Origin of the sequence: Mesorhizobium sp. WSM2561 (assembly GCF_000513915.1) — a bacterium.
In the GTDB taxonomy this organism is placed as follows: domain Bacteria; phylum Pseudomonadota; class Alphaproteobacteria; order Rhizobiales; family Rhizobiaceae; genus Mesorhizobium; species Mesorhizobium muleiense.
Genome location: NZ_AZUX01000020.1, coordinates 55398 through 113068, shown reverse-complemented (window position 1 = coordinate 113068; position 57671 = coordinate 55398). Strand labels below are relative to the sequence as shown.

Genomic DNA, 57671 nt, shown 5'->3' with positions numbered 1-57671 from the left:
CTCGTTCGCACGCTCAAGGGAGCGCTCGGCCCGATTAAGCCGCTGTCGGGCTCGCGCCAGTTCCATATCTAAAAGTTCCATTATTCCGAATCCATTGCGGTCCCTTTGATTGGTAAACCGCTTGTGGTCGCCGTTGGTTCCGGCTGTTCGCGAGCGTGCAGCCCAGACGTAGATGTGGTTGGCAAAGTTCTGGAGCGAGAGTGGTGGCGCCGGTGGCCTGAAGGGCGCGACGAATGAAACGCCGGCCCAGTTCAACCCGCGCGACGTCCTTCAAAGCTGGGGGGATCGATCTTCACCAAGCGGTCTGCGGCCTCGACCGCAGTTCGTATCCTGTCGCGCAGCGCGAGGTTCTCGGCCAGCATTTCTTCAGTACGTTGAAGCGCGAGCTCGGTCCGGTGGATGCGCTGCCTGGCATTGGCAACTTCCGATGTCAAAATGTCGGCCACCGTCCCGTGGCCCTGGGGTTCCAAAGTGTCCATGGATTTCTAACACATGGGGGCCGATATCGTTCCCTGGTCAGTGACAAGTGCACTTCGGCCTGCTTCGCCGGCCGCTGCCGATTGCGGTGCGATCGGCAACGACGTCCTGCAGAAGAGCCGGACATTTCACATCCCCCTAATGATGAAGGACAGCGCCCCTTCGCAACCGGCGAGCAGCATCGCGACTAGTTCCCAGTTAATCCGGCAGATCATCGATCGTCTGCCGACATATCCGCGCCATTGCCTGGACAACCGCCAAGGCTGCCATTGTGCGTTTGGTCCTGCCTCCGTTGCGATAGTTGCCGTTCCGCTTGCCTTCAGGTGCGCCACCGCCCGCACCGTGCATGCGACAGACTGCGCTGCCCCTCACCGCTGGCGATCGACACTGGCATCCCGTCCGCTTCGACCGAGCATGACACCGAGGCGCTAGGTTCATGAGGTTGACGTTATTTTTTTCCGTCACCCTGCCCCCCCATGCGAGACGTTGCCGACAATAGCTTGGCCGCCTTCGTTCACCGTGACGTGCTTCACCGTGACGGGCTGCTGGCCGCCCGTGCGGTATTTCTTTAGGGCTTCCACCTGGGCCGCGAACGTCCTGGTGAGCTTGTTGAAAGCACGTTCGGCGCTGTCTTGCTGCGGGATAGTTTCGCAGTGAGCAAGGCGGCGGGCGAACGTCATTGTCGCCATGTGCACCGCAGCCATCTGGGATGCCAGCATAGCTTCGATCTGATCCTGCGGTTCAATGCCTTTCACGATCGAGGCGACAAAGGCCGTGCCCTTATCGTCTGGCGTTTTGCCGTGGCTGCCGACATTCACCAGCTGGCGCAGGAGGCCATTGATGAAATCTTCGTCCGATGATCCGAAGGCTTTCTGGGCTGCCGTATGGTCGATAGTGACGGTGCTTCCGTCGTCTTTAAGAGGCGCGACGGGTTCGATTGGTGCGCGTGATCGGGCGCGGCGAGGACTTTTGTTTTTGCCGTCATGGATTAGGCCGCCAATATTTCACGAATGCAATTCGCGGCATCGGAAGGCCAATCGATTTCATGCTCCACCATTGGTTTCGGGTTGACGGTAATTCCGGATTCGGCCGAAAACCTCGTCGGCAAACGCCCGAAGTTCCTGGTCAATGACCTCGTCGGCCAGGCCAGCGGACACCATTTGCGTCCGCATGCCCGCGATGACTTGTTTCCAATATTGGTTTCCGCCCTTTCCGGTTCGATCAGACAACACTTCGACGGCCCGACGGATCTTCCCGACGCGTCGAACGGTCGGAAAAGGCAGAACGGTGCACACACACCGCATCGTCGATAGCATGAGGGCTCAGCCCGCGCATCGGTATCCCCTCCAAGATATGTATAGGACTTCGGACTTTTCTGCTTCGTCGGCCATGCGGACCTTGAGGATGTGTGAAGCTTGACCGTAGCTGCAAAAAGTTAAACTTCAACTGGGCGCTGCATTCAAAACCCTCGTCCGTCCCTTCTCGGTATGATCAGGCTGCGTCGATAGCCGGCGCCGGGCCGATGCCGAGATAGGGGTCGCCGATCAGCTTGTCCGGGGCCAGGTCTCATCGGGTGCATAGGCCCCCAGAACTTCGCTGCCGTGATCGGCCAATCTCCAAATCCTAAGACTCAAGCGAAGCGCTACTCTGTGGCGTGAGGCTTATGCGCTTATGCGCTTATACTCTACCCAACCGGAGCGGTTCATCCAAAACCCGTTCCGTGCGCAGACGCCGAGATCGAACGAAGGCCTTTAGTCCGTCGGCATCCAACGCATGCCCGAAGGCATAACCCTGCAGTATGTCGCAGCCCAAGCTCTTGAGTGTCTGTGCGTGCTCCATCGTCTCGACACCCTCGGCTACGACCTCGATACCCAGGGATTTGCCGATTTCAATGATCGATGAGACGACCTGCCTTCGTTGCGGCGATTTGACAATAGGAATGACCAATTGGCGATCTATCTTCAACCGGCGAGGCTGCAGCTTGAGCAAGCTGACTATAGAGGCGTAGCCAGTGCCAAAATCGTCTATTTCTATGTCAATGCCGAGCTCTTTTATCTGCTCAAGATTCCAGGTAACAAAATCATCATTTTCGTCAAGGAAAATTGACTCAACGAGCTCGAAGGCAACTGTTCCCTTCTTGATATTTAGTTCCCTAAGACTCTTTATGAGTTCCTCATCCTGAAGGCGGCGTGCCGAAACATTGACTGACACCCGCGGAATATGGAGATTCGCAGCAGACCACCCTTCGAGATCCAAAAGCGATTGCTCTAATATGTTTCGATCGATGATCGAGACGACATTCAATTCTTCCGCAATCCTTAGGAAGACGTCGGGCGCCAAAATGCCCTTCTCCGGATGCCGCCATCGCGCCAGCGCCTCAACCCCAACAATTTCAAGCGTTTTTGCGTCAAATTGCGGCTGGTAGTAGGGAATGAACTCGTTGCGCTCAAGGCCGCCGAGAATTTCGTCGGCAATCCGTTTTGTCTCGACGATCTCGCTTTGCATCGCCTCGGTGAAGAATTCGTATCGATTGCGCCCACGACTCTTTGCTCGGTAAAGCGCGATGTCAGCGTTGACCAGCAGGTGTTTGGCTTCGACATCTTTTCCGTTATCGACTGCAATTCCCACGCTCACGCCAAAACGGCATCGATGGCCCTGATAGTAGACCGGTTCCCGCATCTGGCAGATGACGCGGTCAGCGAGCAGCGCCAGTTGCTCGATATCGTCATGCACCACGCACAGGACGATGAATTCGTCTCCTCCGATCCGAGCGACGAATCCCTCACCATCCACCTTGGATCGGAGGACCGTCGAGGCGTGAACAAGCATTGCGTCGCCTGCGGCGTGGCCAAGCGTATCGTTGATGTGCTTGAACCGATCGAGATCAATGTGAAGCAGTGCCGCATACCCGCCGGTCCGCCTGGCGTTTGCGGCGTAATCTTCCAGCACCTGGTCGAGGTAACGCCGGTTGGGCAAACCGGTCAGCGAATCGTGGAGCGCAATGTGCTCTATGCGCGCCTTGGCCGATTCGAGTTCTGCATTTTTCGACTCGGAAAGCTGCTTTGCGCGAACCAGGTCCTTGTTCAGCAGGACGTCGGCTGTCACATCCCATTCGGCGCCGATCATTTTTGGGGTGTCGTTTGCGTGCCGGTAAATTATCGCCTTGGATCGGACATGGCGAATCTCGCCATCCGGCCGAATAATCCGGTATTCCGACAAATATGGCCCGCCGCCGGCCGTCGCGCGGTCGAAATCGGCGTTGGCGCCAGCCAAGTCATCCGGGTGGATTGCTCCCGCCCAGTCCAGGTAGCCGCGGCCCTCCCCAGCTGGTTTGCCGTATATTTCATTGACGCGGTCGTCCCACGTCAGTTCGTTGGTCGCGAGATCGTGTTCCCAAACGCCAATAGCCGACGCCTCCAGAGCGAGTTCCAGGCGTCTCGACAATCGACTCAGTTCCGCATAGTTGCGCTGTCTCTCGCCAATCAGGCGACCCGTAACCAGGAATGGGATCACAACCAACGCCCCAGCCACCGCCATGATGGCGCGCAAGAACCACGCGTTGTCGGGCGTCGAAGGCCAGCCGTTTTTGGGAATGGCTGCGATCCGCCACGAACCGGACGGAAGCAGGACGTCGGCTGTCACCGGATTGCTCTTGGCGACGCGCTCATTGCCGAAGAATTGCTCTCCGCCTGGACCGAGGGCGTCCTTACCGATCAGCGCTATGTCAATCCCGAGATCATCGTCAAGCAGGCCGCTCGCCTTATAAAGGCGCTGAACGTCTACAACGGCCGAAATGATGCCCCAGAACCTTTCGGTGTTGCCCGCACTGCGTACAAAGACCGGAATACGGCCGACGAAGCCTTGCCCTCCCTGCCTCAAGTCGACGGGACCGGCAAGAATTAGCTCGCGCTTGTCTCGCGCCCTTAGCGCGGCCAGACGCTGCCGCTCGTCCTTGCGGTAATCGAGGCCTATCGCCTTGTCGTTGCCATTCATCGGGTACATCAGAGAAATGACCAGATCGGGCGCGCCGGCAATATTCTTCAATTGCGAGCCCCTGCCAAACAGGTTGCTCGCCAGCGAGGCGAAGCGTTGCTGTCCCATATAGGGCTCAGTCACGACCGCCGCGACCAGTCCCTGCACCAGTTGAAGGTTTCCGTTGATGTTGCCTTCAAGCTTGGCGCGGATAAGATTGACCTTGGCCAGGACATCCGCTCGGGCGGCTTGATCCGAGACGACTTTGTTCTGGTGGTCCGCGAACGCTGCGCCAACGGCAATAACGATCACCGCCATTGCCGCCGGGATATTTGCCGACGAGAAAACGGCCTTCTTGATACCGCCGAACCTAGCGCGGAAAGGAGCCAATAGGCGATTCCTCAGATACTATTCAGGTTCTGGGCCAACCCGACCAAGGTATATTAGCTATCAATGTTTAATTTTGACCTTCACGGGTCCTAAAAAATTTTGCACCGTCCAACCGCCTGAGGTGGCCGGAGTGGCTGACACGGACCTGCGGCTCCGGCTGACGACTTAAAGCGCGTCGCGGCTGAATGGATTCATGCGACGCGCTTCAAGTTTTGTTTTATGCATGTCGTTACTGCAAAACCGCCGCACACCCTCGGTTCAAGCCCGAGGGCATGCTTTTGCGCGACATGCATTAGTGGCCCTCAATCGCCTTGGCGGTAACCAGGTAGGGTATCTTGCCGACGCTACGTTTCGTCGCGCCAATGGAATAGGCCATTGGAATCTTGGGAGAGTTCTCTGGCAAGCCGAACATATCCTTGCCGGCCCTCACGGCAAATGAAAAGTGCTGCCACGAAACCGTGTCATGCTCATTGAGAAAATCCAGCGTCAGCCCAGCTGAAATCAGCGCGTTCACCACGTCGCTGACCGGATGAATCCACTCATAGTAGCGCGGATGTTTCAAGATGCGATCGTCGCCGGTATAGGTGAGTTCTTCGTTCCATGCGAGTGGTCGAGCTATTGGCGTTCGCCAGTCATGCTTGAACTCCAGCGCCGCAGCCTTGCGGTCACACTGGAACATCAACGGATGGCCCTCGGCGAGATAGAGCCGGCCGCCGGGCCGCAGGAGATCGGCAACCACCCGCGCCCAGCGGAACACGTCGTCAAGCCAGTTTACCGAACCCCAGGTAACGTAAGCGATGTCAAAGGTCCGGCCAAGCGCTTCGACTGCCTCGAACAGTGGCGCCTCCACGAAGCGCACGTCAGTGCCTGCCTTTGCAGCGAAATCCCGCGCCGCTGCGATCGCCGTCGGTGAAAAGTCGAGGCCGGTCACGCTGCCCGCGCCCAAATTCTTCAAGCTGATTGTGTCGAGCCCGATATGGCATTGCAGATGGACGATATCCTTGCCGACAATGTCACCGACCTCGCGCGTTTCCAGCTCATAGAGATTGGATCCGCCAGCCAGTACATTTTCTATGTGGTAGCTGCCCGTTGTGTCGGTCGAATGCAGCTCGGCTCGATCATCCCAATTAAGGCGGTTCGCGCCCAGAAACGGTTCCAAATTGCCCCCTCAAGTCCCTGCCGAGACCAATATATATGGTAAACAGAACGTTAATATACCTTGCAGCTAAAGTGTCGCGCGTCAATCCGTGGCGGTACGGTGCACCACCGGGGCTGATCGATTGGTCAGCGAATTCGGCAAGCCTCTTGGCGAGGTCGGTCGACGGGCAGCGCCGGAAGAAATTTGTTGTCGTGCGAAACGTCCGCGGAGCTACGACTGAAACTCCGGCTGTGCCTGCATTGTCCGGAGATCGATCGGCATGGATATGTGTTCGTGCGTGATCATCCAGCGGTCGCTCATCTTCTGCAAACCCGACGTCACCCGCACCCAATAATCGGCCTTCTCGCCGTTGGTTCTTTTGCTTCTGACGTGGCACAGACCATAGCAGAACGCCACGTCATCTCTGACTGTGACGAGCAGTTCGTGCACCTCATAATCAATCGGGCCGTCAACCGAGGCAAACCACGCCTCGAAATTCTTTCGGTAGGCATCGGCGCTCTCGATCCGCAGCGGCGGCCTGATGTCGAATACGACAGTAGCCGCGGCATAGTGTGCCATCAGGGCTTCTATGTCCTTGGCCCGCAATGCCTGCACCAGGTCATCCAGGCCTTTGCGGATTTCCATTTCTTCTGCAGTCGGGGTCTGCATAGGGCTCTCCTTTCATCGCATGATGAGCGGGCCAGGCCGGTGCTCTCGAAGCGACGCACCTGGTCATCGACCGCGATGCCCAAAGCTTCTGCCTTACTGCGCGGCTTCGGCGAAGGGGGTCGGCACATAGTTGAGTATAGGGCCGAGCCAGCGCTCGACCTCGGCGAGCGGCATGGCCTTGCGGCGCGCATAGTCCTCGACCTGGTCGCGCTCGACCTTGGCCACGCCGAAATAATAGCTTTCGGGATGCGACAGGTAGATGCCGGACACGGAGGAGCCCGGCCACATCGCAAAGCTTTCGGTCAGGCTGACGCCGGCGTTGCGCTCGCCGTCGAGCAGGCGGAACAGCGTCGCTTTCTCGGTGTGGTCGGGCTGCGCCGGATAGCCGGGCGCCGGGCGAATACCGCGATAGGGTTCGCCGATCAGCTCGTCCGGCGCCAGATCCTCATCCGGCGCGTAGGCCCAGAACTCCTTGCGCACCTTCTCGTGCAGGCGTTCGGCGAAGGCTTCGGCGAAACGGTCGGCCAGCGCCTTGACCATGATCGACGAGTAGTCGTCATTGGCACGTTCGAAGCGCTCGGCGATCGCCGCTTCCTCGATGCCGGCGGTGACGATGAAGCCGCCGAGATAGTCTGCCTTGCCGCTGTCCAACGGCGCGACGAAATCCGACAGCGCGACGTTCGCCTTGCCGTCGCGCTTGGTCAGCTGCTGGCGCAGCGTGAAGAAGGTCGCCAGCTCCTGCGACCTGGCATCGTCGGTGAACAGCCTGATGTCGTCGCCGACGGAATTCGCCGGCCAGAAGCCGATGACGCCCTTTGGCGCGAACCATTTTTCCGCGATGATCATTTTCAGCATCGCCTGGGCGTCGTCGAAGAGCTGGCGTGCCGCCGGCCCTTGCGCCTCGTCGCCGAGGATTTTGGGAAAACGCCCCTTCAGCTCCCAGGTCTGGAAGAACGGCGTCCAGTCGATATAGCGCGCGAGCTCGGCCAGATCCCAGGCTTCGAAGGTTTTCAGGCCGAGGAAGGACGGTTTTGGCGGCACGTAGGCCGACCAGTCGATCCGGTGGGCGTTGGCCCGCGCCTTGGCGAGCGGCAGGCGCTGCTTGTCGGCTTCGCTGCGCGCATGCGCATCGGCGACCTTCTTGTATTCGGCGCGAACGTTGTCGACATAACCGCCCCTGGTCTCGTTCGACAGAAGTGCCGACACCACGCCGACCGCGCGGCTGGCATCGGCGACATAGACCGTCTGGCCACTGATATAGCGCGGATGGATCTTTACTGCGGTATGCACGCGGCTGGTCGTAGCACCGCCGATCAACAGCGGAATGTCAAAACCCTCGCGCTCCATCTCGGCGGCCATGTGCGCCATCTCGTCGAGCGAGGGCGTGATCAGGCCGGACAGGCCGATGATGTCGACCTTCAGCTCGCGCGCCGTCTGCAGGATCTTTGCCGCCGGCACCATGACGCCGAGGTCGATGATCTCGTAATTGTTGCAGGCCAGAACGACGCCGACGATGTTCTTGCCGATGTCGTGGACATCGCCCTTCACCGTCGCCATCAGGATCTTGCCGGCGGTCTGGCGCTCGCCGGTGTCGACGCCTTTGGCGGCATTCGCCAGCTTTTCCGCCTCCATGTGCGGCAGCAGGCCGGCGACGGCCTGTTTCATCACGCGGGCGGATTTCACCACTTGCGGCAGGAACATCTTTCCCGCGCCAAACAGATCGCCGACGACATTCATGCCGGCCATCAGAGGACCTTCGATGACATGCAGCGGACGCTCGGCGGCGCGCCGCGCCTCGTCCGTGTCCTGGTCGATGAATTCGGTGATGCCGTTGACCAGTGCGTGCGAAATGCGCTGCTCGACCGGCCAGTCGCGCCAGGCGAGATCGCGCTCCTGCGCTTCCTTGCCCGCCGTGCCCCTAAAACGTTCGGCGAGTTGCAGCAGGCGTTCGGTCGCGGTGCCACCGCCCTTCGGCTGACGGTTGTTGACGACATCCTCGCAGGCTTCGCGCAGTTCGGGATCGATGGTGTCATAGACGGCAAGCTGTCCGGCGTTGACGATGCCCATGTCCATGCCGGCCTGGATGGCATGGTAGAGGAACACGGCATGCATGGCCTCGCGCACCGGCTCGTTGCCGCGAAACGAGAAGGAGAGGTTCGACACCCCACCCGATATGTGGACATGGGGAAGCGTCGCGGTGATCTGCCTGGCGGCTTCGATGAAGTCAGCGCCGTAATTGTTGTGCTCGTCGATGCCGGTTGCGATGGCAAAGATGTTCGGGTCGAAAACGATGTCCTCGGGCGGGAATCCGGCCTGCTCGGTCAACAGTCTGTAGGCGCGGGTGCAGATTTCGACCTTGCGCGCCTGGGTGTCGGCCTGACCGTCCTCGTCGAAGGCCATGACGACCACCGCCGCGCCATAGGCGCGGACGAGCTTCGCATGGTGCAGAAAAGCCTCCTCGCCCTCCTTCATGGAAATGGAATTGACCAGCGGCTTGCCCTGCACGCATTTCAGGCCGGCTTCGATGATCTCCCATTTGGAGCTGTCGATCATCACGGGAACGCGGGCGATGTCCGGCTCGGCGGCGATCAGGTTGAGATAACAGACCATTGCCTGCTTCGAATCGATCAGGCCTTCGTCCATGTTGATGTCGATGATCTGTGCGCCGTTGGCGACCTGGTCGCGGGCGATTTCGAGCGCGGCGGCATAGTCGCCCGCAGTGATCAGCTTCCTGAATTTCGCCGAGCCGGTGACATTGGTGCGCTCGCCGACATTGACGAACGGAATCTCGTCGGTCAGCGTGAACGGCTCGAGCCCGGAAAGGCGCATCTTCGGCTCGATGTCGGGAACAGCGCGCGGCGGATATTTCTTCACGGCCTGTGCGATGGCGCGGATGTGGTCGGGCGTCGAGCCGCAGCAGCCACCGACGATATTGACCAGGCCGTCGCGCGCGAAATCCTCGATCTGCGCGGCCATGAACTCCGGGCTTTCGTCATATTGGCCGAATTCGTTGGGCAGGCCGGCATTCGGATAGGCGCAAACAAAGGTGTCGGCGACGCCGGATATTTCGTCCAGATGCGCGCGCATGGCTTTGGCGCCCAGCGCGCAATTGAGGCCTATCGTGAACGGGTTGGCGTGGCGGACCGAATGCCAGAAAGCCGTCGGCGTCTGGCCCGACAGCGTGCGGCCGGACAGGTCGGTGATCGTGCCGGAAATCATCACCGGCAGACGCACGTCCTTCTCGATGAAGATCTCTTCTGCCGCGAAGATTGCCGCCTTGGCGTTCAGCGTATCAAAAATGGTCTCGATCAGGATGATGTCGGCACCGCCGTCAATGAGACCGCGCAGCTGCTCGCCATAGGCAAGGCGCAATTCGTCGAATGTCACGGCGCGGTAGCCGGGATTGTTGACGTCGGGCGACATCGAGGCGGTGCGGTTGGTCGGCCCCAGCGCACCAGCGACGAAACGACGCTTGCCGTCTTCCTGCTCAGCCCGCACCGCTGCCCTGCGCACCAGCCGTGCACCGTCGCGGTTCAGCGCGTAGACCGCATCCTCCATGCCGTAATCCGCCTGGGCGATGGAGGTCGAGGAGAAGGTGTTGGTTTCAAGGATGTCCGCCCCGGCGATGGCGTATTGATAGTGAATCTCCTCGATCGCCTTGGGCTGCGTCAGGATCAGCAGGTCGTTGTTGCCCTGCTGATGGCAGGCGCACTCGGCGAATTTGTCGCCACGGAAATGGTTCTCGTCGAAGCCCAGGCCCTGGATCTGCGTGCCCATGGCGCCATCGAGGATGAGGATGCGTTCGCGCGCCGCCGCCGTCAGCGCAGCAAGCACTTCCGAACCGTCGGGCTTGGCCGCGACGGGGCCGAACAGGTCGTCCAGCGATGATGGGTTTTGCGACATATTTCGTCCTCAGGGCGACGGTCGCGCTTAAGCGACATAAAGACATCTTTATGTGAGTATACGGTATTTGTATTCTGCTGTCACCCCGCCGAAGGCAATGGCTAGACGTTTGCGCTGCCCACCGGCGCTACGACGCCACCTGCGCAGTCTTCGCCGATGCCGCCCTCAACAACATCCCGAACAGGTCGCGCGGCTCGTCTGGGTCGGCCAGCATGTCGAGTTGCTGGTAGAGGCCGGTCGATGGCAACTGGTCCCTGATATAGCGCAGCGCCGAAAAATCCTCGATGGCGAAGCCGACGGAATCGAACAGCGTGATCTGGCTGGCATCGCGGCGGCCTTCAGCCACGCCGGCAATGACCCGCCACAGTTCGGTCACCGGATGATCCGGTGCAAGCTGCTGGATCTCGCCCTCGATGCGGGTCTGCGGCGGATATTCGACGAAGATCTCGGAGCGCAGCAGGATGTCGCGATGCAGCTCGGTTTTCCCAGGACAATCGCCGCCAACCGCGTTGATGTGGACGCCCGAGCCGACCATGTTGTCGGTGAGGATGGTGGCATACTGCTTGTCGGCGGTGACGGTTGTGATGATCCCGGCCCCCTCGACGGCCTCTTCGGTAGAGCGGCAGGCGACCATGTCGAAGCCCAGCCCGGCGAGATTGCGGATGCATTTTTCCGTCGCCATGCGGTCGATGTCGTAGAAGCGTAATTCGCGCACACCGAGCAAGGCCTTGAAGGCCAGAGCCTGGAATTCGGCCTGGGCGCCATTACCGATCAGCGCCATGCAGTTCGCACCGGCCGGCGCCAGGTGCCGGGCCGCCAGCGCCGACATCGCCGCGGTGCGCAGCGCGGTCAGGATGGTCATTTCTGACAAAAGCACCGGGTAGCCGTTGTGGACGTCGGCGAGCATGCCGAAAGCGGTCACCGTCTGGCGGCCTTCGCGCATGTTCTTCGGATGGCCATTGACATATTTGAAGCCATAGACCTCGCCGTCGCTGGTCGGCATCAGCTCGATGACGCCCTCGGCGCTGTGCGAGGCGAGGCGCGGCGACTTGTCGAAGGCCTCCCAGCGGCGGAAATCATCCTCGATATAGAAGGCGAGCTCGGTGAGGAGACGCTCGACGCCGATCTTCAGCACCAGCTTCATCATGTGGTCGACGCTGACGAAGGGGACGATGTTGAGATTGGGGATCATTTTGTCCTTGCCCGCATTGCTGCGACGGTCAGTCCTTGCGATGCGCGTTGTGCATCTTCATCATCGTCGCCAGCGCCGGATCGCTCTGCTCCAGCGTGCCAATCGCGGCATTGGTGTCGTAGAGCCGTTCGTCCTGGCCCATCTTGAACTTGGCCTCGAGCCGTTCGATCGGCAGGTCGAATCCCAGAATATGCGGGATGCGCCGCTGCATGCCGCCCGGCCCGAGTTCGCGCATGCGCCAGCGATCGTCGCGGTCCTTTTCCAGCACGTCGACAAGCCGCTGCAGATGCCGGGCGGTGGCGTGATCGTCGAGCTGAAACGGCCGGCCATGGCAATGGACGACGGCGAAATTCCAGGTCGGCGCGCTGTCGCGCACCGGGTTGCGCGGATACCAGGATGGCGAGATATAGCCATGCGGTCCGTGGAAGATTGCCATCGTCTCCCTGCTCTCGGCGATCAGCGCGCTGTGCGGGTTCTGCCGGGCCAGATGCGACACCAGCGTGCCGTTCGCTCCCCGCTCGCGGTCGAGCACGAAGGGCAGATGCGAGGCAACGAGCCCCTGTGGTCCCGATGTCACCACCGTGGCGAAGGCCGCCGCCTCGATCAGGCCGAACACCTCGTGCAGCGACAGCGGTGCGAACTCGGGCTTGCTGTACATAGTTCAACTTCTCTGCACGCGAACCGCCGGGATCAGGCCTTGCGGCCGCACCAGCAGCACGGCGATGACGCCCGACAGCACGATGGCGTCGCGGTAGGGCGCGACCGCCGCCGGCAGCGTCGCCTGCAGCAGCACTTCGATGATGCCGAGCAGGAAGCCGCCAGCGACGGCACCGGGCAGGCTGCCCAACCCGCCGACGACGGCGGCGATGAACGCCTTCAGCACTGGGGTAAAGCCCATCAGCGGGTCGACGGAGGCGCGCTGCGCCACCCACAGCATCGCCGCCAGCCCGGCCAGCAGGCCGGAAAGCAAAAAGGCGTTGGCGATGATGCGGCTGGCCGGGATGCCCATCAGGCGGACGACGTTGAAATCCTCGGCCGCGGCGCGCATGGCGGTGCCAGTCACCGTGCGGCGCAGGAAGAGTTCCAGCGCAATCAAGGCCAGGGCCGAGACAACGATGGAGATGCTCGGGCCGACGCCGATGGTGAAGTCGCCGAAGGAGAAGGCGCCGGTCATCCAGCCGGGCATGGCGACCGGCTGCGGCCGAGCCGAGATGCCGTTCTGGAAGACGACCTTCAGCAGGCTCGAAACGGCGAAGCTGGTCAGAAGCAGGCTGGTGATGCTGGCGCCGCGCATCGGGCGAAAGGCAACACGCTCCATGGCAACCGCTGCGAGCGCGCCGCAGGAGACGGCGACGAGCACCGCCGCTGGAAACGGCAGACCGAAAACCAGCGCGGCAAGCAAGGCATAGCCCGACAATGTCATCAGCTCGCCATGGGCGAAATTGATCAGCCCGACGATGGAAAAGACGATCGCCAAACCAAGTGCCAGCAGCGCATAGACGCCGCCGAGGCTCACCGCATTGATGATCTGCTGCGCGACCATGGCTCAGGCTCCGAGATAGGCTTGGCGGACGAGGTCCGAAGTGGCGAGCTCGTTGGCGGTGCCCGACAGCACCACCTCGCCATTGGCAAGCACGATGGCGCGGTCGGCGACCTCCAGCGCCAGCGCCACGTTCTGCTCGACGAGAAGGATGGTCAGCCCGTTGCGGCGCAGGTCGGCGATCAGGTCGAAGACCGTGTCGATCAGCTGCGGGGCAAGGCCGAGCGACGGTTCGTCGAGCAGCACCATGCGCGGCTTGCCCATCAATGCGCGAGCGATCGCCAGCATCTGCTGCTCGCCGCCGGAGAGATTGCCACCCTTGACGCGGTAGTAGCGCCGCAGGATCGGAAACAACTCCAGCATCTCCTCTTCGCGGGCCCTCGCCTCCACCGCCTGCAGGTGCATCGCACCGCCGAGACGCAGATTGTCGGCCACGGTCAGGCCGGCAAAAATGCGCCGGCCTTCCGGCACCAGCGATACGCCCTTGCGGGCGATCGCCTCAGGCGCCAGGCCGGTGATATCGACGCCGTCGAAGACCACTTTCCCCGAGACGGCGGGGACCAGCCCGGCGATGGCGCCGAGCGTCGAGCTCTTGCCGGCACCATTGGCGCCGACCAGCGCGATGATCTCGCCGCTGTCGACGGCGAGATCGACGCGGCGCACCGCCTCGACCTCGCCGTAGCGGATCTTCAGGGCTTCGACGCTCAGCATGATGTCACGGCGCCGGAACGTCGGCGGCGTCGGGAATCATGGTCTGGATATGCTTGCCCTCGCCGCCTTCATAACGCATCAGCGCCACCGGCCGCAGCGGCATGCGGTCGGTGCCGGCATAGGTGATCTTGCCGGTGATGCCGTCAAAGTCCTTGAGGCCGGCAATGGCGTCGCGGATCGCCTTCGGATCGTCCGAACCGGCCGTCTTGACCGCTTGGTCGAGGATCAGCCCGATCTCGTAGCCGTTCACCTCATAGGTCGATTCCGGCGCGTGGCCGGCATATTTGGCGAAGGCGGTGTTGAAAGCCTCCAGCTTGCTGCCCGGCTCGGCATAGCCGGCTGCCGTATAGACGACGCCGTCGACCAGCTTGCCCAACCCCTTGACGGTCGGCGTGCCGATGGCGTCGGCGCCATAGACCGGAACGGCGACGCCGGCACCGCGCAATTGCTGGATGAAGGCCGGAAAATCAGGCTCGTAGGCGGCGGTCATGATCAGGTCCGGCTGGTCGGCTAGGCTCTTGATGTTGGTGATCTCGGCGGAAAAGTCCGGCTGGCCCATGGTGAAAGTACCCCGGCCAACAACGGCGCCACCTTTCTTCTCAAACACCTTGCCGAAATACTCGGGCAGGTTGGCGGTGTAGGTGGAGTCCGGCGAGGTCAGGAGATAGACCTTCTTCTTGCCTTCGGCGATGGCGAAGTTGGCGACCGCGGTCGCCTGCACATTGTCGGCTGGATAGGTGCCGAACATGACGTCGCCGACCGCGGCGGTGAGCACCGGGGCGGAGCCGCAAAGCGTCAATGTCGGAATACCGAGCGGTTGGGTGAGCTGGCCGGCCGAGATCGAGGGATCGGCGTCGCAAGGCGTGATCATGATCTTGGCGCCGGCGTCGATCAGCTCCTGGGCGACGGTGGCGGTCTGCGCCGTATCGGATCGGGTGTCCTTGATGATCAGCTTGGCGGTGTATTTGCCGCCAAGCCCACCCTTGGCGTTGAGTTCGTCGAGCGCCATGCGCAGGCCGGCGAGTGCCGGCTGGTCGTAGGGAGCAAGACCACCGGTCTGCGCCGTCGCGGCGCCAATGATGATCTCCTCGGCTGAAGCCTTGGAAACGAGGGCGAGGGTCATGCCGAACACCGCCGCATAGAGGGCGGCGCGGTGGAGGCGATAGAGCTTTGGCATGTAGGTTCTCCTTCTGGATTTGTTGTCGTTGGCTACACGGTTCATGCGGTTTCACTTGCGGGCGTTTCTTGTCCTGTCTTGGCGCGGGCGGTGCGGCTGCCGAGATAAGCGGCGACGACGGCAGGGTTGTTCTGCACTTCGGCCGGCGTGCCGTCGGCGATGACGCGACCATGGTCGACGACGACGATGCGTTCGCACAGGTTCATCACCAGCCGCATGTCGTGCTCGATCAGGACGACGCCGATGCGCCGCTCGGCGCGGACGGCCGAGAGGATCGAAACCAGCTCGGCGGTCTCGACCGCGTTCATGCCGGCGGCTGGCTCGTCGAGCAGCAGGAAGCGCGGCTTCAGCGCCAGCGCCCGCGCCACCTCCAGCCGGCGGCGCTGGCCATAGGCGAGCCTGGCGGCGGGCTGATCGGCAAATTTCTCCAGCCCCATGCGCGAAAGCTCGCGCATCGCCGCCGCCTCGGCATTGGCAAGATCGGGCTCGACCGAGCGGGCGGCGACCACGACATTTTCCAGCACGGTCATTTGCGCGAAGACGCGGATGTTCTGGAAAGTGCGGGCAACGCCGGAGCGGGCGAAGCGGAAGGCCGAGGCCTGCCTCACCGAACCGCCGATCGACACCGTGCCGGCGCTCGGCTCGACGTCGCCGGCCAGCATGTTGAGCAATGTGGTCTTGCCGGCGCCGTTCGGGCCGATGATGCCGGTGATGCTGTCGGTGTCGAAGGCGAGCGTGACGTCGTCGACGGCGATGACGCCGGCATAGCGCCGCGACAGATGGTCGGCCGCCAGCCGGTCGCGCTCGGCATGAAGCAGCGGCGCAGCAGGAACCGTGGCGGCCTTGCGGCCGGGCCGGCGCAAAAGGTTCAGCTCGCGCTCGCCGAACAGGCCGGTCGGCCGCCGCCAGATGACCAGGATCATGGCAATGGCAAGCACACCCTGGGTCAGGCCGAACAGCACCGGCAGATGCAGGCCGAACACCTCGCCGCCGCCTTCGAAACGACGCACCACCTCGATTACCACGATGGTGACGACGACGCCGGCAAAGGCGCCGAGCGAGGAGCTCATGCCGCCGACGATGAGCATGGCCAGCATGGTGAAGCCGAGGTCGAAATAGAAGTCGCGCGGCGAAAACGCACCGAGGAACTGCGCCATCATGGCGCCGGCGGCCATGGCGGCGACCGCGCCCACCGCCCAGGCGGCCAGCCGCGAGGTGCGCTGGTCGACGCCGACGGCGGCCGCACCACGCTCGTCATTGGCGGCGGCGCGGGTGGCAAGGCCGAAGGCGGTTTCCCGGAAGAGCCTCGCCACCACCAGCGCCACCGAAGCCACGCCGATGGCGGTCCACAGACCGACCTCGCGCGGCACGCCGTAAAAGGGTTGGCTGCCGCGGGTGATCTCGCGCCCGGCAACCAGCAGCGTGTAGACGATGATCAACATGGCGAGCGTGGCGATAGATGCGCTCGATCCGGACAACCTGAGCAGCGGCGAGCCGGTCAGCAGGCCGATGACGACCGCAAGGATCAGCACGACGGCCAGCGCCGCGAAGAAAGAGAGTTCATAACCAGCGAGGAACTGCGGCAGGTCGCGGAGCGCAGTGCGCTGCAATGCCGCCGGCATGGTCAGGATGCCGGTGGCATAGGCGCCGAGGCCGACAAAGGCGGCGTGGCCGAAGGAGACGATGCCGCTGTTGCCGGAAAAGATCTGCAGGCCGAGCACCGCCGTCAGCATGATCGCGGCATAGGTGACGACGCGCTGCATGGCGGCGCCACCGAAGAAGAAGACAATAAACGCTGCCAGCAGCAGCACCGTCACCATGCAAAGCGCATCGGCGCTGGCGTTGCGGAACGCGGCCGGCATGAACGACCGCGCGCTTGTCTCGCCCATCGCCGCCGACGCCATCAGGCGACCTTGAAGCGGCTGGGCGAAAACGGCGCCAGGATCGGCTGGGCGCCTTCGGTGACCAGCCTGGCCACCGCTTCGCCGACCGCCGGACCGGTCTTGAAGCCATGGCCGGAGGAGCCGGCAGAGACGAACAGACCGTCGACGCCGGGCATGGCTCCGATCACCGGCAGGTCGTCGGGGCTCATGTCGTATAGCCCGGCATAGCCGGGACGGATGCCCAGCTCGGCCATCGCCGGCACGCGCGCCGCGAAGGTCTCGAGGATCTCGACCGATTCTGATTCCTCGACGCCTTCCATGTAGTCGTCGGGATTGTGGACGAAACGCGGACGACCGGCCTGTTCGTGGCGCACGCCGGTGCCGCCGCCGGCCCAGCTGCCGGCAAGGATGACACCGTCACCGTCGGGCCGCGCATAATTGCAGGAGATGTCGTCGCACCAGGCGAAAGGCATGACCTGGCGCGCCTTTCCGGCTGCGTCGAGCACGGCCATCGGATGGCGCTCGACATGCAGCGGCAGGTCGAGGCCGACCGTCGCCAGCAGGCGGCGTGTCCACGGCCCGGCGGCGAGCACCACGGTGTCGGCCTTCAGCACTGTTCCATCGGCGAGCGCGACGCCCCTGATGCGGTCGACCGCTTTCACAAGCCGTTCGACGAGGGTGTTCTGCATGATCCTGGCACCGCGTGCCTTGGCGGCGCGGGCAATTGCATTGGTTGCGCCGAAGGCGTCGGCATAGCCGTATTCAGGCTCCCATAGCGCCAGCGCGACATTATCCAGTGCAAAGCCCGGCGCGGCGTTGGCGAAGGCTTGCGGCGACAGCGTCTCGATCAATGCGCCCTCGCCGCGAATCCGTTCGGCGGCGGCCTTCCAACTCGCTTCATTGTCGTTGCCGCAGACCCACATCATGCCGATTTCGGTGACGAAAGGGCCCTCGCCTGATATCTCCGGCAAGGACACGAGGATCTCGCGGCCACGAATGGCAAGCTGCGACAGTTCCGGCAACAGATAGAAGGCGTGCAGCAGGGCCGAGGACTTGCCGGACGGCCCGCCGGCGGGATGCGTCTGCTCGACAAGCGTCACCGTCACGCCGGACGCAGCCAGATAATAGGTCGCGCTCGATCCAACGATACCCGCGCCGACGACAATGACGTCGCTTCCAGTCCGCATGGCTGTTCCCCACAGTCTCTTGGCTGCTTTGTGACAAAGCTAAGGCCAGTCGTCCGCCTGTGTCAATATCTCTTCATTGTTGACCGAAATTAAAATCTCTGTAATAAACTCTACACAACGACGCAGAGCAAGCCCAGCGCGGATTTTGGGGAGGCCAATGGCGATACGCGATGTTCTGATGCGCGGGGACCTTGCCCTGACGCCGTCGGAGGAAAAGATCGTCCGGCTGCTTCTGACCGACTATCCGACCTCTGGCCTCGGCACCGCTTCGTCACTCGCCCGGCGCGCCGGCGTCAGTGACCCAACCGTGGTCAGGCTGGTGATGAAGCTCGGCTATGACGGCTTTGCGGACTTCCAGGCCAAGCTTCTGGCCGAAGTCGAGGCCAGACTGCATTCGCCGCTGTTGATGATGGAGGCCAAGCGGCCGACAGGCGCGGAAGACAGCGCCATCCTCGCCTATCTCGGCTCCGTCGGTTCTGCGCTCGAGAAATCCGTCAGCCTGACCCCGCTGCAGAGCTATGAGCGCGCCGCTCGTTTGCTGATGGAGACCAAGGGCGAGGTGGTCATGCTTGGCGGCCGTTTCAGCCGCCACATCGCCGGCATGCTCGCCGGCTACATGCTGCAATTCAGGCCGGGTGTGCGCGACCTCGGCGCGCTGTCGGCACAGGCCTTCGACACGCTGGCCGATCTTGGCCGACGCGACGTGCTCGTCGTTTTCGATTATCGCCGCTACCAGTTCGACGTCATCGACTACACCAGGCAGGCGGCGGCGCGCGACGTGCGCATCGTGCTGTTCACCGACCAATGGCTGTCGCCGATCGCCGATCTCGCCGAGGTCACCATCGTCAGCCCGCTGGAAGTCGCCTCCCCCTATGACACGCTGGCTCCGGCGATGGCGCAGATGGAGGCGCTGGTCGCCCAGATCGTCTCCACGCTGAGCGATGGCGCCCGCGAACGCATCGAAAAATTGGAGGAGGTACGGCATGCCAATGCCGTGACCCTCGACAGTGCCGGCCCCGAGGAAAACGCGGCGCGCAGGATGCCCGGACCCAAATCAGCCCAACCTAAATCAGCCCAGCCCAAATCACCCAAATCAGGGAAGCAGGACCAGAAAGCATGACGCAGGCATTGCCTAAACGAAACGAGCCGTTCCGGGCCGGCGAAACCGCGCTGCTGCTGGTCGACATGCAACGTGTCTGGCTGGAGCCCGGCGCCGATCCAGCGCATCCGGAGCGTGGCCACGACCACTATTTCTACCGGCAGACGGCGTCGCAGACGATCCCCAACCAGGAGCGGCTGCTGGCGGCTGCCCGTGCCAATGGCGTCGAGGTGATCCACACCATCATACAGAGCCTGACGGAAGACGGCCGCGATCGCTCGCTCGACCACAAGCTGACGCCGATCCATATCGCGCCCAGCTGGCCGGCAGGCCTGCCGGTGCCGTCGCTGGCGCCGGTCGGCGACGAGATCATGCTGCCGAAGACCTCGTCGGGCGTCTTCAACTCGACCAATATCGACTATGTCCTGAAAAACCTCGGCGTGCGTTACCTCGTCGTTGCCGGTATCATGACCGACCAGTGCGTCGACATGGCGGTGCGCGACGCCGCCGATCGCGGCTATCTCGTCACCTGCGTGTCGGATGCTTGTGCCGCCGCCACGCAAGAGCGCCACGACGATGCGCTGAAAGCCTTCGGCGGCTATTGCTGGATCACCGACACCGCTACCGTCGCCGCCCGCTTCGAAGCCTTGGGAAAAGCCGCATGACATCGACCGTCGAACCGCTCGTTGCCGTCGTCACCACCGATCTCTCAGCGATCACGCGCGGCCGCTCCGTCGTCGAAAGCAGGCTGCAGAAGATCGCTGCCACCGGCGTCGGCTGGCTGCAGGCCAATTTGTCGCTGACCCCGTTCAATTCCATCGTCGATCCCAATCCCTGGGGTTCGTCCGGCGATGTGCGGCTGGTGCCCGATCTCAACGCACGTTTTCGCACGGCGCTGACCGGGTCGGTGACGCCGTTCGACATGGTCGCGGGAAACATTGTCGAACTCGACGGCAGCCCGTGGGTCGGCTGCACGCGGACCATCCTCAGCGATGCGCTGGAGGAGCTGAAGGCGGCAGCCGGGCTTTCCGTCATCGCCGCCTTCGAACATGAATTCCATATCGCCGATGCCGGCTTCGTGCCGGCTCATTCACTGTCGTTCGCCGCACTGCGCCGCGCCGACCCGTTTGCTGCCAATTTGATGGCGGCGCTGGAGGAAGCGGGCGTCGCGCCCGAAGTGGTCATTGCTGAGTTCGGTAACGAGCAGTTCGAGGTGACGCACGAGCCAACCAATGCGCTTGCCGCAGCCGACCGCGCCGTCGCCATCCGCGAGATCACCCGCGAAGTCGCGCGCAATGCCGGGTGGCGCGCCAGCTTCACACCCAAACCCGCGCCCGATGCTGTCGGCAACGGCGTCCACATCCATTTCAGCTTCGTCGACGAGGCCGGCAAGCCGGTGACCTACGATCCGGCGCGACCGGGCGGTCTTTCCAGCCAGGCCGGCGCCTTCTGTGCCGGCGTGCTGCGCCATCTGCCTGGCATCACCGCCATGACGGCGGCGAGCGTGTCGTCCTATTACCGGCTGAAGCCGCATAGCTGGAGTTCGTCCTACACCTGGCTTGCCGATCGCGACCGCGAGGCTAGCCTGCGCATCTGCCCGACGGTGACGATCGGCGGGCGCGATCCGGCGCCGCAATACAACATCGAATACCGGGCCGCCGACGCCACCGGCAATCCCTATCTGTCCCTGGCGACGATCATTCGGGCCGGGCTGGAAGGGCTGAAGGCAAAGCTGCCGACTCCGCCGCTGGTCACCGGCGACCCGACGCTGATGAGCCAGGCGGAGCGCAAGAAGCTTGGTCTGGTGCGCCTGCCGGAAACCCTGCCGGCGGCACTCGACGCGCTCACCGCCGACAGCACCGTCGCCGGGTGGTTCGCGCCGGTCTTCATCTCGACCTTCGTCGGGCTCAAGCGACACGAGACCGAGCGCCTTGCCGGCCTCGATCCGGTGGCTGTTTGCGACCTCTACCGGACGCTTTATTGATGGCTGCGCAGCTTGCGAGTGAGTGGCCGGCTGCCGTCGACGTGCTCAACGAAATTGGACGCTCTGACATCGTGCTGTTGTGCGAGCATGCGTCCAACCACATTCCGGCGGAGTATGCAAAGCTGGGGCTCGATATCAGCCATCTGCAACGCCACATCGCCTGGGATATCGGCGCCGCCGAAGTGACGCGCCGTCTGTCGGTGCTGCTCGATGCACCTGCCTTCCTCGGCGGCTATTCGCGGCTGCTGATCGACCTCAACCGGCCGCTGGGCACGAGCGGCAGCATCCCGGCGCTCTCCGAAGACACCGACATTCCCGGCAATATCGGGCTCGATCCGTCCGAGCGGGCACGGCGCGCCGAAATCATGTTCGCGCCTTTCCATGACCGGGTGGCCGCCCATCTCGACCGCCGGGCGAAGGACGGCAGACCGACACGGATCGCGACGATCCACAGTTTTACGCCGGTCTTCCTCGGGGTTCCCAGGCCCTGGCATGCCGGCGTGCTTTACGATCGCGCCGGCGATTTCGGTGAAACGATCCTTGCCGGCCTGCGCAACGACGAAGCGCTCAATGTCGCGGCGAATGTGCCTTACGTGATCAGCCGCGACGCCGACTACGCCGTGCCCATCCACGGCGACGACCGCGGCATTGCCGCCGTCCTCATCGAGATCCGGCAGGATCTGTTGTCGAGCCGCTCCGGCATCGAGGCATGGGCGAACCGACTGGCCGCCGTCTTGCCCGCGCAGCAGAAGGAGAAGGCGTCATGAGCAATCTGCGCGAGCGCGATGCGGTAACCATCGCCCAGATCGGCAAGCTGCGTTTCTCGCCGCTGAGCGTCGTCGGCGGCCGGGGCAACCGGCTGATCGAGGAAGGCGGCCGCTCGCTGCTCGACCTGTCCGGCTCAGCCGGTCCGGCAATCCTCGGTTACGGCCATCCGGCCATCGTCGCGGCGGTCGAGGCGGCGATCCGCGACATGGCCGGCGCCAGCCTCTTGCTCTACCCCAACGAACCAGCGGTTTCGCTGGCCGAGCGGCTGCTGGCGATCACGCCGGGCGACAGTGAGCGGCGTGTCTGGTTCGGCCATTCCGGATCGGACGCCAATGACTGCGCGGTGCGTGTGCTGCAGGCTGCCACAGGCCGCTCGCGCTTCATCTCGTTCATCGGCTCCTATCACGGCAATCTCTCCGGCTCGATGGGCATCAGCGGCCATACCGCCATGACCCACACGCTGCCAAGGCCGGGCCTGCTGCTGCTCCCCTACCCCGATCCGTTCCGGCCGCAGTTCAGCGCCGAGGCCGTTCTTGCGCTGCTCGACCACCAGTTCGAGACCACCTGCCCGCCGCATCAGGTCGCGGCAGTGTTCATCGAGCCGCTGATGTCGGATGGCGGGCTGATCGTGCCGCCGTCCGGCTTCCTCAAGGCGTTGCAGGAACGTTGCCGCAGGCATGGCATCAAGATTGTCGTCGACGAGGTCAAGGTCGGGCTGGCCCGCAGCGGCATGATGCACTGTTTCCAGCACGAAGGATTGACGCCCGATCTCGTCGTCTTCGGTAAAGGTATCGGCGGCGGCCTGCCGCTTTCGGCCGTTGTCGGCCCAAAGGAGATCATGGACCACGCGCCAGCCTTCGCGCTGCAGACGACCGCCGGCAACCCGATCGCAACGGCCGCCGGCAACGCCGTGTTGAAGACGATCGAGACGGAAGGGCTGGTCGCGCGCTCGGCGCGCGTCGGCACGCTGTTCTCAGACGCACTGCGGGCGCTCTGCGCAAAACATGAGATCATCGGCGACGTGCGCGGGCGTGGCCTTGCCGTCGGCATCGATCTGGTCACGGACCGCAAGACGCGCGAACCGGCCGCGGCAACGACGACGGCCAAGATCATCTATCGCGGCTACGAACTGGGTGCTGCCTTCACCTATGTCGGACTGAAAGCCAATGTGCTCGAATTCATGCCGCCGTTGACGCTGACCGAGGATGAGGTTGCCGAGGGCGTGGCAATCGTCGACCAGGCGATCGCCGACGTGGCGAGGGGCAAGGTCTCCGACGCGGACGTCGCTTCGTTCATGATGTGGTAGGCGACCTCTCGCGTCAGGAGAAGATCTCCGCCAGTTCGTCGACGCTGGTGCCTTCCCTGACTTGCCGCAACTCGACATAGCTGACTGCGATGGCAACCGACATCAAAGTAGACACGACTGTCGAAACGAGCGCGCTACCAATCGCGCCGACAACAAGGCCAACGGTCGAGAGGCTGCCGGTAATGGCGAAAGTAAATCCAAACAACAATGCGAATGCCATTTGGATGGCAATCGCCGCCAAGAACAGAACCAGCAAAAGACCGAATAGTGACCAGCGGCTGCCCTTCGTCAGAACACGGCTGCGCGACATCGAACCAAACACGCCAAGCCGCTCCTGGATCAGCACGGGCACGGAAACCGATATACCGAGGAACAACATGATGCCTGGAACCACCAACGCGATGAACGCGATGAACACAATGATGTTTCCAAAAACGGGGATAAGCATGCCAGCCACGAACATCGTCACCACTAACGCGAGGATCATGGTGAGGAAGACAACCAGGCCCATCCCGAGCGTCGGGAACATGCAACGCAAGGCGATCTGGATGCAGTCACCGATTGCCGGGCGCTTGCCGTTCAAGTCTTCTATCGTCGCCCTTACCAGTGACGACTGAAACAACAAAGCCAGCGCAAAATAGATCAACCCAAAAGCCATCGATATTAGCGAGTTGCCTAGAATCGCCGAGGGATCGGCAACCGCCATGCTTTCGGGATCGGCAAAATCGAGTTTGGCAAAATTTCTGTAATTCCAAAGGTTGAGCACCAGTGCCGGAAGGGCGGAAAAAAGAGCCGCCAGTCCGACCAACAGACCCGGATTGCGGCCGATGACCGCAAAACTATTGCTGAAAACCCTGCCGATGCGATACTTGTCCGGTCGTTCCAGTGTCGTTGAAACCATGACGCAACTTGTCCAGTCCAGGCCGATCCTGATGCGATGAAGGCGGCCTTGCCGCTATGAGAAGATTTCCGCCAGTTCGTCGACGCTGGTGCCTTCCTTGACCTGACGCAGCTCGACATAGCTGACCGCCGGGGCAACCGAGGTCACCACGGATACGACGGATGTCACCAGAGCATCAAGGATGAGAGCCGTTGTCACGCCAAACACCATGACGACTTGGCTCAAGACAAGCTGGATGACGATCACGGCTATGATCAGGATAATCCAGAATCCGAACAGCGCCCAGCGGCTCCCTTTGGTCAGCTCGCGGCTGCGCTTCATGCTGCCGAACACCCCCCGCCGTTCCTGAACCAGAACCGGCACGGCGACCGACCAGCGGAGCCATAAGATGATGCCGGGGACGATGAGCAGCATGAAGCCCAATCCCGCGCCAAGAGAGACCAGTACTGCGATGCCTATCACCGGCAGCAGGAGGGAGATTGCCATCTTGAGGCTGTCGCCCATTGATGGCCGCTTGCCGTTCAGATCCTCGATGGCCGCGCGCACCAGCGTCGCCTGCAAGATCGCTGCCAGGACCATGGAAGCCAGCACGACAAGGATTGTAACGATAACGCGTTGGGCCGAGAACTCCGGAGCGCCTGTCTCGGTGCCGATTGGCCATTGCCGGAGCCAAAGCTGGTAGAGCAACGTCGGCAAGCCTGAAAACAGCACTGCCAGCCCGAGGCAAAGCACGATATTGCGGCTGATGACAGCAAAGCTGTCGTTGAAAACCCTGCCGATGCGAAACTTGTCCGGTCGTTCCAGTGTCGTTGAAACCATGATGCGTCCCCTCGCTCAATCGCCGCATATCGGCTGGTGATCCCCGCATCAAATGTGCCAACATTGGAGATCGACGTCTAGCCCACTTGCAATTGCCGTTGTGCATTGCCAGTGTCGACTGGGAACCACAGGTTGCAGGGGACGGTTGGCAGTGGCACAGCCAGGCACAGCGGAAGCCGAATGGCTGGCAAAAGCGCATCAGCAGTTGATCTCGGACAAGTCGATCCAGTTCGGCCTGCCGGCCTATGTGCCGCCCCAGCCGCCTGACTGGCTGAAGCCGCTGCTGGACCTGTTGTCATCGCTCGGTCCCTCCATGATCTATCTGTTCTGGGGGGCGGTGATATCAGGTGCCGCGATCATCCTGCTCCTGGTCTTTCTCGAGATGAAAGGTATCGCCTGGCGCCTGCCATGGCAGCGCGCGCGGCGCGAAACCGAGGCGGAGGAAGCATGGCGTCCCGACGCCGGCGCCGCGCAGATCCTGCTGTCGGAAGCCGACGCGCTGGCCGCGCGAGGCGACTATGACGAAGCGGTTCATCTCCTGCTTCGGCGCAGCGTCGCCGATATTGCCGGCCGGCTGCCGGATTTTTTGCGCCCGTCGCTCACGGCGCGCGACATCGCCGCTGCTGCTTCGGTTCCCGCCAAGGCCCGCGCGGCGTTTACCGAGATCGCACGCATCGTCGAAGCCGCACTGTTCGCGCGCAGGCCGGTCGGCGCCGAAGGCTGGCGGCAAGCACGCGGCGCCTATGAGCGGTTCGTCTTCCGGGATGCCTGGATATGAGCGCTGCGACGGTCGAACCAGCCGCGCAGGAACCATTCAATCGAAGAACGCTGTTTTGGGGCATTTTCGCCAGCCTGCTTGCGGCAGCGGGTTTCTTCCTGCTGTCCACCTATGCGCCCGACTTCCGGCAACCCGGCAATGGCGGCGCCACGCCGCTGTCGAAAAGCGGCGTCGGCTATGCCGGCCTGGCTGAATGGTTGCGGCTCACCGGCGAGCCGCCAGCCATGGCACGAACTGAGGACGATCTCGGCACCGACATGCTGCTGATCGTCACCATTTCGCCCGAGAGCGATCCCGCCGCGCTCGACCGCATCCTCGAACTTCGGCAGGACCTGAATACCCTCTTCGTGCTGCCCAAATGGCAAACCCTGCCGCTGGAGGAGCACGAAGGATGGAAGATGAAATTCGGGCGATTGCCAGAATCCGTGGTGAACCAATGGCTCGGCCGGATCGCCAAATCGAGGATCGGCGTCGGCCAAAGCAAGGTGCGGCAACTCGACGTCGAAGGCCGGCTCGTTGCCGCCCCCGACGAATTGCAGTGGGTGGCGGACGAGCATCCAATCATAGCAGCCGGCAACGACAAGGCTGTGCTCACTGAACTCGACGACAAGCCTTTTTATATCCTGACCGACCCCGACCTGATCAACAACGCCGCGCTTGCGGATTCCACCAAGGCGGCAGCCGCGCTCGACCTGATCAGCCGGCTTCAATCCGGAATCGGTCCGTCCTGGTCCAATTTCAAACTGCCCGACCCTGACCAACTCGGTGACGACGCATCCGAAAATCCAGATAAGAGAGGCCGCGCACAGCCGGTCATGTTCGATCTCACGCTGCATGGCGCGGGGCGAAAATACGACCTTGCCAAACTCCTGGTCGAACCGCCGTTCCTGGCGCTGACGCTGACGATCCTGGCCGCGGCGGCGCTGGCTTTCCTGCGCGGCCTCGGCCGTTTCGGCCCGCCGCGCGCCGACCAGCGCGCCATTGCCTTCGGCAAGCGTGCGCTGGTGGATACGACGGCGATGCTGCTGCGGCGCGCCGGGCGGCTCGACGAACTGGGAGGCCGTTATGCCGCCTTGATGCGGGTGCGCGCCGGCGCACTGCTGGGAGCGCCGCAGGGCCTGCAAGGCGAAGCGCTCGACCGCTGGCTCGATTCTCGCGATAAGGACGAAGTCAGCGGATTCACCGCGCGGGCGCAAGCCGCCGGCGAGGCGAAAAACCTGACGCAAATGCACGAGGCAGCCGAGCGGCTGCACGATTGGACGGCAAGGAGGCTCGGTGAACGTCGATGATGTAAAGGCCCTGGCGACACGGATCAGGGAAGAAGTGGCCAAGGCGATCACCGGACAGCACGACACGGTCGACCTGATGCTGACCGCCCTGTTCGCCGGCGGGCATATCCTGCTGGAAGGCCCTCCGGGCACGGCCAAGACAATGACCGCGCGCTGCTTCGCGCAGGCTCTGGGTGTCGCCTACGGGCGCATCCAGTTCACGCCGGACCTGATGCCTGGCGATATCGTCGGATCGAACATCTACAATTTCCAGACTGGACAGTTCACGCTGACGCGCGGTCCGATCTTCTGCGATCTTTTGCTTGCCGACGAGATCAACCGCACGCCGCCCAAGACACAGGCAGCACTTCTGGAGGCGATGCAGGAGCATGCGGTCACCTTCGACGGCACCACGCATTCGCTGGGCCGCAACTTCATGGTGGTCGCGACCCAGAACCCGATCGAGCATCAGGGCGTCTATCCCCTGCCCGAAGCACAGCTCGACCGCTTCCTGTTCAAGCACCGGGTCAGCTACCCCGGTCCCGAGGAGGAACGGGCCATCATCATCCATCACGGCGGCGGCTCCGCCTCGCACGACATCGCGCAATACGGCATCAAGGCTCAAACGGATCGCAAGACGCTGGAGAAGGCACTCGAAACCGTCGGCTCCGTCACCCTCGTCGACGACGTCGTCGGCTACATCGCGGCGCTGGTGCGCGCCACACGCGATACCGCCGATTTGGAGGTTGGCGCCAGTCCCCGCGCGGGCGCCATGCTGGCCAGGGCGGCGCGGGCGCGGGCTGCGCTCGACGGGCGCGCCTATGTGATTCCCGACGACGTCAAGGCACTGGCGGTGCCGGCGCTGCGCCATCGCGTTGTCCTGTCGCCGGCCGCGCAGATCGATGGCCGACTGGTCGAGCAGATCGTCTCCGACCTGGTCGACCAGACGGAAGCGCCGCGTTGATCTATCCCAGCGGCCGAGCGGTGTGGGCGGCTGCGGCGGGCGCGGTGCCGGCCTTCCTGGTCGCGCTGGCGCTGCCGTCATTGTGGTATCTCGGATTGCTGTGGATCTGCCTGCTGCTCGCCTTCCTGGCGGTGGACGCCGCGGCCGGACGCGGGCGGAAATCGCTGGCCGCCAGCCTCCACGCGCCGCCGCAGGTCGGCGTCGGCGGCCAGTTCACCGTCCATGTCGCCGCCCGTCTTTCAGGCCGGACGCCGACCCTGGAGGCGCGCGTCGGTCATGATGAGCGCCTGGCGCCGATCGGCGGAACCGGCGGTCCCCTGGCTGCCACAAAGGATGGCGGATCGCTCGACCTGCGGTTCCAGGCGCTGCGGCGCGGCATCGCCAGCTTCGATCGTCTGTGGCTGCGCTGGCGCGGGCCGTTCGGACTGGTCTGGAACCAGGTCGTCCTGCCGATGGAAAGCAAGGTGGCAGTGTTGCCCGACGTCCGCAGCGCCCGCGACCAGGCGATCACGCTGCTGCAGCGCAACGCCCTGCCCGACGGGCATGCGCAGCGCCGGGCCGGCCAGGGCCGGGAATTCGAGGCGCTCAAGGATTATCAGCCCGGCATGGGCCGGCGGATGATCGACTGGAAGCGCAGCGCCCGCCACGGCAGGCTTCTGGCGCGCGAGTTCCGTATCGAGGAGAACAACAATATCGTGCTGGCCATCGACAGCGGACGCCTGATGTGCGAGCCGGTCGACGGCCTGCCGAAGGTGGACCGGGCGGTGGCGGCAGCCTTGCTGTCGGCGTTCATTGCGCTCAAGGGCGGCGATATGGTCAGCCTGTTCAGCTTCGATGCGCGGCCGCGCGTCGCCAGCGGCGCGGTGCGCGGCTCGGCCAGCTTCGCAATGATCCAGAAGCGGGCGGTTGAGATCGACTATTCCAACGAGGAGACCAATTTCACCCTGGCGCTGACCACGCTTGCGGCGCGGCTCGACCGTCGCTCGCTGGTGATCATCTTCACCGACTTCGTCGATCCGATCAGCGCGGAATTGATGCTGCGCACCGTCGGCCGGCTCACCGAGCGGCATCTGGTGCTGTTCATGATGATCAGGGATGTCGAATTGGAGAGCTTGGCCGACATGCCGCCTTCATCAGGCGAGGATATCGCCCGCGCCGTCGTCGCCGGCGGGCTTTTGCGCGAAAGGCAGGTCGTCATCGGCCGGTTGCGGCTGCTCGGCGCGCATGTGATCGAAGCCGACCATCAAAGGCTAGGGCCGGCGCTGGTCGAGCGCTACCTGCAGTTCAAGCGCGAGGATTTGTTGTGACTGCGCCAGTTCCCGGCGATGCTCGACGCGGCGATGCCGTACGCCAGTCGCTGGCCAGCTTCCGTCGGGAGCGCGAGGCCGACTGGCAGGCGTTCGAGGCGCTACTCGCCCGCGTCGAGAAACGCGCGCCGCGAACACTGTCGGAAGAAGAGCTGCTGTCGCTGCCGCTGCTCTACCGGTCGGCATTGTCTTCGCTTTCGGTAGCGAGAGCGACATCCCTCGACAGCGCACTGATCGCCTATCTCGAATCCCTGTCGCTGCGGGGATATTTTTATCTCTATGGGGCACGCCGCGGACTACGGCAGCGTGTTGGCGATTTCTTCCTGCATGACTGGCCCGGTGCCATCCGCGATCTGTGGCGCGAGACGCTGGTGTCGGTGGCGCTGATGTTTGTCGGCATCGGCGCCGGCGCCTGGCTGGTAGCGTCCGACAAGGGCTGGTTCGACGCGATCATCCCGTCGGGCCTGGCTGCCGGCCGCGGTCCCGACGCTTCGGCCGAGATGCTGCGCAGCATGCTTTATGATGGCGACAATGGCTTTCTCTCAGGCTTTGCTGCTTATCTTTTCACCCACAACGTCCAGGTCGCAATCCTCGCCTTCGCCCTTGGATTTGCTTTCGCGGTGCCGACGGTGCTGCTGATGCTGTTCAACGGCTGCATGCTGGGGGCGATGTTCCAGGTCTATTGGGCAAAGGGGCTTGGCATGGAACTTGGCGGCTGGCTGGCCATTCACGGCACCACCGAATTGTTCGCCATCGCACTGGCCGGCGCTGCCGGCATGCGGATCGGCACACGCATCGCCTTCCCCGGCGAGTTGACCCGCATGACAGCAGCCGCCCATGCCGGACGCGTCGCCGCGACCGCGATGGTCGGCGTTTCGGTCATGCTGCTGTTTGCCGGACTGCTCGAGGGCATCGGCAGGCAGACGATCACCAGCGACGTCACCCGCTATGCCATTGGCACCGGCATGCTCGCACTGTGGATCGGCTACTTCTACCTGTTCCAGGTGGTGCGCAATGGCGACCGCTAGACGCGCTGCGCTGGCGACAATGCGCTCGCTGATCACGCCTGAAGGTGTCGATCTCCAGATAAAGCTGGCCGACGCCGGCACACGGGCTGCCGCTTTCCTGCTCGATGTCGTCTTTATCGCCACGGCTGCAATCGCGGTCACGATTGTTGCGATCTTTGGAGTAACAGGTTTCGGCACTGATAAATTGCAGCCGCTTTTCATCGTCTGGATCATCGCGATTTTTTTTCTGCGAAACGTCTATTTCATCGCCTTCGAGGCGGGCCGGCGCGCGTCGACCCCCGGCAAGCGGATCATCGGCATCAGGGTGGCGTCACGCAGCGGAGCCGGCCTGTCGGTCGATCAGGTCATCGCCCGCAATCTGATGCGCGAGATCGAGGTCTTTCTGCCGCTGTCGATTATCGCCGGACGCAGTGGGATGGGCGTCGCCGACACGCTGACGACAGTTTTCGGGCTGGTATGGGCGCTGCTGTTCGCCTTGTTCCCGCTTTTCAATCGCGACCGGTTGCGGATTGGCGACCTCCTGGCGGGAACCTGGGTCGTCGAGGCGCCTAAGCGCACGCTGATGGAGGATTTGTCGGCACGAAAAGATCTGGTCGCCAGGACTTTTCAGTTCAGCCACGCCCAGCTCGATGCCTATGGCATCGCCGAACTGCACAAGCTGGAAGAAGTGCTGCGCCGCGACGACTATTTCGCGCTGCGGGCGGTGGCTGAGACGATCGGACGCAAGATCGGTTCAACGCCGCAGGCGCATGATGCCCGCCTGTTCCTGACCGCGTATTACGGCGACCTGCGAGCCCATCTCGAGCGAAAGCTGCTGCTGGGCAAGCGAAAGGAAGACAAGCATCAGCGTTAGGAACGAAAGGCCGTCTTACCCCACCCACTTCTCGTAGTCCGACACCAGGAGGTGCAGCGGCGCGACGTCCTCGTCGATGTCCGCGAAGCGGCCGATCGGCTCGCGGAAGACATTGTCGGTGAGATCGTCGTTGACGGTCGAAACCTCGCCGATCAGCACGTCCTTGCCCTCGGCCCAGAAGGCGTGCCAGACGCCCGGCAGCAGCGTCACGCTCTCGCCCGGATCGAGCTTCAAGAGCCCGCCCGCCGGCAGCCGGTGGATAGTCCCGTCGACCGGCACCGATACTTCCGCCTTCGGATCGATGCCGCCATCGCGATCGTGCATGAACAGCTCCAGCACCAGCTTGCCGCCGCCGCGGTTGATGATGTCCTCGGCCTTGATGTTATGGCGATGCATCGGCGACAGCTGATCCTTGCCCGAGATCATGATCTTCTCGGCATAGAGCATGCCCATGCCCTTCTTCATGTCTTCGTAGCGACCGTTGCGAACGGTGAACAGGAAGAGGCCGAGCTCGTCGAACTTGCCCTGGCCGTAATCGGTGATGTCCCAGCCGAGCCGCGAGGAGAAGATGGCCGACGAATCCTGCCGGCGCGCCTTCATCTGTTCCGGGGTCCAATAGGCGAAGGGCGGCATGATGTAGCCGAACGAACGGATGAAGGCATCGGCGTCGCGGATGATTTCGTTGATGGCGGAGCGTTTCATGGTCGTGGTTCCTTCCCATTGGCTTGGGCGATCTCCAAACCGAATAGCCGAACACCGATCCGGTGTCGACGTAAACCGCGTGCTGGCCTCATGACATCCGGGCCGATCAAGGCCATAAGTCCAGGCAATTCCCAGGGTGAAAATCCATGCTGAGCATAGACGACCTCGATACACCGGCGATCCTGATCGATGTCGACCGCGCCGAAGCCAACATCGCGCGGGCGCAGGCCCACGCCGACCGCCACGGGCTGAAGTTCAGGCCGCACATCAAGACCCACAAACTGCCCTACTGGGCAAAGAAGCAGATCGCAGCCGGTGCAGTCGGCATCACCTGCCAGAAGATCGGTGAAGCCGAGGTGATGGCCGATGCCGGCCTCACCGACATTTTTCTGCCTTACAACATTGTTGGCCGCGCCAAGCTGGAGCGTCTCAAGGCGCTGCACAGCCGCGTGACACTGTCGGTGACATCAGACAGCATGGAGACGCTTGCGGGTCTCGCCGCCACCTTCACCGATCCAGGCCAGCCGCTACAGGTACTGGTGGAGTGCGATACCGGCATGGGCCGCTGCGGCGTCCAGTCGGCCAGCGAGGCTGTCGCGCTGGCCAGAGAGATCGACAAGGCCAGGGGGCTCGCCTTCGGCGGGCTGATGACCTATCCGGCGGCAGGCCGCGCCGCCGAGGCCGAGACTTGGCTGGCCGATGCGCGCAATGCGCTCGCCGCATCCGGCCTCGCCTGCGAACGCATCTCCAGCGGCGGCACGCCGGATATGTGGCGCGCAGGCGAGGCTTCCGTCGTCACCGAGTACCGCCCCGGCACCTACATCTATCTCGACCGCTACCAGGTCGCCAAGGGCGTCGGAAGCCTCGACGATTGCGCGCTGACGGTGCTGTCGACGGTGGTCAGCCATCCGACGCCGACACGGGCCATCCTCGATGCCGGCAGCAAGGCGTTGTCCAGCGATACGCTGGGGCTGCCCGATTTCGGCGAATTGCTGGGCCTTCCGGGCGCCACCGTCACCAGCCTCAGCGAGGAGCACGGCAACGTCACGCTTTCCGGCGAGGCCAGGCTGCGTATCGGCGAGCGCGTGCGCATCGTGCCCGACCATTGCTGCGTCGTCACCAATCTGTTCGACGAAGTTCACTTGATCGCCGGAGAACGGGTGCTTGAGACGCTGCCGGTGGCGGCGCGCGGCCGCATGGGGTGAGAAGCGGTCCGCGGAGCGGACGGAAAGCCAATTGCTTGGCTTTCGAGCTTTGACCCCCTGAGCCTGCAAAGGGGCAAAGCTGAAGTGAGTCAGGCTGATTGCCGTTCGGCCTGCCGTGCCGCGACGCGGCGCATGGCAATGACCCGGCGACGCAGGATTTCCGTGCGCATCGCCATCAGATGCAGCGCAAAGAACAGCACGGTAAAGCCCAGAGCCATCACCAGCAACGGCCGCAACAGGCTGGGATCGATGGTCGGCCCACCGAGCCGGATCACCGAAGCCGGCTGATGCAGCGTGTTCCACCAGTCGACGGAGAATTTGATGATCGGGATGTTGATGAAGCCGACCAGGGTGATGACTGCAGCGGCCCAGGCGGCGCGCGCGGCATCGTCGAGGGCCCGCGTCAGCGCAATGATGCCGAGATACATCAGGAACAGCACGAACACCGAGGTCAGCCGCGCATCCCACACCCACCAGGTGCCCCACATCGGCTTGCCCCAGATCGAACCGGTGATCAGCGCGAGCGCTGTAAAGACGGCACCGATGGGTGCCGCCGATTTGAGCGCGACGTCGGCCAGCGGATGGCGCCATACCAGCGTGCCCAATGCGGAAACCGCCATCAGCGTGAAACACATCATGGCCAGCCAGGCGAACGGCACATGGATGTACATGATACGTACGGTGATGCCTTGCTGGAAATCCTCCGGCGCCGTGAAGCTCATATAGAGCCCGGCGGCTAGGAGGAGTGTGGCGATGGTTGCCAGCCACGGCACCACCTTGTCGGCCAACCCGACAAACCGCGTCGGGTTGGCGAAATCCATCCAGCCGCTGAGGCGTGAAGTCAGGTCACTCATGCGGCTTTACATAAACCGGTGATGGGCTTGGGGCAACTACAGCACCGTGTCGCAGGCGCGCGTTCCCTTCTCCCCCTGTGGGGCCCGAAGGGCGGGCGAGGCCCGTGACTCGCCCCGGGCGGTGGATCGGCGCACAGCGCCGAGCCGGATGAGGAGTGCTGGACGGAGTGAGGCCGGCGCCAAGCGAGCACCCCTCATCCGTCGCCTTCGGCGACACCTTCTCCCACAAGGGGAGAAGGGAAGAACTCAGGCGGCCGCGTCCGTGATGGTGCGGCTGAGGCGGCGGACTTCCTCGTCGTTGAGCAGGCCGCCGGCGCGCAGCAGGCTGGCGAAGCGGCCATTGCGCATCGACAATTCGGCGAAGCCGCCCATTTCGACCACCTTGCCCTTGTCCATGAAGACGACCAGATCGGCATCGCGAACAGTGGTCAGGCGGTGCGCGATGATGAAGGTGGTGCGGCCGCGCCGCAATTCGTCGATCGCTTCCTTGACGCGGTCTTCCGTCTCGACGTCGAGCGCGCTGGTCGCTTCATCGAGCACCAGGATGGGTGAATCCTTCAGCACGGCGCGCGCGATTGCGATACGCTGGCGCTCGCCGCCCGAAAGTTGTCCACCGCGTTCGCCGACAACCGTATCGTAGCCGTTGCTCTTCGACAGGATGAAATCCTGCGCGGCAGCGGCATTGGCGGCGGCGTGGACCTCATCATAGGTCGCCTCGGCGCGCCCGACGCGGATATTGTCCTCGATCGAGCGGTTGAGCAGGCCGGCATCCTGGAACACGGTGGCGATCGAGTGGCGCAGCGACTTGCGGGTCACCGTGCGGGTATCGATGCCATCGATCAGGATGCGGCCGCTGGACGGCGAAAAGACCCGCTGCAAGAGATTGATCAGCGTGGTCTTGCCTGCGCCCGTCGGACCGACGATGGCCACGGTGTGGCCGGCACGGACTTCGAAGGACACGTCGTTCACGCCCTGCCCCGAATTGGCGAATTCGAAGTTGACGTTTTCGAAACGCACATGACCAGTGACGTTGACCAGGTCACGCAACCCGTCCGGCTCGGCGGCGTCGGCCGCGGAGTCCTCAAGCCGATAAAATTCCTCGAGCTTGGCCCTGGCTTCCGAAATCTGGTTGGCGAAGGCCGACATCTGGTCGAGCCGGGCGATCAGCAGCGTGGCAAAGCCGGTAAACGCGATGACATCACCGATGCGCAATTGGCCATGCATGACAAGATAGGAGCCGATCAACAGCACGACCATCATCGAAATGGTCGACGACAGACGGTGCAGGGCGTTGGCCAACGCCCACCAGTCGAGCACCGGATACTGCGCATCAAGCAGATTCTTGACATAGCGCTTCAAGGCGTCGGTCTCGTGGCCGATGCGATTGTAGCTCTGCAGCACGGCGACATTGCTGACCGAGTCGCTCACATGCGCGAACACCTGGTGAAAGTGCCGCTCCACGGACGCCTGGCCTTCCCTGGTACGACGCATCACCAGCCGGCCGATTCCGACGTAGAGCGCGCCCAATGCCAGCAGGACCATCGACATGCGAATGTCCATGCTGAGCGCCGTCGGCACCAGCAGAACCAGTGCGACAACAGTCGACAAATGCTGCCTCATGAACTCGAGCCAGAGGCTGAACAAGGTCTCGACCGCGCGCAGCAGCGTGTGCAGGGAATTGGAGGTGCCGCGCTGATGATGCCAGGCAAGAGGCATGGTGATCACGCGCTCGAACGACTGGCAAAGAACCTCGCTGCGCCGCGCATGGGCAAAACGGTCCGCGCCGCGCGCCACCAGAACGAAGGCGATGACGTTGAAGACGCCGATACCGGCCCATAGGCCGAGCGTCGAAAAGACCGAGCCGCTATCCGAAATGGCATCGATCACCCGTCCGAACATGATCGGCTCAAGGATGGCGATAATCGCAAGCGCGACATTCGCCCCACAGATAAACGCGACGCGTTTTCTGTCGGCAGCGAGATAACCGAGCGCTCTCCAGTAGATTTGCAGAAGGGACACTTCAGCTACTCCGGCAAATTGTTATTGTGCACTGCATCATTTTCTGACTCGTACTCGTTGACGTGTCGCGAAACAATGCCCTCGTACCCCTTCAGTTCCCAATTCGCGAACAAAAGATGGCGACGCTGCGAAATCTGTCGTGATCACCTAACGGTTTGAGAAGAAAGGTAAAATGTCAGCCTTGCGGCAAAATCGTGGCAGGCAGGAAGCACTGCCGAAATTTTAATCAGCAACTTGGCATGTACGAATCCCAAAAGCCTGCATCGGCTTTTGGGAAATCTCATGCGCAATAGAATTGCTCGAGCAACTTTAAATAACGCAAATCCTCAAGATGCACAAAGACGTTCCAAATCCTTGAAGCTACGCCGGTATCCTGACGACCAGATCGGCCTTGTCGCCGGCTTTCGGTTCGAAAGACGAAGCCTTCGTCTTTTTACCATTTACCTCGAGCGAGACGGCTTTGGCCTTCTTGTCGCGGACAACCTGAACCCTGAGCTCGGCCCCCAGCACCTTGAGCGTTGCCGCATAGCCATCCCAATGGCTGGGCAGTTTCGGCCTGAACCGGATGCGCTCGCCCCTGCGCTCGATGCCGAGGATGCCTTCGACCGCCGCGCGATAAAGCCAGCCGGCCGAGCCGGTATACCAGGTCCAGCCGCCGCGGCCACCCTTGCCTTGCCCGGCGTAGACGTCTGCCGCGACGACATAAGGCTCGACGCGGTAGTGCTCGGCAGCGGCTTCGTCGGGTGCATGGTTGACCGGGTTGAGCATCGAGAAGCAGCGGTAGGCGTCGTCGACGCGCCCCATTTCGGCGAGCGCAATGACGAACCATGTCGCCGCGTGGGTGTACTGGCCGCCGTTTTCACGGACACCCGGCGGGTAGCTCTTGATGTAGCCTGGGTTCTGTGCCGTCCTGGAGAAGGGCGGCGTGAAAAGCTTGACGATGTTGAGCTCGTCGTCGACGAGCATTTTCATCGCCTGCTGCATCGCCGTCGTCGATCGCGCCGGATCGCCCTCCCCCGACAGCACGCTCCACGACTGGGCAATCGAGTCGATCTTGCATTCCTGCGAGCTGCGCGACCCCAGCGGCGTGCCGTCGTCGAAGCTGCCGCGACGGTACCATTCACCGTCCCAGGCCGTGCTTTCAAGCGCCCGCTTCAGCACGCCCGCGTGTTTTGTCCAGGCTTGCGCGCGCTTGGCGTCGCCTTCCGCCTTGGCGACAGCTGCAAAGTCGCCCAGCGTCTTCAGCAGGAACCAACCCAGCCAGACGCTCTCGCCCTTACCTTGCTCGCCGACACGGTTCATGCCGTCGTTCCAGTCACCGCCGAGGATCAGCGGCAGTCCGGCGGGGCTGCTGCGCTTGATGGCAAGGTCAAGTGCGCGCGCGCAATGATCGTAGAGTGAAGCGGTCTTCTTCGATATCTCCGGCGTGAAAAAGGCGTCGTGCTCGCCTTCTTCCAGCGACGGCCCTTCGATGAAGGGCAATTGTTCCCTGAGGATCGCGGTATCGCCGGTCACCAGCAAGTAATGTGCCGTGGCGTTGGCGAGCCAGACCACGTCGTCGGAAATCATGGTGCGGACGCCTGCCTCCGTTCGCGGCAGCCACCAATGCTGCACGTCGCCTTCGGGGAATTGCCGCCGCGCCGCGTTGAGGATTTGGTCGCGCGCCAGTTTCGGATCATGGAGAAGCAGGGCCAGCGTGTCCTGCAACTGATCGCGGAAGCCAAAGGCGCCGCTTGCCTGGTAAAACGCCGAGCGGGCGCGGATGCGGCAGGCAAGGCTCTGATAGGGCAGCCAGTGGTTGACCATCGCGTTGAGCGCCTTGTCCGGCGTCTCGACCTGGATGGTGTCGAGAAACCCTCGCCAGGTGCGTTCATTGTCAGCCAGCCGCTGATCGAAGTCCTTGCTGCAATGATGCTGTACCAGCGCGCTGGCTTCCTCGGCAGAGGCTGCATCGCCGAGCAGCCAGAGCAGCGTCACGTCGCCGCCGGCGGGGATGTCGACGTCGCGTGCAATTGCCGCACAAGGATCGTCCCCCGCCTCGACGCGGCCCGACAGGCTCGCGCCGCTGAGCACGGCTTGCGGGAGTTCGCTGGTGCCGTGGCGGCCGATGAACTCGCGGCGGTCGGCCGTCACCGAGTGTGCCGCCCCGTCGGCGGCCAGGAAGGCAACCCGCTCGCTGAAATCGAGCCCGTAGGGATTTTGCGCCAGCAACGCGCCCGTCGCGGCATCCCTGGACGGAACGATGGTCGCCGCCGTGCGCGAACGATGGCTGCCAAGAACCCATTCTGCATAGGCATAGACGCGCAGGCGCGTCGGCGCCGAACCGGAATTCTGGATGCGCAACCGGGAGATTTTCACCGGATCGACGGGATCCACCACATGGGTAAGGTCCATCGACAGCGGCCCGTGCTTCGAACGGAAGGTCGAAAAACCCTGCCCGTGCCATGTTTCGTAGGTCGTGGCGGGGTCGCGGACCACGGCGGCCAGCGGTGAGAACGCCCGGCCGCTGGCATGATCGTAAATATAGATGCCCTCGCCTGGCCGGTTGGTGACCGGGTCGTTCGCCCACGGCGTCAGTTGATAGTCGCGGCTGTTTCGGCTCCAGGTGAAGGCAGCGCCTTCAGCCGAAACGTGGAAACCGAACGAGGCGTTGGAGACGACGTTGATCCAGGGCTGCGGCGTCGTGCGCCGGCCAGAAAGACGCACGACATAGTGGCGTCCGTCGCCCTCGAAGCCGCCAAAACCGTTCCACTGGTTGAGCCCGCTGCCGTCGGCACTGCCGTCGAACGAGGCTTGGGCCCACGTCTGTGGCGCCGGCGGAGACGGTTCACGAAGCGCTGCTGCACCCGCCGGTTGCAACGCGTCCCGCGCTTGCAGCGCAGCGGCCTCGGCGCGCTCGATCTGATCGAAGATGGTGCCGTTGCGCGTGTGCAGAACGACGCGAGCGGTGGCCAGCAGCGTCTTGTAGGTCGCCTCGTCCATGAGGTCGCGGCGCACCGCGAAGATGTGCTGCCGGGGGCCCAGCTCCTTGCCGCGCAGGCGGCTGTTTTCGCACAGCGTCTCCACCGCCCGTTGCAGGTCCTGCACGTAGGACGAAGCCTGCTCGTTGACGACGACAAAGTCGATCATCATGCCGCGGGCGCGCATGTATTCCTGGAAGCGGAGCGCCTGGGCAACGATTTCGAGATCGGCGACATCGCCGATCCTGACCAGGAAAATCGGAAAGTCGCCGGATATGCTGGTCGGCCATAGGCCCGATTGCCTACCGAGCCCGGAAGCGATCGATTCGGCCGGAAGCCGCAGGAACGGATCCGGATAGATCAGGTAGCGCGCCAGATTCTGCACATTGGCGGCATCGGCAAGGCTGAGACCGAGATGCCGGGTCTGCACCTGCGAGCGGGTCCAGGCGAGCATCGCCTGGCGCGCGAAGGCTTCCGGATGATCAAGCCGCGCAATGGCTTCTTCGAGTTCGGCACGGTTGGCGCCGACGGCAGTCCAGAAGGTCAGCGATATCTTCTTGTTGGCCGGCACGCGCACCTGTCGGCGAAGTGCTGCGACCGGATCCAGCGTGAAGCCGGAATGGCCGCCAAGCTTGGCGCCGGGATCGAAGGCGGCGGCCTCGGTAATGGTGCGGCCGCGGCCTATGAAGGCGCGCCGGTCGGTTTCGGCCTCGGCGTCGCGCGTCGACCCAGACGGGTCGGTGACGAAATGCACCATGGCGACATCAGGCTCGTCCGTTTCCCGCTTACGTCTGGTGGCGAAGATCGCTGCGTTATTTGCAGCGATTTCGGTTTCCACGAACATTTTCGAGAACGCCGGATGCGCGTTGTCGGATGCTTCTGAGCCCAGCACCAGTTCAGCGAACGAGGTCACTTCGATATGCCGGTCGACCGGGCCGTCATTGTAGAGCGTCACCCGCCGGCCTTCGCCATTCCCCTCCGAAATGACGATGCATTCGACCTCCGAACGCAGTGATCCCACTGACTTGACGAAGCTCGCCTTGTCGTCGGAGAACAGCGTTCGCACCTCTTCGTGGGTGGCACGCTTCGGCTCGGCGGTGGCCGACCACCAGTCGCCGGTGCCGGAGTCGCGCAGGAAGATATAGGAGCCAAGCCGATCCTCGGTCGGATCCGGCTGCCAGCGCGTGACGGCAAGCTCGCCCCAGCGACTATAGCCGGAGCCGGTCGCGGTAACCATGACCGAGTAGCGGCCATTGGACATGACGCTGGTCGAACGCAGCGCCTTGAGCGGGTTGAGCACAATGCGCGTATCGGGGCTCTCGGCTTCCGTTTCGTCCTTCGACCGTTCGTCGGCCTCGGTCCTGACGGTGGCGGTCGGGATGTCGCGCGGCGCTCTTTCCTGCAGCAGCAACTCGGCCGACTCGATCACCGGATCGCTGTGGAAGCGGTCGCGCAGGCGTCCTTCGAAGATGGCGTCGGCGACGGCGGCGATCGACATGCCGGAATGGTGGGCCATGTAGTTCAGCACGACGACATGGTCGGTGCCCTCCGGCACGCGTTGCGGCGTGAAATCGACCGCATCGTAGAAGCCGTGCCGGCCAAGGGCGCCGAGCCGCCTCAGCCTGGCCAGGTTCTGCACCGATTCACGCGGGGTGAACTGCGCCGCCAGCACGGTCGCATAAGGGGCAATCACCGTGTTCTGGCCAAGACCTCGCTTCAGGCCCAGCCCAGGCACGCCGAAATTGGTGTACTGGTAGGTCAGTTCGCGATCGCGGGCGTTGTAGGCCGCTTCCGAAATCCCCCAGGGCACGTCCTTCGAGCGGCCGTACTGGATCTGGCGCTTGATGATGAGCTTGCTGGTCTGGTTGAGGATGCTGCCTTGCGGCTCCTTCATCACCAGCGGCGGCATCAAATACTCGAACATCGAGCCGGACCAGGACATCAGCGCGCCCTTGAACCCGATCTCGACGATCGGCCGGCCGAGGTGGAACCAGTGCTCCGTCGGCAGATCGCCCTTGGCTATGGCGAACAGGCTGGTCAGCCGCGCCTCGGAAGCCAGCAGGTCGTAGCAGCTTTCGTCGAGCTGATGCTCCTCGACCCGGTAGCCGATCGACAGAAGCTTGCGTTCCTTGCGCATGAGGAAGGAGAAATCCATCTCGAAGGCAAAGCGGCGCGTCCGCTCGCGCAACGAAAGAAGCTTGGCCCGCAGCGCCTCGATGGCATTGTCGTCGCTATGCGCGTCATGGACATGCGCCTCGCAGGTGGCTTCCAGTCTCGCCGCCCAGTCGGCGATGGTGTCGCTCTGCGTCGATGCGGCCTCAGTATGGATAGCGATGGCGAGCTTGCGGATCTCGCCGGCCAGAACGGCCAGGTTGATGGTGCGGATCGACGCCATCTCGGGCTGTGCCTTGATCGATTCGACCGCGCGTCGCATGCCATCGAGGCGATCGGCAAGTCGCTGGCGCAACGGCCGCAACTGACGGCGGTCGTCAGGCAACTCCGCCAGGCTTTCGTCGAGGATCGTCACCGTATCGAGGATACCCTCGAAGTCGCCCTGAAGGTGGACTGCAGGCGCTTCCGCCCATTCGGCACAGGCTGCCGCCACCGCCACCAGATGGCCGGCGAGATTGCCGCTATCGACGGCGGAAATGTACAGCGGATAGAGCGGCTTCAGCGTCGTCGTGTCATACCAGTTGAAGAGATGGCCGCGCTCACGCGGCATGCTCTCGATAGTCGACATCGTCGCGTCGATGCGGGTGGTGGCGTCGGACAGGCTGATCCAGCCGAAATCGCGCGCCGAAACCACTGACAGGAGATAGACGCCGATATTGGTCGGCGAGGTGCGGGGCGCCACGACAGGCGCCGGACTCTCCTGGAAATTGTCGGGCGGCAGATTGTGATGCTCGGCCGTCACGAAGGTCTCGAAATAATGCCATGTGCGCCGCGCAATCGTGCGCAGCACATGGATGTCGGCCGCCGATATGCGCAAACGGTCCTCGGTTTCGGCCGAGCGGCTGATAAAGAAGGCGAAGGCTGGCGAGCCGATCCAGAACAGCGCGAAGAAGAAGGCGACGAAAGCTCCGGTTGAATCGGCCACAACAGGGATGGCGAGGCCGACGACGCCGACAACCACCGCGCCGTACATCATGCCGTAATAGGAGCCGAGATCGTTGTCGCCGTTCTTGTGAGCCTGCGAGGCAGTGCGCCATTCGAGCAGGTTCTTCCGGCTGACGAACAGGCGGTAGAGCGTGCGAATGACGGCATCGCCCATCATCCAGGCCAGATGCGCCATCAGCACGATCTTCAGAGCCACGAGGGCGGTGCCGAAGACGACGTCGCGCGCCAGCGCCGAGAAATGACCGCGCGGCGTCTGGTCGCCGCTTTTCGGCAGGATGGCGTGGACGATGTCGAACGTCGGCGCCATGAAAAGTGTGAGGATCAGCAGCGCCTGCCATTGCGCGGCCTGGGTGAAGGGCAGCAGCGTCCAGCCGGCGATCGCGGCCATCACCCAGAAGATCGGCGTCAGCGACCGGCGCAGATTGTCGACCATCTTCCAGCGCGACAGCGCCGGCACGCCGGATCGCGGATTGAGAATGAAGCCCAGAAGCTGCCAGTCGCCGCGCGCCCAGCGATGGTGGCGCGACGCGTCGACCGAATAGCGGGTCGGATAGTCCTCGACCAGTTCGACGTCGGTGACCAGGGCCGCGCGCGCCAACGCGCCTTCGAGCAGATCGTGGCTGAGGACGGTGTTTTCTTCGATGCGGCCCTTCAGCGCCGCCTCGAAGGCGTCGACATGGTAGAGCCCCTTGCCGGTGAAGGAGCCGTCGCCGAAGACGTCCTGGTAGATGTCCGAGACGGCAAATACGTAGGGATCGAGGCCGCGATTGGCAGAAAAGACCCGCTGGAAGAAGGATGCGTCGTCGCCGCTGGTCAGCGAAGCGGTGATGCGCGGCTGCAGGATGGTGTAGCCGGCGCTGACGACGCGCTTTGCCGCATCGTAACGCGGGCGGTTGAGCGGATGGCAAAGCTTGCCAACCAAACTGGCGACGGCATCGCGGGTGGTGCGCGTGTCGGCATCCAGCGTCATCACATGGATGACGTTTTCCGGCAACGGCACGTCCAGCGGCAGAAAAGTGGTGTCGCTGTCACCACGCAGCAGAAGATTCAGTTCGTGGAGCTTGCCGCGCTTGCGTTCCCAGCCCATCCAGGCGCCCTGGGATTCATTGTAGAGCCGCCGACGGTGCAGGACGTAGAAACGCGGCGCGCCTTCGCTGGGATAGCGGGCGTTCAGCCGCGCGATCTCGTCGCGAGCATATTGGAGGATCTCGATATCCGCCGCATCGATTTCGGTTTTGCTGTCCGGCCAGTCCGAAAGCAGAGCGAAATGGATTTCGTCCGCCGTGTTGGCCAGATGGTGCACTTCGATGTTGCGGATGTTCTCCTCGACGTCGTCGCGCGAGCCGATCAGCGACGGCACCACCACCAGCGTGCGCGCCTCGGGCGGCATGCCGCGTCTGTAGTCGTAGCCGACGAGGCGCGTGGGCTTCAGGAATAACGATACGACGGTGTTGAAGAAGGCAAGCGCGCCTTCGCTGGCCGGCACGGCAAACAGCGCCAGCATCAGGACGATCGACGGCAGCGACAGGCCGAGACTGGCAAGGGCATTGCCTGAGAGGACCAGAAGCAGGACCGTCAGCGCGAACACCGGCACGACAATGCCCAGCCATCCGGTCTTGCGGAACGCTCGTTTGATCGTGACGCTGACGGTCGGCCGATAGCCGATCGCCTTTTCCAGTTCCAGCCGGCGCGGGCCGACCAGAAAGAACCCGACGTCGGTGTGAGCGGTCGGACCAGTGACGGTGGTATCGGCGACAGCGGCATGGCCGGCGAGTTCGATCGCCTTTTCAGCAACGCGGAATTCGGAACGATCGGAGCGGCGCGCCATTTCCTCGATCGCGGTCCGGTACTGGTCGCGCGAGAAGAAATCGAGCGCGGCGAAATCGGTGCGCTCGCGCAGCAAGGTGTCGATGCGGCTGACATCTTCGAACCAAACCGTCCAGTCGATATCGTTGATGAGCCTGAGGCCGCGGATGATGTTGCCGGTGGTTACGTTGCCGCTGGACAACGTGCGATGCTCGCTGATGATGATTTCCTCGGCATCGGAGCCGGACTTTTCAAGCTCGCCCTCCAGCCATTCCAGCGCCCTGCCGGCATTTTGCGATCCGTCGCGCAGGCGGTAGAGCAATTGGGTGGCAAAGGTGGTGTCTCGTGCATGGGCGACGTAGTTCGACAGGATCGCCTGACGGTCGGCGCTGTCGTCGATCGCCAGCACGCCATCGGCAACCTCGTTGGCAATCTGGCGCATCTGCCGGGTACGATTGACCCGGACCGCGATCCGGCGAAGATTTTCGATCAGAACGAAGCGCAGCAGCGACGGCAGCGCCCAGAGCTCGCCAATCTTCAGCGGCTCGACAGCCTGAAAGCCTTCGACGATCGCCTTGAACATCGCCGCCGAGACGGAGCTGTCCGAATGCGCGACATAGGTCCAGGCCAGCGCAAGCGCGCGCGGCACACGAGCGCCGTCGCGCAGCTTCAGGGTCGGCAACTGCCGATAGAAACGGTGCGGCAGGTCGCGCTTGACCTGGAAGATGGTTTCCTCGACCAGATAGTTGTTGTCGAGCAGCCATTGCGCCGCCGGCGTGATCGTCTCGCCTCTCGCCTGCGCGGCATTGGTCGAACGGTAGACTTCGAGGATCTTGCTGGCGCTGTCGCGGACGCGTGGCTGGAAATCGAACGGCTCCAGGCCGAACAGATCCTTGACGTCACCCTTGGCGAGGCTTGCACCCAGCGTGCGCAGGCGCTCTTCCGGCAGGAAATTGGAGCGTATCGGCTCTTCCGTGATGGCCGGAAAGCTCGCGCTCGTCTTTTCCATTTGGGTGGGATCTGTCTGTATATTCATTGAAAATTCCGCATGGGGGACGCGTTAGCGGCGTCACCGCCACGGCAATGTCCCTAGAACCGATTGAAATGGAATTGGTTGCATCGAAACAAGGGCCGAAAGTTTATTTTCGCACCAAGACCTGCAGACGAACCACCTCCCTCCCGCCGGGAGTTGATCGACGGAAGGATTCAGGCTTTTTCGTGATCTGGGCTTGAGCTTACGGCATATTTCGCTGGTGTTGTGATCATGTTTCGAAACAGGCGTTAATCGTTTGCCGCAACGCGATCGATGCGGATCACGAACAGCGTCGCTGGTCGCGCAGGCTCGACGCGCCGTTTCGCGGCGTCCGGTCCGAGCAACAGCGTGTCGCTCGGTCCGATGTGGAAAGGCGCCGCGCCGGCCATCGTGATTTCGCCGTCAAAACACAGGATGAGGGTCGCATCAGCGGCCGACTGGATGTCCGTCGGGGCTGAAATCACCAGGCGTTCGACGGCATGGGTCATCCGTCCACGCCGTGTCATGGCGTTGAGATCGGTGATCGGACCGGAGATCAGCGCCGCTTGCGTCGGCACATCGGCCGCAAAGGAAAGCGGGGCGGACGTTTTGGTCAGCGTAGCCGGGCGGCCGGCGATATCAAGGATGATCCCCTCGCCTTCCAGCACGGCCAAGCTTCGGTCCACTCCGGCAAACTCGGAGAATGGTCCACCGCTTTCGACGCGCGCCATGGAGACGCGCCAGTCGAAATCATCGAGCGCAGCACCTGCGGGCGAGACGGCGATTTCCGTCGTCACCCCGCCGCCGTTCTTCCACGGCATGGACCGGTATTCGGCTGCCCGGAGGATGCGCAAGGCGCGGTTCAGCCGAGGATGCCTGGCAGGTTGAGCTGGTGCTCCCTGGCGCAGTCGATGGCGAGGTCATAGCCGGCATCGGCGTGGCGCATGACGCCGGTTGCGGGGTCATTCCATAGCACCCGCTCCAGGCGTTTGGCCGCTTCGCGTGTGCCGTCGGCAACGATGACCATGCCGGCATGTTGCGAAAAGCCCATGCCGACGCCACCGCCATGATGCAGCGATACCCAGGTTGCGCCGGAGGCGGTGTTGAGCAGCGCATTGAGCAGCGGCCAGTCGGACACGGCGTCGGAGCCGTCCTTCATCGATTCCGTCTCGCGGTTCGGCGAGGCAACCGAGCCTGAATCGAGATGATCGCGGCCGATGACCACCGGCGCCTTGAGCTCGCCTTTCGCCACCATCTCGTTGAAGGCGAGGCCGAGCCGGTGGCGGTCGCCGAGACCAACCCAGCAGATGCGCGCCGGCAGACCCTGGAAGGCGATGCGCTCACGCGCCATGTCGAGCCAGTTGTGCAGGTGGGTGTTGCCGGGCGTCAGCTCGCGCACCTTGGCGTCGGTCTTGTAGATGTCCTCGGGATCGCCGGAGAGGGCTGCCCAGCGAAACGGACCGATCCCGCGACAAAACAGTGGCCGGATATAGGCCGGCACGAAACCCGGGAAGGCAAAGGCATTGTCGAGCCCTTCCTCCTTCGCCACCTGACGGATGTTGTTGCCATAGTCGAGCGTCGGCACGCCGGCGTTCCAGAACGCCACCATCGCCTCGACATGTTCGCGCATCGACGCGCGCGCCGCCTTTTCGACCGCCTTCGGGTCGCTGGTGCGCTTCTCGCGCCATTCGGCGAGCGACCAGCCCTTGGGGAGATAGCCGTTGAGCGGATCATGCGCCGACGTCTGGTCGGTGACCAGGTCGGGGCGCACGCCACGCCGCACCAGTTCCGGCACGATGTCTGCGGTGTTGCCGACGAGGCCGACCGATTTCGCCTCGCCGGCCCTGGTCCAGCGCTCGATCCTTTCCAGCGCCTCGTCGAGCGTGTCGGCGCGTTCATCGACATAGCGAGTGCGCAGCCGGAAATCGATGCGGTCGGGATCGCATTCGACCGCCAGGCAGCAGGCGCCGGCCATGACCGCGGCCAGCGGCTGGGCGCCGCCCATGCCGCCGAGGCCGCCGGTCAAGATCCATTTGCCCCTGAGGTTGCCGTCGTAATGCTGGCGGCCAGCCTCGACGAAGGTCTCGTAGGTGCCCTGCACGATGCCTTGGGTGCCGATGTAGATCCACGAGCCGGCCGTCATCTGGCCGTACATCATCAGGCCCTTCTTATCGAGCTCGTTGAATTTCTCCCATGTCGCCCAGTGCGGCACGAGGTTGGAATTGGCGATCAGCACGCGCGGCGCATCGGTGTGGGTACGAAACACGCCGACCGGCTTGCCCGACTGCACCAGCAGCGTCTCGTCGTCTCCAAGCGTCTTCAGAGAGGCGACGATGCGATCAAAGTCGTTCCAGGTGCGCGCCGCGCGGCCGATGCCGCCATAGACGACCAGTTCGTTGGGGTTTTCGGCGACGTCGGGATCGAGATTGTTCATCAGCATGCGCAACGGCGCTTCAGTCAGCCATGTGCGGGCGTTGAGCTCGCTGCCGCGCGGGCTGCGGACTTCGCGGATGTTGTGGCGAGGATCGGTCATGGCGTCACTTTTCCTTTCGAATGAGCTGCGCGACGATGCGTCAGCGCCCGGCCCAGGCAATCGCTCTTTCCAGGATCCGCTTCAGCGTGGCGCGGATCGGCGCGGCGAATGCCGGGTCGTAAGGCACCGGCCAATTGTCGGGCGTACCTTTGCCCTCGGGCTCGCGCATATAGCCGCGGTTGGACAGTTCCATCTGCAGCGCATGAACGCCGTTTTGCGGCTGGCCGAAATGGCGCGTGATCCAGCCGCCTTTGAAGCGGCCGTTGACGACAAAACTCTCGCCGGTCTCGGCGAGGATCTGGCCGACCATTGCCTGCAAGCCCGGGTCGGCGCTTTTGCCGTCATTGGTGCCGAGGTTGAACACCGGCAGAGTGCCTTCGAACAGCCGCGGCAGCATCGAGCGGATCGAATGGCAGTCATAGAGGACGATCTTCCGGTGCACGGCGCGCAGCCTGTCGATCTCGGCCTGCATCGCGGCATGGTAAGGCACAAAGTACTTTTCGCGGCGCTCGTCGACCTCCGAGGCATCAGGCTCTTCCCCGACACGATAGAGCGGATCGCCGTCGAAGGTCTCGGTCGGGCACAGGCCGGTGGTTGCCTGGCCGGGATAGAGCGAGACGCCGGACGGATCGCGATTGACGTCGATGACGGTGCGCGAGATCGCGGTATGCACCACCGTCGCGCCGAGGTCTTCGGCAAACTCATACAGCTTGTCGATCCACCAGTCGGCGTCGCGGCGGCCGAGCCAAGGCGACACCAGCCGGTTCTCAAGGCCGGCGAGATCGATGCCGGTGTGCGGGATCGAGACCAGCAGGGGTGCCGTGCCGCGCGTTACAGTAAGCCAGGAGGGCGCGTTCATGAATGGTCTCCCTGCGCCGGCGCTCTACGGCGCGAAGGATCGCGACCTATCGAGGTGTGCCACGACGCGATTCCCGGCAGCGCCACCGCGCCCGCTGCCTTCACGGCAGCGCCGCTGCGCACCATGGCGATGGCCTTTTCCATGTCGGGGTGGAAATGCCGGTCATTGTCGAGATGCGGCACTTCGGCCCTGACCAGCCTGCGTACCGCTTCGAGCGGCGCACTCGATGCCAGCGGCGCATGGAAATCGCAGCCCTGGGTGGCGGCCAGCAATTCGATGCCGATGACGGCCGTCGCATTCTCGATCATGCCGATCAGCCGGCGCGCGCCATGTGCCGCCATCGAGACGTGGTCTTCCTGATTGGCCGAGGTCGGGATCGAATCGACACTGGCCGGATAGGCCTTTTGCTTGTTTTCCGAGACGAGTGCCGCCGCCGTCACTTGCGGGATCATGAAGCCGGAATTCAAGCCTGGCTTCGGGGTCAGGAAGGCCGGCATGCCCGACAGCGCCGGATCGACCAGCATGGCGATGCGCCGTTCCGACAGCGAGCCGATCTCGCAGACGGCGAGCGCGATCATGTCGGCGGCGAAGGCGACCGGCTCGGCGTGGAAATTGCCGCCGGAAAGTGCTGTGTCGTCCTCGGCGAAGATCAGCGGATTGTCGGTGACGCCGTTGGCCTCGGTGCCCAGCGTGCCGGCGGCCTGGCGCAGCACGCTGAGCGCTGCACCCATCACCTGCGGCTGGCAGCGCAAGCAGTACGGGTCCTGCACGCGTTCGTCTCCGACCCGGTGCGATTCACGGATGGCACTGCCGGCCATCAGGTTGCGCAGCGCCTCTGCCGTCTCGATCTGGCCAGGATGCCTCCTGAGCAGGTGGATGCGCGGATCGAAGGGGGCGTCGGAACCCTTGGCGGCATCGGTCGAGAGCGCACCGGCGACCAGCGCCGACTGGTAGAGCACTTCGGCGTCGAACAAGGCGGCCAACGCATAGGCGGTCGAGAACTGCGTGCCGTTGAGCAGCGCCAACCCTTCCTTGGCGCCAAGCGTGACCGGCTCCAGCCCGTGCGAGACAAAGGCGACCTTGGCCGGGAACCGGCCATGCGGGGTAAAACATTCGCCGACGCCGATCATCACCGCCGTCATGTGGGACAGTGGCGCAAGGTCGCCGGATGCGCCGACCGAGCCTTGCGCCGGCACCACCGGAATGACGTCGTTGGCGAGCATCGCTTCGAGCAGCTCAATGGTCTGCGGCCGCACGCCGGAGGCGCCCTGCGCCAAGCTGGCCAGCTTCAGTGCCATCATCAGCCGGCAAACAGCGACCGGCATCGGTTCGCCGACGCCGGCGGCATGTGACAGCACGATGTTGCGTTGCAGCGTCTCGAGATCGGCGGCGGGGATACGGACGCTGGCCAATTTGCCGAAACCGGTGTTGATGCCATAGACCGGCTCACCCTTGGCGACGATGCGTGCAACGGCCTCGGCGCTGGCCTTGATCTTTGGCCAGCAGGCCGCGTCCAGCTTCGGCATCGCGCCACGATAGATTTCGCGCCAGTCGGCCAGCGTCGTGTTGCCCGGCTTGAGTTTGAGTTCACTCATTGTCCCCTCCAGATGCGGGCATGCAGCGGGTTGAAACCCATGCGGTAGACGAGTTCGGCCGGGCGCTCGATGTCCCAGATCGCCAGGTCGGCTGATTTTCCAGCCTCCAGCGTGCCGGTGCTTCCGAGCCGTCCGAGCGCGCGGGCGGCCTCGCGGGTGACACCGGCAAGGCATTCGTCAACAGTCAGACCAAACAAAGTCGCCGCCATGTTCATGGTCAGCAGCAGCGAGGTCAGCGGCGAGGTGCCGGGATTGCAGTCGGTGGCGACCGCCATTTTGACGCCATGCTGGCGAAACAGGCCGATCGGCGGCTTCTTGGTCTCACGGATGAAATAGTAGGCGCCGGGCAGGATCGTCGCCACGGTTCCGGCCCTCGCCATCGCCGCCGCACCCGCCTCGTCAGTATATTCGAGATGGTCGGCCGACAAGGCGCCATAACGCGCCGCAAGTTCTGCGCCGTGCAGGTTGGACAATTGGTCAGCGTGAAGTTTTACCGGCAGGCCTGCTGCTTTCGCCGCGTCGAACACGCGAGAAATCTGCTCTGGCGAAAAGGCGATGCCTTCGCAAAAACCATCGACCGCATCGGCCAGGCCCTCGGCGGTGACGGCCGGCAAAATCTCGTTTGCGACCAGTTCGATAAAAGCGTCCTTGTCGCCTTTCGCTTCAGGCGGCAGGGCATGCGCGCCGAGGAAGCTGGTTGTTACGGTTACTGGACGGTTTTCGCCCAGGAGCCGCGCGGCGCGCAGCGATTTCTTCTCGTTTTCGAGATCGAGCCCGTAGCCCGACTTGACCTCGATGGTGGTGAGGCCTTCGGCGATCAGCGCGTCGAGGCGCGGCAGCGACTGCGCAATCAATTCCTGCTGGCTGGCAGCGCGCAGCGCCTTGACCGACGAGACGATGCCGCCGCCGGCCCTGGTGACCTCTTCATAGGTGGCGCCGGCCAGCCGCATCTCGAATTCGTTGGCGCGATTGCCGGCGTGGACCAGATGAGTATGGCAGTCGATCAGGCCGGGTGTGATCCAGCGGCCTTCGCAATCGACAATTTCGGCGTTCTGGCTGAACGCTGCCGGCATGTCGGCTTCCTGGCCGGCATAGACGATCAGGCCATCGCGCGCGGCGATCGCGCCGTCTTCGATGATACCCAGTCCGGCGGCGCTGTCGGCCATGGTCGCCAGACGCGCATTGCGCCAGAGGCGGATCTCCCCTGCCCGGCTTTTGCTCTCTCCAGCCATCATCTTTTCCGTTTCAATCGGCGGTGATTATGTATATACATATTGAAACGCACTGCAAGTGGTATCATTGCACGGGACAAAGGGAATCGGAGAGAAAAACGTGACTGCGATCTTTGCGGAACAGGCGCTTCTGCCCGACGGCTGGCATTCCAATGCCCGGATCGTCGTCAGTGATGGCCACATCGCCACGGTCGAGCCGAACACCGCATCCCAGCCCGGCGACGAACGCCATGCCATTCTGCTGCCAGGCATGCCGAACCTGCACAGCCACGCCTTCCAGCGCGGCATGGCCGGTCTAGCCGAGCTGCGCGGCCCTTCAGCCGACAGTTTCTGGAGCTGGCGCGAGGTGATGTATCGCTTCGCGCTGTCGATGACGCCGGATCAGGTCGAGGCGGTCGCCGCGCAGCTCTATGTCGAGATGCTGGAGGGTGGGTTCTCACGCGTCGGCGAGTTTCACTATCTGCATCACGACCGCGACGGCCAGCCCTACGCCAACGTCGCCGAAATGGCCGACCGCATCACCGCAGCGGCTGCCGACACCGGCATCGGGCTGACGCTGCTGCCGGTCTTCTATGCACATTCCTCTTTCGGCGGCGCAGCGCCGAATGAAGGCCAGCGGCGATTCATCAACGATATGAATCGGTTCTCGCGGCTTGTTGAGAAATGTCACGAAACCGTTCGCACCTTGAATCACCCGGTCGTCGGCATCGCCCCGCACAGTCTGCGCGCCGTGACACCGGAGCAGTTGGAAAACATCGCGACAATGGCACCCGGCGGACCGATCCACATCCACATCGCCGAGCAAGTGAAGGAGGTCGAGGACTGCCTTGCCTGGTCCGGGGCGCGGCCGGTCGAATGGCTGCTCGCCAATGCCAGGGTCGATAGTCGCTGGTGCCTGATCCACGCCACCCACATGACCGAGACCGAGACGGCGGCCATGGCGAAAAGCGGAGCAATCGCCGGCCTCTGCCCGATCACCGAGGCCAATCTCGGCGACGGCACCTTTGTAGCACCTTTGTTCAAACAGCATGGCGGCCGCTTCGGCGTCGGCTCCGACTCCAACGTGCTGATCGGCCTGCCGGACGAATTGCGGCAGCTCGAATATTCGCAGCGCCTCGCCCACCGTGCCCGCAACCTGCTGGCGGTCGCCGGCGGTTCGACCGGGCGCGCACTGTTCGATGCCGCGCTCGACGGCGGCAGCGCAGCGCTCGGCGCAAGCCCCTCGCGGATCGCCGCTGGTGCCCCAGCCGATTTCATCTCGCTCCATGGCAAGCACCCGTCGCTTGCCGGCAAGACGGGCGATGCAGTGCTCGACACCTGGATCTTCGCCAACGGTTCCAAGGTCGATTGTGTCTGGGTGCATGGCAAGAAACTGGTCAGCAGTGGCAGGCACGCAAGGCGCGATTTTATTGCCGAGCGTTTTCGCAAGGTGATGACGGCGCTTTCGGCATGAGCATGACCCAGACAATGGATGCGGACGGCGGCGAGCCCCTCTCGCTGCATCAACGCATCCTGTCCGACATCAGCGAACGAATCCTGTCCGGCGCCTGGGCGCCCGGCCACCGCATCCCGTTCGAGCACGAGCTGACGGCCGAGTACAAATGTTCGCGCATGACGGTGAACAAGGCGCTGTCGCAGCTTGCCAAGGCGGGGCTGATAGAGCGCCGCCGCCGCTCTGGCAGCTTTGTCCGGCGGCCGCAGTCGCAAGCCGCGGTGTTGGAAATCCATGATATCAGGATCGAGGTCGAGGCGCTCGGCCTGCCCTATCGCTACGAGCGTGTGGCGCGACATAAAAGGCGCAGCAGCGCCGAGGATCGCGCCTTGCTGGAACTCGACTCCAACGGGCCGGTGCTGGCGCTGGAATGCCGGCATTTCGCCGGCCAGCGGCCGTTCGCCCACGAACGGCGGCTGATCAACCTGGCCGCCGTGGCCGAGGCCGCCAGCGAGGAATTTTTTGCCGTCGCGCCTGGGCCGTGGCTGATCGCCCGCGTGCCATGGAGTGCCGCCGAGCACCGCATCCGCGCCGTCGCCGCCGACAGACACATTGCGACCGCACTCGAAATCGAGTCCGGCGCCCCCTGCCTGGTGGTCGAGCGACGGACATGGAGCGCCGAGCATCCGGTCACCCATGTCCGTTTCACCTATGCGGCCGACAGCCACACGCTGGTCGCGCGGTTCACGCCGTCGCAGGGGTAATTTTTGCGATATTGAAGATTGGCGAACCCCGGCGTGACATCCAATCTCCCCCTCGTGGGGGAGATCGGCAGCTTCACGGCATCTCAAATCGCTGCAGTAATAATAATCTCGACCAGATATTCCGGCCCGGCAAGCTTGGCCTCGCCGGTGGCGCGGGCCGGGGTGTGGCCCTGTGGCACCCACTTGTCCCATTCCGCGTTCATCTCGGCAAAGGTGCTCATGTCGGCCAGCCAGATGATCGCCTGCAGGATCTTGGTCTTGTCGGTGCCGGCCTTGGCCAGCAATTCGTCGATGGCCGCCAGGATGTCCCTGGTCTGGGTGCCGACGTTTCCGCCCGGTTCGCCGACCTGACCAGCCAGATAGACGGTGTTGCCGTGGATGACGATCTGGCTCATGCGTGGGCCAACATCGATGCGACGAATGCTCATTGGACGTTCCTTCCATTGTGGGTCGCGCCTCTTTAGAGTCGCGGTTCGCTGGGAGCAAGGTTGGATGAGCGAATCCTCTTGAGCCAGCAGGCGTGGGGCGAAAATAGGCACACGCCAAATTGCTCCGGTCGCCGCAATTCCGCCGGATTGACTTGTTGACTAATGTAATAACATCACATATCCACCGCCGCTGCCGTATTAGTCGTGTCCCACGGATCGTCACATGACCAAAACTTGCCTGACATTCCGCGACCTGACGCTGGGCTACAACAGCCATCCGGCGATCCATCATCTCGATGGCACGATCCGCCGCGGGTCGCTGACTGCCGTCGTCGGCGCCAATGGCTCGGGCAAGTCGACCCTGATGAAGGGTATCGTCGGCGTGTTGAAACCGATGGCCGGCACGGTTGTCCGGGCGCCCGGCGTGCGCGCAGCTTATCTGCCGCAACAGTCGGAACTCGACCGCTCCTTTCCCGCCCGGGTCGTTGATCTGGTTTCGCTCGGCCTGTGGCCACGGCGCGGGCTGCTCGGCCGCTACACCAGGGAAGATCGCGATTCGGTCAGCCAGGCGCTGATGGCCGTCGGCCTCGGCGGCTTCGAGAAGCGCCCGATCGACACGCTGTCGGGCGGCCAGCTGCAGCGCACGCTGTTCGCCCGCGTGCTGCTGCAGGACGCCGATCTCATTCTGCTCGACGAACCGTTCAACGCCGTCGATACCAAGACCGTCGGCGACCTGATCGCACTGATCAAGCACTGGCATGGCGAGGAACGCACGATCCTGGTTGTCGTCCACGATCTGGAACTGGTGCGCCAGAACTTCCCCGAGACGCTGCTGCTGGCGCGCCAGCCAATCGCCTGGGGCGAAACCAGGGAAACGCTGCGGCCGGAAAACCTGTTGCGCGCGCGCCGCTTCCACGAAGCCTGGGAGGAGAACGCGCCCTGGTGCGAGCCCGACAAGCACGGTGATCACGGTCACGGCCCCGGGCACAACCATGCGCACGACCATCATCACGGCTCCGGGCCGCGGGCCGCATGATGGACACGCTCTACGGTCTACTCATCGCTCCGTTCGCCGAATTCGCCTTCATGCAGCGGGCGCTTGCCGGTTCGCTGATGCTGTCGCTCGGCGCCTGCCCGGTCGGCGTGTTCCTGATGCTGCGGCGCATGAGCCTTTCCGGCGACGCCATGGCCCACGCCATCCTGCCGGGTGCTGCCGCCGGGTTCCTGTTTTATGGGCTGGAAATCCTGCCGATGACTATCGGCGGGCTGATTGCCGGCATCATCGTCGCGCTCGGCGCCGGCGCCGTCTCGCGCTTCACCATCCAGCGCGAGGACGCTTCGATGGCGGCCTTCTACCTGATTTCGCTGGCGATCGGCGTGCTGATGGTGTCGATCCGCGGCTCCAGCGTCGATCTCATGCATGTGCTGTTCGGCACCGTGCTTGCGCTCAACAATGAAGCGCTGACACTGATCGGCGGCATCGTGCTGGTCACGCTGGTCAGCCTCGCCATCTTCTGGCGGGCGCTTGTCGCCGAATGTCTCGACCCGCTGTTCCTGCGTTCGGTCAGCCGGCTGGGCAGCCCGGTGCATTTCATCTTCCTCGGCCTCGTCGTGCTCAACCTGGTCGGCGGCTTCCAGGCGCTCGGCACGCTGCTATCCGTCGGGCTGATGATGCTGCCTGCGGCCGCCGCCCGCTTCTGGACCATGCGCGTCGAGCCGATGTGCGTGCTGGCGGTGCTGATCGGCTTTGCCTCCTGCGTCGCCGGGCTGCTTCTGTCCTATCACGTGTCGCTGCCTTCCGGCCCGGCCATCATCCTGTCCGCCGGCGTCGTCTATTTTGCCTCGATCCTGTTCGGCACGCGCGGCATCCTGCGCGCCCGTATTATCCATCACCGCCACAGAACCGCCTGATCCCGAAGGAGTGCTGTCCATGCTGAAATCGATCCGCGCCGCCCTGGCAGTGGGCGTTATGACATTGTTAGCCTTTGGCGCGTCGTCGGCCCTCGCGGAGCCGTTGAAAGTGGCCGCCAGCTTCACGATCATTGCCGATTTCGCCAAAAATGTCGGCGGCGACCGGATCAATCTGACCACCATCGTCGGGCCGGATGGCGATGCCCATGTCTACGAGCCGAGCCCGGCTGACGCGGTGGCGATGGCGGGTGCGGATGTGGTGCTGGTCAACGGCCTGCATTTCGAAGGCTTTTTGCAGCGCCTGGTCGACGCCAGTGCCACCAAGGCGACGATCGCCGTTTTGACCAAGGGCGTCACGCCGATCAACTTCAAACCCGAATTCGCCGATGCCGACGCCGCTGAAGGCGAAGATACCGATCCGCATGCCTTCCAATCGGTCGCCAATGCCAAGATCTATGTGAAGAACATCGCCGACGCCTTCTGCACCGCCGACGCCGAGGGTTGCCACAGCTACAAGGCCAACGCCGCCGCCTATACCGAGAAACTCGACGTGCTTGAGGGCGAAGTGCAGGCGGCGATCCGGTCGATCCCGAAGGAGAAACGCGTCGTCATCACCTCGCATGACGCCTTCGGCTATTTCGAGAAGGCCTATGGCCTCACCTTCCTGGCGCCCGAAGGGGTGTCGACCGAGTCGGAGCCGTCCGCTGCCGACGTCGCCAAGCTGGTCAGCCAGGTGAAGCAGGACAAGGCGGCGGCGGTCTTCATCGAGAACATCACCAACGCGCGGCTGATCGAGCAGATCGCCAGCGAGACCGGCACCAAGGTTGGCGGCACGCTTTATTCGGATGCGCTGTCGCAACCCGACGGCCCGGCCTCGACCTATATCGACCTGATGCACAACAACATCGCCCAGATCAAAGGCGCGATCCTCGGAAGCTGATGCCGTCCTACCCAGCCGGGCCGCGTCGGCTCGGTTGGATTCTCCGTCGAAAATAACTATCTGCGCAGTGGGATTTCATTCTGCGCGGATTGCCGATCTCGTCGGGGAGTCTTAAGACTGCGGCCAAACCAGTTTTGCGAGGAAACATGGAATATCGTCAGATCACCGAGGACTATTCGGTCTCCGGCCAGATCCAGCCCGAAGAAGTCGCCGCCATCAAGGCCGCGGGCTTCAAGAGCGTCATCTGCAACCGGCCTGATGACGAGCAGCCCGGCCAGCCTTCGGCGGACACGGTCAAAGCGGCAGTCGAAGCCGCCGGGCTTTCCTTCCGCCACATCCCGGTCATCAGCGGCCAGATCACGGCCCAAAATGTCGAGGACCAGGCTGAGGCGCTCGATGAACTCGAAGGCCCGATCTTCGCCTATTGCCGTTCCGGCGCACGCTGCTCCAACCTTTTTGGGCTGATCCAGCAGTCGAAGGGCTAAATCGGCAGCGCGCCGGTTTCCTTCAGCGTTTCCAGCACGATCGCCGTCTTCACATGCTGCACGGATTCGTGCGGCAGGAGAACGCCGTTGACGAATTCCGACAGCGATTTCAGGTCGGGCGTCACCACTTTCAGGATGTAATCCATCTCGCCGGTCAGCGCGTGCGCCTCCTGCACCTCCGGCAGCCGCGCCACCAACTCGCCGAAGCGCCGCGCATTGTCGCGGTTGTGGGTGGCGAGCGTCACCGAGATGACGTTGACCAGTGAGAAGCCGAGCTTGTCGCGGTCGAGCACCGCGCGATAGCCCCTGATATAGCCGTCCTCCTCCAGCCTCTGGCGGCGACGCGAACATTGCGACGCCGACAGGTTCACCCGTTCCGACAAATCGTTGTTGGTCAGCCGTGCGTCGCCCTGCAAGAGAGCCATTATCTTGCGGTCAAACTGGTCTATGCGCGCCTCATCCATGATTTTTTCATCCACCATGCACAATCCCCGCATGATCTA

The 57671-nt window shown here is 63.4% G+C and carries 46 protein-coding genes (1 of these 46 only partly in view); 20 read left to right on the top strand and 26 right to left on the bottom strand.

Going from position 1 to position 57671, the window contains the following annotated elements:
- Positions 1–72, top strand: the 3' portion of a protein-coding gene (locus tag M727_RS41550) for a hypothetical protein (RefSeq protein WP_156941553.1). It extends 216 nt beyond the left edge of the window; the window shows 72 of its 288 coding nt (coding positions 217–288); its start codon lies beyond the left edge, outside the window; its stop codon occupies positions 70–72.
- Positions 73–251: 179 nt separating this feature from the next.
- Here the strand turns inward: M727_RS41550 and M727_RS0118525 are convergent, their stop codons facing one another.
- Both M727_RS0118525 and M727_RS36710 read right to left on the bottom strand, forming a co-directional pair.
- On the bottom strand, positions 252–479 hold the full coding sequence (locus M727_RS0118525) for a hypothetical protein (RefSeq protein ID WP_027153938.1): 228 nt from the start codon (positions 477–479) through the stop codon (positions 252–254).
- 459 nt (positions 480–938) lie between these two features.
- On the bottom strand, positions 939–1295 hold the full coding sequence (locus M727_RS36710; RefSeq protein WP_051505643.1) for a hypothetical protein: 357 nt from the start codon (positions 1293–1295) through the stop codon (positions 939–941).
- Between the two features lie 192 nt (positions 1296–1487).
- On the opposite strand from M727_RS36710, the gene M727_RS42380 reads away from it, so the two are divergent.
- Positions 1488–1790 (top strand): hypothetical protein, encoded by a 303-nt coding sequence (locus tag M727_RS42380; RefSeq protein ID WP_027153937.1) that lies wholly within the window; start codon positions 1488–1490, stop codon positions 1788–1790.
- 364 nt (positions 1791–2154) lie between these two features.
- Here the strand turns inward: M727_RS42380 and M727_RS36705 are convergent, their stop codons facing one another.
- From M727_RS36705 to M727_RS0118455, 11 genes are all read right to left on the bottom strand, one after another.
- Positions 2155–4767 (bottom strand): EAL domain-containing protein, encoded by a 2613-nt coding sequence (locus M727_RS36705; RefSeq protein WP_051505642.1) that lies wholly within the window; start codon positions 4765–4767, stop codon positions 2155–2157.
- A 364-nt stretch (positions 4768–5131) separates the two neighbouring features.
- Complete coding sequence (locus M727_RS0118500) at positions 5132–5998, bottom strand: class I SAM-dependent methyltransferase (RefSeq protein WP_027153936.1); 867 nt, start codon at positions 5996–5998, stop codon at positions 5132–5134.
- Positions 5999–6208: 210 nt separating this feature from the next.
- A complete protein-coding gene (locus M727_RS0118495; RefSeq protein WP_027153935.1) occupies positions 6209–6646 on the bottom strand; it encodes a nuclear transport factor 2 family protein in 438 nt (145 codons plus the stop codon).
- 93 nt (positions 6647–6739) lie between these two features.
- On the bottom strand, positions 6740–10549 hold the full coding sequence (gene metH, locus M727_RS0118490) for a methionine synthase (RefSeq protein ID WP_027153934.1): 3810 nt from the start codon (positions 10547–10549) through the stop codon (positions 6740–6742).
- Positions 10550–10676: 127 nt separating this feature from the next.
- Complete coding sequence (locus M727_RS0118485) at positions 10677–11741, bottom strand: ornithine cyclodeaminase (RefSeq protein WP_027153933.1); 1065 nt, start codon at positions 11739–11741, stop codon at positions 10677–10679.
- A 28-nt stretch (positions 11742–11769) separates the two neighbouring features.
- The gene (locus M727_RS0118480) at positions 11770–12399 is read right to left on the bottom strand and encodes an FMN-binding negative transcriptional regulator (protein ID WP_027153932.1); all 630 of its coding nucleotides are present in this window, start codon (positions 12397–12399) and stop codon (positions 11770–11772) included.
- A 3-nt stretch (positions 12400–12402) separates the two neighbouring features.
- A complete protein-coding gene (locus M727_RS0118475) occupies positions 12403–13284 on the bottom strand; it encodes a branched-chain amino acid ABC transporter permease (protein ID WP_027153931.1) in 882 nt (293 codons plus the stop codon).
- A gap of 3 nt (positions 13285–13287) precedes the next feature.
- Positions 13288–13992 (bottom strand): ABC transporter ATP-binding protein, encoded by a 705-nt coding sequence (locus M727_RS0118470; protein WP_027153930.1) that lies wholly within the window; start codon positions 13990–13992, stop codon positions 13288–13290.
- Between the two features lie 4 nt (positions 13993–13996).
- The gene (locus tag M727_RS0118465) at positions 13997–15169 is read right to left on the bottom strand and encodes an ABC transporter substrate-binding protein (protein ID WP_027153929.1); all 1173 of its coding nucleotides are present in this window, start codon (positions 15167–15169) and stop codon (positions 13997–13999) included.
- Positions 15170–15210: 41 nt separating this feature from the next.
- Positions 15211–17058: a branched-chain amino acid ABC transporter ATP-binding protein/permease gene (locus M727_RS0118460; protein WP_245268696.1), complete on the bottom strand. Its 1848-nt coding sequence runs from the start codon at positions 17056–17058 to the stop codon at positions 15211–15213.
- A gap of 14 nt (positions 17059–17072) precedes the next feature.
- Complete coding sequence (locus M727_RS0118455; RefSeq protein ID WP_027153927.1) at positions 17073–18239, bottom strand: FAD-binding oxidoreductase; 1167 nt, start codon at positions 18237–18239, stop codon at positions 17073–17075.
- A 157-nt stretch (positions 18240–18396) separates the two neighbouring features.
- On the opposite strand from M727_RS0118455, the gene M727_RS0118450 reads away from it, so the two are divergent.
- Genes M727_RS0118450 through M727_RS0118430 form a run of 5 tightly spaced genes read left to right on the top strand, consistent with a single transcriptional unit; the run spans position 18397 to position 23396 of the window.
- Positions 18397–19359 (top strand): MurR/RpiR family transcriptional regulator, encoded by a 963-nt coding sequence (locus M727_RS0118450; protein WP_027153926.1) that lies wholly within the window; start codon positions 18397–18399, stop codon positions 19357–19359.
- Positions 19356–20003 (top strand): isochorismatase family cysteine hydrolase, encoded by a 648-nt coding sequence (locus M727_RS0118445; RefSeq protein WP_027153925.1) that lies wholly within the window; start codon positions 19356–19358, stop codon positions 20001–20003. Before M727_RS0118450 ends, M727_RS0118445 begins: the two co-directional genes overlap by 4 nt.
- Positions 20000–21322, top strand: coding sequence for a glutamine synthetase (locus tag M727_RS0118440; RefSeq protein ID WP_027153924.1), 1323 nt, complete (start codon positions 20000–20002; stop codon positions 21320–21322). The genes M727_RS0118445 and M727_RS0118440 overlap by 4 nt, the downstream gene beginning before the upstream one ends.
- Positions 21322–22089 (top strand): N-formylglutamate amidohydrolase, encoded by a 768-nt coding sequence (locus M727_RS0118435; protein ID WP_027153923.1) that lies wholly within the window; start codon positions 21322–21324, stop codon positions 22087–22089. The genes M727_RS0118440 and M727_RS0118435 overlap by 1 nt, the downstream gene beginning before the upstream one ends.
- The gene (locus tag M727_RS0118430; RefSeq protein ID WP_027153922.1) at positions 22086–23396 is read left to right on the top strand and encodes an aspartate aminotransferase family protein; all 1311 of its coding nucleotides are present in this window, start codon (positions 22086–22088) and stop codon (positions 23394–23396) included. Before M727_RS0118435 ends, M727_RS0118430 begins: the two co-directional genes overlap by 4 nt.
- A gap of 13 nt (positions 23397–23409) precedes the next feature.
- On the opposite strand, the gene M727_RS0118425 is transcribed toward M727_RS0118430, so the two are convergent.
- Positions 23410–24297, bottom strand: coding sequence for a hypothetical protein (locus M727_RS0118425; RefSeq protein WP_027153921.1), 888 nt, complete (start codon positions 24295–24297; stop codon positions 23410–23412).
- A 54-nt stretch (positions 24298–24351) separates the two neighbouring features.
- A complete protein-coding gene (locus tag M727_RS0118420; protein ID WP_027153920.1) occupies positions 24352–25116 on the bottom strand; it encodes a glycerophosphoryl diester phosphodiesterase membrane domain-containing protein in 765 nt (254 codons plus the stop codon).
- Positions 25117–25267: 151 nt separating this feature from the next.
- Here M727_RS0118420 and M727_RS0118415 point away from each other — a divergent pair, with 151 nt between their 5' ends.
- Genes M727_RS0118415 through M727_RS0118390 form a run of 6 tightly spaced genes read left to right on the top strand, consistent with a single transcriptional unit; the run spans position 25268 to position 31314 of the window.
- The gene (locus tag M727_RS0118415) at positions 25268–25894 is read left to right on the top strand and encodes a DUF4129 domain-containing protein (RefSeq protein ID WP_245268695.1); all 627 of its coding nucleotides are present in this window, start codon (positions 25268–25270) and stop codon (positions 25892–25894) included.
- Positions 25891–27183, top strand: coding sequence for a DUF4350 domain-containing protein (locus M727_RS0118410; RefSeq protein ID WP_027153918.1), 1293 nt, complete (start codon positions 25891–25893; stop codon positions 27181–27183). Before M727_RS0118415 ends, M727_RS0118410 begins: the two co-directional genes overlap by 4 nt.
- A complete protein-coding gene (locus tag M727_RS0118405) occupies positions 27170–28126 on the top strand; it encodes a MoxR family ATPase (protein WP_027153917.1) in 957 nt (318 codons plus the stop codon). Before M727_RS0118410 ends, M727_RS0118405 begins: the two co-directional genes overlap by 14 nt.
- Entirely contained in the window at positions 28123–29433 is a 1311-nt protein-coding gene (locus M727_RS0118400) for a DUF58 domain-containing protein (protein ID WP_027153916.1), read from the top strand. Before M727_RS0118405 ends, M727_RS0118400 begins: the two co-directional genes overlap by 4 nt.
- The gene (locus M727_RS36700) at positions 29430–30461 is read left to right on the top strand and encodes a stage II sporulation protein M (RefSeq protein ID WP_051505641.1); all 1032 of its coding nucleotides are present in this window, start codon (positions 29430–29432) and stop codon (positions 30459–30461) included. The genes M727_RS0118400 and M727_RS36700 overlap by 4 nt, the downstream gene beginning before the upstream one ends.
- On the top strand, positions 30448–31314 hold the full coding sequence (locus M727_RS0118390) for an RDD family protein (RefSeq protein WP_027153915.1): 867 nt from the start codon (positions 30448–30450) through the stop codon (positions 31312–31314). Before M727_RS36700 ends, M727_RS0118390 begins: the two co-directional genes overlap by 14 nt.
- Before the next feature lie 15 nt (positions 31315–31329).
- On the opposite strand, the gene M727_RS0118385 is transcribed toward M727_RS0118390, so the two are convergent.
- Positions 31330–32016: a D-lyxose/D-mannose family sugar isomerase gene (locus M727_RS0118385; RefSeq protein ID WP_027153914.1), complete on the bottom strand. Its 687-nt coding sequence runs from the start codon at positions 32014–32016 to the stop codon at positions 31330–31332.
- A 146-nt stretch (positions 32017–32162) separates the two neighbouring features.
- Between M727_RS0118385 and M727_RS0118380 the strand changes: the two genes are divergently transcribed.
- Positions 32163–33221: a D-TA family PLP-dependent enzyme gene (locus tag M727_RS0118380; RefSeq protein ID WP_027153913.1), complete on the top strand. Its 1059-nt coding sequence runs from the start codon at positions 32163–32165 to the stop codon at positions 33219–33221.
- An 89-nt stretch (positions 33222–33310) separates the two neighbouring features.
- Here the strand turns inward: M727_RS0118380 and M727_RS0118375 are convergent, their stop codons facing one another.
- From M727_RS0118375 to hutI, 8 genes are all read right to left on the bottom strand, one after another.
- Complete coding sequence (locus tag M727_RS0118375; RefSeq protein WP_027153912.1) at positions 33311–34075, bottom strand: heme ABC transporter permease; 765 nt, start codon at positions 34073–34075, stop codon at positions 33311–33313.
- A gap of 246 nt (positions 34076–34321) precedes the next feature.
- On the bottom strand, positions 34322–36094 hold the full coding sequence (locus M727_RS0118370; protein ID WP_027153911.1) for a glucan ABC transporter ATP-binding protein/ permease: 1773 nt from the start codon (positions 36092–36094) through the stop codon (positions 34322–34324).
- 360 nt (positions 36095–36454) lie between these two features.
- On the bottom strand, positions 36455–45013 hold the full coding sequence (locus tag M727_RS0118365) for a glucoamylase family protein (protein WP_027153910.1): 8559 nt from the start codon (positions 45011–45013) through the stop codon (positions 36455–36457).
- Positions 45014–45258: 245 nt separating this feature from the next.
- Positions 45259–45843, bottom strand: coding sequence for a HutD family protein (locus M727_RS0118360; RefSeq protein WP_027153909.1), 585 nt, complete (start codon positions 45841–45843; stop codon positions 45259–45261).
- Positions 45844–45851: 8 nt separating this feature from the next.
- Positions 45852–47522, bottom strand: a complete 1671-nt coding sequence (hutU, locus tag M727_RS0118355) for a urocanate hydratase (protein ID WP_027153908.1) — start codon at positions 47520–47522, stop codon at positions 45852–45854.
- A gap of 40 nt (positions 47523–47562) precedes the next feature.
- On the bottom strand, positions 47563–48381 hold the full coding sequence (hutG, locus tag M727_RS0118350) for an N-formylglutamate deformylase (protein ID WP_027153907.1): 819 nt from the start codon (positions 48379–48381) through the stop codon (positions 47563–47565).
- Positions 48378–49976, bottom strand: a complete 1599-nt coding sequence (gene hutH, locus M727_RS36695) for a histidine ammonia-lyase (RefSeq protein ID WP_156941552.1) — start codon at positions 49974–49976, stop codon at positions 48378–48380. Before hutH ends, hutG begins: the two co-directional genes overlap by 4 nt.
- Entirely contained in the window at positions 49973–51208 is a 1236-nt protein-coding gene (hutI, locus tag M727_RS0118340; RefSeq protein WP_027153906.1) for an imidazolonepropionase, read from the bottom strand. The genes hutH and hutI overlap by 4 nt, the downstream gene beginning before the upstream one ends.
- A 100-nt stretch (positions 51209–51308) precedes the next feature.
- Here hutI and M727_RS0118335 point away from each other — a divergent pair, with 100 nt between their 5' ends.
- Together M727_RS0118335 and hutC are read left to right on the top strand one after the other, a co-directional pair.
- A complete protein-coding gene (locus M727_RS0118335) occupies positions 51309–52661 on the top strand; it encodes a formimidoylglutamate deiminase (protein WP_027153905.1) in 1353 nt (450 codons plus the stop codon).
- Entirely contained in the window at positions 52658–53404 is a 747-nt protein-coding gene (gene hutC / locus M727_RS0118330) for a histidine utilization repressor (protein ID WP_027153904.1), read from the top strand. Before M727_RS0118335 ends, hutC begins: the two co-directional genes overlap by 4 nt.
- Positions 53405–53487: 83 nt before the next feature.
- Here the strand turns inward: hutC and M727_RS0118325 are convergent, their stop codons facing one another.
- Positions 53488–53832: a RidA family protein gene (locus tag M727_RS0118325; protein ID WP_027153903.1), complete on the bottom strand. Its 345-nt coding sequence runs from the start codon at positions 53830–53832 to the stop codon at positions 53488–53490.
- Positions 53833–54055: 223 nt separating this feature from the next.
- Here M727_RS0118325 and aztA point away from each other — a divergent pair, with 223 nt between their 5' ends.
- The 4 genes from aztA to M727_RS0118305 all read left to right on the top strand — a co-directional run bounded on the left by aztA (position 54056) and on the right by M727_RS0118305 (position 57168).
- Complete coding sequence (gene aztA, locus M727_RS0118320) at positions 54056–54868, top strand: zinc ABC transporter ATP-binding protein AztA (RefSeq protein ID WP_027153902.1); 813 nt, start codon at positions 54056–54058, stop codon at positions 54866–54868.
- Positions 54868–55743: a zinc ABC transporter permease AztB gene (gene aztB / locus M727_RS0118315; RefSeq protein ID WP_027153901.1), complete on the top strand. Its 876-nt coding sequence runs from the start codon at positions 54868–54870 to the stop codon at positions 55741–55743. The genes aztA and aztB overlap by 1 nt, the downstream gene beginning before the upstream one ends.
- 19 nt (positions 55744–55762) lie before the next feature.
- Entirely contained in the window at positions 55763–56683 is a 921-nt protein-coding gene (aztC, locus tag M727_RS0118310; protein WP_027153900.1) for a zinc ABC transporter substrate-binding protein AztC, read from the top strand.
- Positions 56684–56829: 146 nt separating this feature from the next.
- Positions 56830–57168, top strand: a complete 339-nt coding sequence (locus M727_RS0118305) for a TIGR01244 family sulfur transferase (protein WP_027153899.1) — start codon at positions 56830–56832, stop codon at positions 57166–57168.
- On the opposite strand, the gene M727_RS0118300 is transcribed toward M727_RS0118305, so the two are convergent.
- Positions 57165–57632 carry an Lrp/AsnC family transcriptional regulator gene (locus tag M727_RS0118300; protein ID WP_027153898.1) on the bottom strand — a complete coding sequence of 156 codons (468 nt, stop codon included), beginning with the start codon at positions 57630–57632 and terminating at the stop codon, positions 57165–57167. The two genes, M727_RS0118305 and M727_RS0118300, sit on opposite strands and share 4 nt — an antisense overlap.
- Positions 57633–57671 lie beyond the last annotated feature (39 nt).

What these genes read in the sequence shown, in the direction of transcription:
- M727_RS0118525 (WP_027153938.1), bottom strand. Translation starts at nt 479, where the DNA reads ATGGACACTTTGGAACCCCAGGGCCACGGGACGGTGGCCGACATTTTG.
- M727_RS42380 (WP_027153937.1), top strand. Translation starts at nt 1,488, where the DNA reads ATGCAATTCGCGGCATCGGAAGGCCAATCGATTTCATGCTCCACCATT.
- M727_RS36705 (WP_051505642.1), bottom strand. Translation starts at nt 4,767, where the DNA reads ATGGCGGTGATCGTTATTGCCGTTGGCGCAGCGTTCGCGGACCACCAG.
- M727_RS0118495 (WP_027153935.1), bottom strand. Translation starts at nt 6,646, where the DNA reads ATGCAGACCCCGACTGCAGAAGAAATGGAAATCCGCAAAGGCCTGGAT.
- metH (WP_027153934.1), bottom strand. Translation starts at nt 10,549, where the DNA reads ATGTCGCAAAACCCATCATCGCTGGACGACCTGTTCGGCCCCGTCGCG.
- M727_RS0118485 (WP_027153933.1), bottom strand. Translation starts at nt 11,741, where the DNA reads ATGATCCCCAATCTCAACATCGTCCCCTTCGTCAGCGTCGACCACATG.
- M727_RS0118480 (WP_027153932.1), bottom strand. Translation starts at nt 12,399, where the DNA reads ATGTACAGCAAGCCCGAGTTCGCACCGCTGTCGCTGCACGAGGTGTTC.
- M727_RS0118475 (WP_027153931.1), bottom strand. Translation starts at nt 13,284, where the DNA reads ATGGTCGCGCAGCAGATCATCAATGCGGTGAGCCTCGGCGGCGTCTAT.
- M727_RS0118470 (WP_027153930.1), bottom strand. Translation starts at nt 13,992, where the DNA reads ATGCTGAGCGTCGAAGCCCTGAAGATCCGCTACGGCGAGGTCGAGGCG.
- M727_RS0118465 (WP_027153929.1), bottom strand. Translation starts at nt 15,169, where the DNA reads ATGCCAAAGCTCTATCGCCTCCACCGCGCCGCCCTCTATGCGGCGGTG.
- M727_RS0118460 (WP_245268696.1), bottom strand. Translation starts at nt 17,058, where the DNA reads ATGGGCGAGACAAGCGCGCGGTCGTTCATGCCGGCCGCGTTCCGCAAC.
- M727_RS0118455 (WP_027153927.1), bottom strand. Translation starts at nt 18,239, where the DNA reads ATGCGGACTGGAAGCGACGTCATTGTCGTCGGCGCGGGTATCGTTGGA.
- M727_RS0118450 (WP_027153926.1), top strand. Translation starts at nt 18,397, where the DNA reads ATGGCGATACGCGATGTTCTGATGCGCGGGGACCTTGCCCTGACGCCG.
- M727_RS0118445 (WP_027153925.1), top strand. Translation starts at nt 19,356, where the DNA reads ATGACGCAGGCATTGCCTAAACGAAACGAGCCGTTCCGGGCCGGCGAA.
- M727_RS0118440 (WP_027153924.1), top strand. Translation starts at nt 20,000, where the DNA reads ATGACATCGACCGTCGAACCGCTCGTTGCCGTCGTCACCACCGATCTC.
- M727_RS0118435 (WP_027153923.1), top strand. Translation starts at nt 21,322, where the DNA reads ATGGCTGCGCAGCTTGCGAGTGAGTGGCCGGCTGCCGTCGACGTGCTC.
- M727_RS0118430 (WP_027153922.1), top strand. Translation starts at nt 22,086, where the DNA reads ATGAGCAATCTGCGCGAGCGCGATGCGGTAACCATCGCCCAGATCGGC.
- M727_RS0118425 (WP_027153921.1), bottom strand. Translation starts at nt 24,297, where the DNA reads ATGGTTTCAACGACACTGGAACGACCGGACAAGTATCGCATCGGCAGG.
- M727_RS0118420 (WP_027153920.1), bottom strand. Translation starts at nt 25,116, where the DNA reads ATGGTTTCAACGACACTGGAACGACCGGACAAGTTTCGCATCGGCAGG.
- M727_RS0118410 (WP_027153918.1), top strand. Translation starts at nt 25,891, where the DNA reads ATGAGCGCTGCGACGGTCGAACCAGCCGCGCAGGAACCATTCAATCGA.
- M727_RS0118390 (WP_027153915.1), top strand. Translation starts at nt 30,448, where the DNA reads ATGGCGACCGCTAGACGCGCTGCGCTGGCGACAATGCGCTCGCTGATC.
- M727_RS0118385 (WP_027153914.1), bottom strand. Translation starts at nt 32,016, where the DNA reads ATGAAACGCTCCGCCATCAACGAAATCATCCGCGACGCCGATGCCTTC.
- M727_RS0118380 (WP_027153913.1), top strand. Translation starts at nt 32,163, where the DNA reads ATGCTGAGCATAGACGACCTCGATACACCGGCGATCCTGATCGATGTC.
- M727_RS0118375 (WP_027153912.1), bottom strand. Translation starts at nt 34,075, where the DNA reads ATGAGTGACCTGACTTCACGCCTCAGCGGCTGGATGGATTTCGCCAAC.
- M727_RS0118365 (WP_027153910.1), bottom strand. Translation starts at nt 45,013, where the DNA reads ATGAATATACAGACAGATCCCACCCAAATGGAAAAGACGAGCGCGAGC.
- hutU (WP_027153908.1), bottom strand. Translation starts at nt 47,522, where the DNA reads ATGACCGATCCTCGCCACAACATCCGCGAAGTCCGCAGCCCGCGCGGC.
- hutG (WP_027153907.1), bottom strand. Translation starts at nt 48,381, where the DNA reads ATGAACGCGCCCTCCTGGCTTACTGTAACGCGCGGCACGGCACCCCTG.
- hutH (WP_156941552.1), bottom strand. Translation starts at nt 49,976, where the DNA reads ATGAGTGAACTCAAACTCAAGCCGGGCAACACGACGCTGGCCGACTGG.
- hutI (WP_027153906.1), bottom strand. Translation starts at nt 51,208, where the DNA reads ATGGCTGGAGAGAGCAAAAGCCGGGCAGGGGAGATCCGCCTCTGGCGC.
- hutC (WP_027153904.1), top strand. Translation starts at nt 52,658, where the DNA reads ATGAGCATGACCCAGACAATGGATGCGGACGGCGGCGAGCCCCTCTCG.
- M727_RS0118325 (WP_027153903.1), bottom strand. Translation starts at nt 53,832, where the DNA reads ATGAGCATTCGTCGCATCGATGTTGGCCCACGCATGAGCCAGATCGTC.
- aztA (WP_027153902.1), top strand. Translation starts at nt 54,056, where the DNA reads ATGACCAAAACTTGCCTGACATTCCGCGACCTGACGCTGGGCTACAAC.
- aztB (WP_027153901.1), top strand. Translation starts at nt 54,868, where the DNA reads ATGGACACGCTCTACGGTCTACTCATCGCTCCGTTCGCCGAATTCGCC.
- aztC (WP_027153900.1), top strand. Translation starts at nt 55,763, where the DNA reads ATGCTGAAATCGATCCGCGCCGCCCTGGCAGTGGGCGTTATGACATTG.
- M727_RS0118305 (WP_027153899.1), top strand. Translation starts at nt 56,830, where the DNA reads ATGGAATATCGTCAGATCACCGAGGACTATTCGGTCTCCGGCCAGATC.
- M727_RS0118300 (WP_027153898.1), bottom strand. Translation starts at nt 57,632, where the DNA reads ATGGATGAGGCGCGCATAGACCAGTTTGACCGCAAGATAATGGCTCTC.